This window comes from Apilactobacillus pseudapinorum (assembly GCF_040369555.1).
In the GTDB taxonomy this organism is placed as follows: Bacteria; Bacillota; Bacilli; order Lactobacillales; family Lactobacillaceae; genus Apilactobacillus.
Window position 1 is genome coordinate 1 of sequence record NZ_BAABVU010000042.1, and the last position, 44,931, is coordinate 44,931.

At 34.4% G+C, this 44,931-nt stretch carries 42 protein-coding genes, 21 tRNA genes and 1 rRNA gene; 61 read left to right on the forward strand and 3 right to left on the reverse strand.

Annotation, left to right across the window (positions count from 1 at the left end):
• The first annotated feature begins 97 nt into the window (after positions 1-97).
• From rrf to ABWU86_RS06805, 24 genes are all read left to right on the forward strand, one after another.
• Positions 98-214: ribosomal RNA gene (rrf, locus tag ABWU86_RS06690) — 5S ribosomal RNA — on the forward strand.
• 5 nt (positions 215-219) lie between these two features.
• Positions 220-292 (forward strand) — tRNA-Val (locus ABWU86_RS06695).
• A 7-nt stretch (positions 293-299) separates the two neighbouring features.
• Positions 300-372 (forward strand) — tRNA-Lys (locus ABWU86_RS06700).
• A 16-nt stretch (positions 373-388) separates the two neighbouring features.
• Positions 389-461 (forward strand) — tRNA-Thr (locus ABWU86_RS06705).
• A 5-nt stretch (positions 462-466) separates the two neighbouring features.
• Positions 467-538: transfer RNA gene (locus tag ABWU86_RS06710), tRNA-Gly, on the forward strand.
• Between the two features lie 18 nt (positions 539-556).
• Positions 557-645 (forward strand) — tRNA-Leu (locus tag ABWU86_RS06715).
• A 3-nt stretch (positions 646-648) separates the two neighbouring features.
• Positions 649-722: transfer RNA gene (locus ABWU86_RS06720), tRNA-Arg, on the forward strand.
• A gap of 6 nt (positions 723-728) precedes the next feature.
• A tRNA-Pro gene (locus tag ABWU86_RS06725) sits at positions 729-802 on the forward strand.
• 31 nt (positions 803-833) lie between these two features.
• Positions 834-907, forward strand: a tRNA-Met gene (locus ABWU86_RS06730).
• A 9-nt stretch (positions 908-916) separates the two neighbouring features.
• Positions 917-990: transfer RNA gene (locus ABWU86_RS06735), tRNA-Ile, on the forward strand.
• A 27-nt stretch (positions 991-1,017) separates the two neighbouring features.
• A tRNA-Ser gene (locus tag ABWU86_RS06740) sits at positions 1,018-1,105 on the forward strand.
• Between the two features lie 9 nt (positions 1,106-1,114).
• Positions 1,115-1,188, forward strand: a tRNA-Met gene (locus tag ABWU86_RS06745).
• A gap of 6 nt (positions 1,189-1,194) precedes the next feature.
• Positions 1,195-1,269: transfer RNA gene (locus tag ABWU86_RS06750), tRNA-Asp, on the forward strand.
• Between the two features lie 8 nt (positions 1,270-1,277).
• Positions 1,278-1,350: transfer RNA gene (locus ABWU86_RS06755), tRNA-Phe, on the forward strand.
• A gap of 27 nt (positions 1,351-1,377) precedes the next feature.
• A tRNA-Gly gene (locus ABWU86_RS06760) sits at positions 1,378-1,448 on the forward strand.
• Positions 1,449-1,455: 7 nt separating this feature from the next.
• A tRNA-Ile gene (locus tag ABWU86_RS06765) sits at positions 1,456-1,530 on the forward strand.
• 2 nt (positions 1,531-1,532) lie between these two features.
• A tRNA-Ser gene (locus ABWU86_RS06770) sits at positions 1,533-1,620 on the forward strand.
• 10 nt (positions 1,621-1,630) lie between these two features.
• Positions 1,631-1,703 (forward strand) — tRNA-Glu (locus tag ABWU86_RS06775).
• Positions 1,704-1,727: 24 nt separating this feature from the next.
• Positions 1,728-1,801: transfer RNA gene (locus ABWU86_RS06780), tRNA-Met, on the forward strand.
• Between the two features lie 4 nt (positions 1,802-1,805).
• Positions 1,806-1,880: transfer RNA gene (locus ABWU86_RS06785), tRNA-Asp, on the forward strand.
• A 59-nt stretch (positions 1,881-1,939) separates the two neighbouring features.
• Positions 1,940-2,012: transfer RNA gene (locus ABWU86_RS06790), tRNA-Glu, on the forward strand.
• Positions 2,013-2,019: 7 nt separating this feature from the next.
• A tRNA-Ser gene (locus ABWU86_RS06795) sits at positions 2,020-2,107 on the forward strand.
• Between the two features lie 99 nt (positions 2,108-2,206).
• A complete protein-coding gene (locus tag ABWU86_RS06800) occupies positions 2,207-2,620 on the forward strand; it encodes a CopY/TcrY family copper transport repressor (RefSeq protein ID WP_353322147.1) in 414 nt (137 codons plus the stop codon).
• Positions 2,621-2,844: 224 nt separating this feature from the next.
• Positions 2,845-5,040 (forward strand): heavy metal translocating P-type ATPase, encoded by a 2,196-nt coding sequence (locus ABWU86_RS06805; RefSeq protein ID WP_435370540.1) that lies wholly within the window; start codon positions 2,845-2,847, stop codon positions 5,038-5,040.
• Positions 5,041-5,073: 33 nt separating this feature from the next.
• Here the strand turns inward: ABWU86_RS06805 and ABWU86_RS06810 are convergent, their stop codons facing one another.
• A complete protein-coding gene (locus ABWU86_RS06810; protein WP_293794151.1) occupies positions 5,074-5,514 on the reverse strand; it encodes a hypothetical protein in 441 nt (146 codons plus the stop codon).
• 88 nt (positions 5,515-5,602) lie between these two features.
• On the opposite strand from ABWU86_RS06810, the gene ABWU86_RS06815 reads away from it, so the two are divergent.
• From ABWU86_RS06815 to pepF, 4 genes are all read left to right on the forward strand, one after another.
• Positions 5,603-6,364 (forward strand): MBL fold metallo-hydrolase, encoded by a 762-nt coding sequence (locus ABWU86_RS06815; RefSeq protein ID WP_293794150.1) that lies wholly within the window; start codon positions 5,603-5,605, stop codon positions 6,362-6,364.
• Between the two features lie 65 nt (positions 6,365-6,429).
• On the forward strand, positions 6,430-7,482 hold the full coding sequence (locus tag ABWU86_RS06820; RefSeq protein WP_293794148.1) for an adaptor protein MecA: 1,053 nt from the start codon (positions 6,430-6,432) through the stop codon (positions 7,480-7,482).
• Between the two features lie 61 nt (positions 7,483-7,543).
• Positions 7,544-8,635: a competence protein CoiA gene (locus ABWU86_RS06825; protein WP_353322150.1), complete on the forward strand. Its 1,092-nt coding sequence runs from the start codon at positions 7,544-7,546 to the stop codon at positions 8,633-8,635.
• 23 nt (positions 8,636-8,658) lie between these two features.
• Positions 8,659-10,458, forward strand: a complete 1,800-nt coding sequence (pepF, locus tag ABWU86_RS06830) for an oligoendopeptidase F (RefSeq protein ID WP_353322152.1) — start codon at positions 8,659-8,661, stop codon at positions 10,456-10,458.
• Between the two features lie 38 nt (positions 10,459-10,496).
• Here the strand turns inward: pepF and ABWU86_RS06835 are convergent, their stop codons facing one another.
• Complete coding sequence (locus ABWU86_RS06835) at positions 10,497-11,138, reverse strand: DsbA family protein (RefSeq protein WP_293794144.1); 642 nt, start codon at positions 11,136-11,138, stop codon at positions 10,497-10,499.
• A gap of 180 nt (positions 11,139-11,318) precedes the next feature.
• On the opposite strand from ABWU86_RS06835, the gene ABWU86_RS06840 reads away from it, so the two are divergent.
• The 6 genes from ABWU86_RS06840 to ABWU86_RS06865 all read left to right on the forward strand — a co-directional run bounded on the left by ABWU86_RS06840 (position 11,319) and on the right by ABWU86_RS06865 (position 17,454).
• Positions 11,319-11,936, forward strand: a complete 618-nt coding sequence (locus ABWU86_RS06840) for a GTP pyrophosphokinase (RefSeq protein WP_353322155.1) — start codon at positions 11,319-11,321, stop codon at positions 11,934-11,936.
• 17 nt (positions 11,937-11,953) lie between these two features.
• Positions 11,954-12,763, forward strand: a complete 810-nt coding sequence (locus ABWU86_RS06845) for an NAD kinase (RefSeq protein ID WP_293794141.1) — start codon at positions 11,954-11,956, stop codon at positions 12,761-12,763.
• Complete coding sequence (locus ABWU86_RS06850; protein WP_293794140.1) at positions 12,756-13,643, forward strand: RluA family pseudouridine synthase; 888 nt, start codon at positions 12,756-12,758, stop codon at positions 13,641-13,643. Before ABWU86_RS06845 ends, ABWU86_RS06850 begins: the two co-directional genes overlap by 8 nt.
• A gap of 91 nt (positions 13,644-13,734) precedes the next feature.
• A complete protein-coding gene (locus ABWU86_RS06855) occupies positions 13,735-14,586 on the forward strand; it encodes a methyltransferase domain-containing protein (protein WP_353322158.1) in 852 nt (283 codons plus the stop codon).
• Between the two features lie 17 nt (positions 14,587-14,603).
• Complete coding sequence (locus tag ABWU86_RS06860; RefSeq protein WP_053950260.1) at positions 14,604-15,116, forward strand: tRNA (cytidine(34)-2'-O)-methyltransferase; 513 nt, start codon at positions 14,604-14,606, stop codon at positions 15,114-15,116.
• A 19-nt stretch (positions 15,117-15,135) separates the two neighbouring features.
• Positions 15,136-17,454 (forward strand): DNA translocase FtsK, encoded by a 2,319-nt coding sequence (locus ABWU86_RS06865; RefSeq protein ID WP_353322160.1) that lies wholly within the window; start codon positions 15,136-15,138, stop codon positions 17,452-17,454.
• Between the two features lie 39 nt (positions 17,455-17,493).
• On the opposite strand, the gene ABWU86_RS06870 is transcribed toward ABWU86_RS06865, so the two are convergent.
• Positions 17,494-17,613: a DUF4044 domain-containing protein gene (locus tag ABWU86_RS06870; RefSeq protein ID WP_293794136.1), complete on the reverse strand. Its 120-nt coding sequence runs from the start codon at positions 17,611-17,613 to the stop codon at positions 17,494-17,496.
• A 117-nt stretch (positions 17,614-17,730) separates the two neighbouring features.
• Between ABWU86_RS06870 and ABWU86_RS06875 the strand changes: the two genes are divergently transcribed.
• From ABWU86_RS06875 to ABWU86_RS07005, 27 genes are all read left to right on the forward strand, one after another.
• Positions 17,731-18,078: a DUF3397 family protein gene (locus tag ABWU86_RS06875; protein WP_353322163.1), complete on the forward strand. Its 348-nt coding sequence runs from the start codon at positions 17,731-17,733 to the stop codon at positions 18,076-18,078.
• Positions 18,079-18,251: 173 nt separating this feature from the next.
• A complete protein-coding gene (gene mraZ / locus ABWU86_RS06880) occupies positions 18,252-18,677 on the forward strand; it encodes a division/cell wall cluster transcriptional repressor MraZ (RefSeq protein WP_293794134.1) in 426 nt (141 codons plus the stop codon).
• 18 nt (positions 18,678-18,695) lie between these two features.
• Positions 18,696-19,643 (forward strand): 16S rRNA (cytosine(1402)-N(4))-methyltransferase RsmH, encoded by a 948-nt coding sequence (rsmH, locus tag ABWU86_RS06885; RefSeq protein WP_353322165.1) that lies wholly within the window; start codon positions 18,696-18,698, stop codon positions 19,641-19,643.
• Between the two features lie 17 nt (positions 19,644-19,660).
• The gene (locus ABWU86_RS06890) at positions 19,661-20,038 is read left to right on the forward strand and encodes a septum formation initiator family protein (RefSeq protein ID WP_293794130.1); all 378 of its coding nucleotides are present in this window, start codon (positions 19,661-19,663) and stop codon (positions 20,036-20,038) included.
• Positions 20,035-22,188 (forward strand): penicillin-binding transpeptidase domain-containing protein, encoded by a 2,154-nt coding sequence (locus ABWU86_RS06895; RefSeq protein ID WP_435370538.1) that lies wholly within the window; start codon positions 20,035-20,037, stop codon positions 22,186-22,188. Before ABWU86_RS06890 ends, ABWU86_RS06895 begins: the two co-directional genes overlap by 4 nt.
• A gap of 15 nt (positions 22,189-22,203) precedes the next feature.
• Positions 22,204-23,166 (forward strand): phospho-N-acetylmuramoyl-pentapeptide-transferase, encoded by a 963-nt coding sequence (gene mraY, locus ABWU86_RS06900; RefSeq protein WP_353322170.1) that lies wholly within the window; start codon positions 22,204-22,206, stop codon positions 23,164-23,166.
• 23 nt (positions 23,167-23,189) lie between these two features.
• Positions 23,190-24,572 carry a UDP-N-acetylmuramoyl-L-alanine--D-glutamate ligase gene (gene murD, locus ABWU86_RS06905; RefSeq protein WP_353322172.1) on the forward strand — a complete coding sequence of 461 codons (1,383 nt, stop codon included), beginning with the start codon at positions 23,190-23,192 and terminating at the stop codon, positions 24,570-24,572.
• A complete protein-coding gene (murG, locus tag ABWU86_RS06910; RefSeq protein WP_353322173.1) occupies positions 24,569-25,660 on the forward strand; it encodes an undecaprenyldiphospho-muramoylpentapeptide beta-N-acetylglucosaminyltransferase in 1,092 nt (363 codons plus the stop codon). The genes murD and murG overlap by 4 nt, the downstream gene beginning before the upstream one ends.
• A 14-nt stretch (positions 25,661-25,674) precedes the next feature.
• Positions 25,675-26,535: a cell division protein FtsQ/DivIB gene (locus ABWU86_RS06915; RefSeq protein WP_353322174.1), complete on the forward strand. Its 861-nt coding sequence runs from the start codon at positions 25,675-25,677 to the stop codon at positions 26,533-26,535.
• A 106-nt stretch (positions 26,536-26,641) separates the two neighbouring features.
• A complete protein-coding gene (ftsA, locus tag ABWU86_RS06920; RefSeq protein WP_353322193.1) occupies positions 26,642-27,997 on the forward strand; it encodes a cell division protein FtsA in 1,356 nt (451 codons plus the stop codon).
• Between the two features lie 28 nt (positions 27,998-28,025).
• Positions 28,026-29,264 (forward strand): cell division protein FtsZ, encoded by a 1,239-nt coding sequence (gene ftsZ, locus ABWU86_RS06925; RefSeq protein WP_293794291.1) that lies wholly within the window; start codon positions 28,026-28,028, stop codon positions 29,262-29,264.
• A gap of 35 nt (positions 29,265-29,299) precedes the next feature.
• On the forward strand, positions 29,300-29,698 hold the full coding sequence (locus tag ABWU86_RS06930) for a cell division protein SepF (RefSeq protein WP_353322175.1): 399 nt from the start codon (positions 29,300-29,302) through the stop codon (positions 29,696-29,698).
• A 2-nt stretch (positions 29,699-29,700) separates the two neighbouring features.
• Positions 29,701-30,483, forward strand: a complete 783-nt coding sequence (locus tag ABWU86_RS06935) for a YlmH family RNA-binding protein (RefSeq protein ID WP_293794294.1) — start codon at positions 29,701-29,703, stop codon at positions 30,481-30,483.
• 18 nt (positions 30,484-30,501) lie between these two features.
• Complete coding sequence (locus tag ABWU86_RS06940) at positions 30,502-31,143, forward strand: DivIVA domain-containing protein (protein WP_293794296.1); 642 nt, start codon at positions 30,502-30,504, stop codon at positions 31,141-31,143.
• A 216-nt stretch (positions 31,144-31,359) separates the two neighbouring features.
• Positions 31,360-34,158, forward strand: coding sequence for an isoleucine--tRNA ligase (ileS, locus tag ABWU86_RS06945; RefSeq protein WP_353322177.1), 2,799 nt, complete (start codon positions 31,360-31,362; stop codon positions 34,156-34,158).
• A gap of 49 nt (positions 34,159-34,207) precedes the next feature.
• Positions 34,208-34,411, forward strand: a complete 204-nt coding sequence (locus tag ABWU86_RS06950; RefSeq protein WP_353317238.1) for a cold-shock protein — start codon at positions 34,208-34,210, stop codon at positions 34,409-34,411.
• Between the two features lie 65 nt (positions 34,412-34,476).
• Positions 34,477-35,028: an NUDIX hydrolase gene (locus ABWU86_RS06955; RefSeq protein WP_353322179.1), complete on the forward strand. Its 552-nt coding sequence runs from the start codon at positions 34,477-34,479 to the stop codon at positions 35,026-35,028.
• 22 nt (positions 35,029-35,050) lie between these two features.
• Positions 35,051-35,287 (forward strand): hypothetical protein, encoded by a 237-nt coding sequence (locus ABWU86_RS06960; RefSeq protein ID WP_293794301.1) that lies wholly within the window; start codon positions 35,051-35,053, stop codon positions 35,285-35,287.
• 11 nt (positions 35,288-35,298) lie between these two features.
• On the forward strand, positions 35,299-35,991 hold the full coding sequence (locus ABWU86_RS06965; RefSeq protein ID WP_293794302.1) for a 5'-methylthioadenosine/adenosylhomocysteine nucleosidase: 693 nt from the start codon (positions 35,299-35,301) through the stop codon (positions 35,989-35,991).
• Positions 35,992-36,008: 17 nt separating this feature from the next.
• Positions 36,009-37,163, forward strand: coding sequence for a cysteine desulfurase family protein (locus ABWU86_RS06970; protein WP_353322182.1), 1,155 nt, complete (start codon positions 36,009-36,011; stop codon positions 37,161-37,163).
• 1 nt (position 37,164) lies between these two features.
• Positions 37,165-37,503 carry a cysteine desulfurase gene (locus ABWU86_RS06975; protein WP_293793626.1) on the forward strand — a complete coding sequence of 113 codons (339 nt, stop codon included), beginning with the start codon at positions 37,165-37,167 and terminating at the stop codon, positions 37,501-37,503.
• Positions 37,504-37,637: 134 nt separating this feature from the next.
• On the forward strand, positions 37,638-38,765 hold the full coding sequence (gene mnmA, locus ABWU86_RS06980) for a tRNA 2-thiouridine(34) synthase MnmA (protein ID WP_353322184.1): 1,128 nt from the start codon (positions 37,638-37,640) through the stop codon (positions 38,763-38,765).
• 57 nt (positions 38,766-38,822) lie between these two features.
• On the forward strand, positions 38,823-39,530 hold the full coding sequence (locus ABWU86_RS06985) for a histidine phosphatase family protein (RefSeq protein WP_353322186.1): 708 nt from the start codon (positions 38,823-38,825) through the stop codon (positions 39,528-39,530).
• Positions 39,531-39,543: 13 nt separating this feature from the next.
• Complete coding sequence (locus ABWU86_RS06990; RefSeq protein WP_435370539.1) at positions 39,544-40,257, forward strand: tetratricopeptide repeat protein; 714 nt, start codon at positions 39,544-39,546, stop codon at positions 40,255-40,257.
• 26 nt (positions 40,258-40,283) lie between these two features.
• The gene (gene recD2, locus ABWU86_RS06995; RefSeq protein ID WP_353322197.1) at positions 40,284-42,773 is read left to right on the forward strand and encodes an SF1B family DNA helicase RecD2; all 2,490 of its coding nucleotides are present in this window, start codon (positions 40,284-40,286) and stop codon (positions 42,771-42,773) included.
• 68 nt (positions 42,774-42,841) lie between these two features.
• A complete protein-coding gene (locus ABWU86_RS07000; protein ID WP_435370541.1) occupies positions 42,842-43,798 on the forward strand; it encodes a ribose-phosphate diphosphokinase in 957 nt (318 codons plus the stop codon).
• A 109-nt stretch (positions 43,799-43,907) separates the two neighbouring features.
• Complete coding sequence (locus ABWU86_RS07005) at positions 43,908-44,894, forward strand: aldo/keto reductase (protein ID WP_293793631.1); 987 nt, start codon at positions 43,908-43,910, stop codon at positions 44,892-44,894.
• The last annotated feature ends 37 nt before the right edge of the window (positions 44,895-44,931 follow it).

The following is a 44,931-nucleotide window of genomic DNA, read 5'->3' on the forward strand; positions in this document are numbered from 1 at the left end:
AGTACTAATTGGTCGAGGACTTAACCAAGTAAGGTAGTAATCGGAAGAAATAAATAATATCTAGTTTTGAGAGAACGAAGTTCTTTCAGATAAATAGTGTGGTGGCGATAGCTAGAAGGATACACCTGTTCCCATGCCGAACACAGAAGTTAAGCTTCTAAACGCCAAGAGTAGTTGAGGGATCGCCCTCTGCGAGGGTAGGAAGTCGCCGCGCTTATCGGAGGATTAGCTCAGTTGGGAGAGCATCTGCCTTACAAGCAGGAGGTCACAGGTTCGAGCCCTGTATCCTCCATATATCCGAGCCGTTAGCTCAGCCGGTAGAGCATCTGACTTTTAATCAGAGGGTCGGCAGTTCGAACCTGCCACGGCTCATTAGTTTAATATTTATGCCGACTTAGCTCAGCTGGCAGAGCACCTGTCTTGTAAACAGGGGGTCGGAGGTTCGAATCCTCTAGTCGGCATTTTTGCGGAAGTAGTTCAGTGGTAGAACATCAGCTTGCCATGCTGGGGGTCGCGGGTTCGAATCCCGTCTTCCGCTTTGCCAATTCATATATATGCCGGGGTGGCGGAATTGGCAGACGCACAGGACTTAAAATCCTGCGGTTAGTGATAACCGTACCGGTTCGATCCCGGTCCTCGGCACCATATGCACCCATAGCGCAACTGGATAGAGTGTCTGACTACGAATCAGAAGGTTGTAGGTTCGACTCCTACTGGGTGCATTTTAACGGGAAGTAGCTCAGCTTGGTAGAGCACCTGGTTTGGGACCAGGGGGTCGCAGGTTCGAATCCTGTCTTCCCGATAGAGTATATTACTCGAAGTAGTCATCGTATCGCGGTGTAGCTCAGCTGGCTAGAGCGTCCGGTTCATACCCGGGAGGTCGGGGGTTCGATCCCCTCTGCCGCGATTTGGTCTTGGACCTTTAGCTCAGTTGGTTAGAGCAGACGGCTCATAACCGTCCGGTCGTAGGTTCGAGTCCTACAAGGTCCATCGTGGACTTTGTTTCACATTCACTATGGAGAATTACCCAAGTGGCTGAAGGGGGCGGTCTTGAAAACCGCTAGGTGGGTCAAACCACGCGAGAGTTCGAATCTCTCATTCTCCTTTTTATTATCGCGGGATAGAGCAGTCTGGTAGCTCGTCGGGCTCATAACCCGGAGGTCGTTGGTTCAAATCCGGCTCCCGCAATTATATGGTTCGTTGGTCTAGTTGGTTTAGGACGCCTGCCTGTCACGCAGGAGGTCACGAGTTCGAGTCTCGTACGAACCGTTTCATATGGCTCGGTAGCTCAGTTGGTAGAGCAACGGATTGAAGCTCCGTGTGTCGGCAGTTCGATTCTGTCCCGCGCCATTTAATTAAATATTTACTTTATATTATGCGGGTATAGTTTAGTGGTAAAACCATAGCCTTCCAAGCTATTGTCGCGAGTTCGATTCTCGTTACCCGCTTTTATATGGGCCTATAGCTCAGTTGGTTTAGAGCGCACGCCTGATAAGCGTGAGGTCGGAGGTTCGAGTCCCCCTAGGCCCATTGGAGAAGTACTCAAGTGGCTGAAGAGGCGCCCCTGCTAAGGGTGTAGGTCGGGTTACCGGCGCGAGAGTTCGAATCTCTCCTTCTCCGTTTTTTGACTGACCCGTTGGTCAAGTGGTTTAAGACACTGCCCTTTCACGGCAGTAACATGGGTTCGAATCCCGTACGGGTCATTTACATTACATTATTATAATTATCGCGGGATAGAGCAGTCTGGTAGCTCGTCGGGCTCATAACCCGGAGGTCGTTGGTTCAAATCCGGCTCCCGCAATCATGGTTCGTTGGTCTAGTCGGTTTAGGACGCCTGCCTGTCACGCAGGAGGTCACGAGTTCGAGTCTCGTACGAACCGTAAAAAAGATCATCCTTATTGGATAATCTTTTTTTATTGTCATAATTAATTTAGATTATGACCCGTTGGTCAAGTGGTTTAAGACACTGCCCTTTCACGGCAGTAACATGGGTTCGAATCCCGTACGGGTCATTATTATGGAGAATTACCCAAGTGGCTGAAGGGGGCGGTCTTGAAAACCGCTAGGTGGGTCAAACCACGCGAGAGTTCGAATCTCTCATTCTCCTTATAAAAAAAGAACTACAAATGTAGTTCTTTTTATTTGACTTTTTATGTCTACAAATGTAGACTAATAATACTAATTAAGATAAAGGAGTGATAAGTGAGTGGAGAAGACTGAAATTTCAAGTTCAGAATGGGAAGTAATGAGAGTCGTTTGGACACTTGGTGAAACTACTAGTAGTCAAATGATTGAAATTTTGTCTAGAAAGAAAGAGTGGAGTTCGTCTACAATCAAAACGCTGTTATCTCGTTTGACAGATAAGGGATTTTTGAATGTAAAAAAAGATGGCAGGAAAAATATATATATCACGGCTATTAACGAACAAGATGCATATAGTTTCTTAGCTGAAAGAGTGTTTAACAATATGTGTTGTATGCATTATGGAGAAACGATATACAGCATTATTGATCAAATCGAATTAAGCCAAAGTGATATTGATAGTTTAATTCAATTACTAAAGGATAAAAGAAAAGCGGCACCTGAAAAGGTTAAGTGTCGTTGTATCGAAAATAATTAATGGAGATGAAGTAAACAATGTCAGAAAAAAAAGATTGCTGCATGACTCATAATCATGAAGAAGGACATAATTGTGATATGCACCACAACGATAAAGAAATGAATCATAAAGAATGCTGTCATCATGATGGAAATCAAAAAATGGAACACTGTGACATGCATATGGATGAATCAGCCCATAAACATGGACAAAAGGACAGCTGCTGTCATCACGATGGAGGAGCAATGCATGATGGTGACCAGATGGAACACTGTGATATGCACCATGAACACATGGACCACAGTAAAATGAACCACGAACATATGAACCACGAACACATGAATCATGACCATATGGACCATAGTATGCATATGAATCATGGTGGCATGGATCATTGCGGTATGGATATGGGACACGATATGGGTCACATGAACCACGGTGGTATGAATCATTGTGGAATGAACATGGGACATGACATGGGTCACATGCATCATATGGGAAATCTAAAACTTAAATTTTGGATTTCATTAATCTTAACAATTCCAATTATTGTAATGTCACCAATGATGGGAATGAAGATGCCATTCCAAGTTACTTTCCCTGGATCAGATTTCGTAGTGTTAATTCTAGGAACTATCCTATTCATCTATGGTGGTTTTCCATTCTTTACATCATGCATTGGTGAAATGAAGAGCAAAAAACCAGGAATGATGTCACTTATCACAATGGGGATTTCGGTTGCTTATGTATATAGTGTCTACGCGGTAATTGCTAACGATATTTTAAAGGTAACGCCAATGGTTAATGATTTCTTCTGGGAATTATCAACTCTTATCGTTATTATGCTATTAGGACACTGGATTGAAATGAATTCCGTTATGAGTGCTGGTTCTGCAGTTAATAAGTTAGCAGCATTACTACCTGATAATGCCCATTTAGTTTCGGAAGACGGCAATGTTACTGATGTTTCAGTCAATGAATTATCAGAAAATCAAACTATTTTAATTAAGTCAGGTGAAAAGATTCCCGCAGATGGAATTATTATTGATGGAACTACTTCAGTCAACGAATCTTTAATTACTGGTGAATCAAGAGATGTTAACAAACAAGTTGATGATCAAGTTATTGGTGGTTCAATTAACGGTAGTGGAACTATCAAGGTAAAGATTACTGGAACTGGTGAAAGTGGTTATCTTTCAAAGGTTATGAAGATGGTTAGTGATGCCCAAGCATCTAAATCACAAGCTGAAGATTTAGCTAATAAAGTTGCTGGATACTTATTCTACGCGGCACTTGTTGTGGCTGTAATCGCATTTGTAGCTTGGAGCGTTATTCATAATGTTGCTTACGCAATTCCAATTACAGTTAGTGTATTAATCATTGCTTGTCCACATGCTTTAGGTTTAGCAATCCCATTAATTATTTCTAGACTAACTGCAATTTCAGCTACACATGGTTTATTAATCAGAAACAAGACATCACTTGAAGGTATCAAGAAAGTTAAATACGCTTTGATGGATAAAACAGGTACTTTAACCCAAGGTGATTTTAAGGTAAATGAGTTTGACTCATTGGACAGCAATGTAGAAAAGAATGAGGTCTTACAAATTGCAGCTGCACTAGAAGCAAACTCATCACATCCATTAGCTGAAGGAATCATTAAAGCTTTTGCTGAATTGAAGATGGAAAAATTATCTGCATCAAATATTGATGAAATCTCTGGAGCAGGAATTAAGGGAGAAATTAACGGTGATCTATATGCAGTTGTATCAAGTGCATATTTAACTAAAAATAAGATTGCTTTTGATACTACTCAAACTGATCAATATTTGGCGAAAGGAAATTCATTAAGTTATGTTATTAATAATGATAATGTAATTGGATTTATCGCTGAAGGTGATTCAATCAAACCAGGTGCCAAAGATATGATTGAATACTTAAAAAGTCAAAAAATTACACCAGTTATGCTAACTGGTGATAATCAAAAAGCTGCTGAAAAAGTAGCTAGTTTATTAGGTATTACTGAAGTAAATGCTGAATTAGTTCCTGAAGATAAACAAGAACTAGTATCAAAGTATCAACAAACAGATAGCGTTATGTTTATCGGTGATGGTGTCAACGATGCGCCAAGTTTAACTAAAGCTGATTTAGGAATCGCAATTGGTTCAGGTACTGATGTTGCAATCGATTCAGCTGATGTTGTCTTAGTTAACAGTAATCCTGCCGATGTGATTGATTTGATTAAACTAGCTAAGCAAGCTAGAACCAAGATGATTCAAAACCTATGGTGGGGAGCTGGATACAATATTATTGCACTTCCACTAGCTGCCGGTTTATTATCATCAATCGGAATTATCATTGGACCAATGTTAGGAGCAATTATTATGTCACTAAGTACTGTGATTGTTGCTATTAACGCAATGACATTGAGAATTAAATAATAAAAAAAGCGATGCATTTTATGCATCGTTTTTTTATGCCTTTTTATAGTTTAATGATAATTCTGCTAAATTTAATAATTGATTATCTTTTTGCCAGCTCTTAAAATCGAAATAATTATTCCAGCTGGATGCTAAGACAAATCTTTTTTTATCTCTGGTTTCTTTTAAAAGAAGAAAATGAATGGAATCATCGTTTTTAATTTTTTCAATGATGGCGTCAAACACTTTTTTGTCATCATCGGAAAGGTTAAAGTAAGAATAATTCACAAAATTAATATTTGAGAAAAAATCATGATCAAAGATAACGTCAAAAATAATGTTGTTTTTAAAAATGTCGTGATTACCATGAAAATCAATAATTTGATATTGACCATCACCGCTATTGAATAAAGAGAGATCTAGCTCTGGGTTAGCCTTCTTTAATTTATCGACAATAAATTTGTTACCAAAAGTCATACTGATTTGATTATTCATAAAGATACCCTCCGAGTAAAAAGCATTTACAAATTACAACTATATATTTACACTAAAGTTAATTAAAAACAAGTAAAAGAGGTTTAATATGAAAATAACAGTTTTAGGTTACTATGGTGGATATCCCGCAAATGGAATTGGTACTAGTGGTTATTTGATTCAAAATGATGATTTTAATTTACTTCTTGATTGCGGAAGTGGTGTTTTATTAGAACTAGAAAAATATATTAATCCTTACTACTTAGATGCAGTATTGCTTTCACATTATCACAGTGATCATATTGCTGATGTCGGAGTGCTACAACATTACTGGCAATTAGCGCCTAACAAACCAGATGATAGGGTGTTACCAATTTATGGGCATCAAGAAGATATGGATAATTATCAAAAATTATCCTGGTTTGATGTTACAGTGGGCAAACCATACGAAGAAGATAAGCACTTATCGATGGGCGGATTGGAAATAAGTTTCAAAAAAACACAACATCCTGTGGTAACTTATGCAATAAAGATTAAAGACGTTAAAACCAATCAGACCATTGTATACACAGGTGATACTAAGTACTTTGCTGAATTAGCGGAATTTTGTTCAGGGGCAGATTTACTAATTACTGATACTAATTTTTACGCGGATAAAGAAGGTACTAAATGGCATATGACCTCTAAAGAAACCGGTGACTTAGCAAGAAATGCGAATGTGAAATCAGTTTTAATCAGTCATTTGCCACAATATGGTAACTTAAATGATTTATTAAATGAAACGCGAAACGAGTGTGGAAACGATATTAATGTGAAATTACCATCAGTAGGATTAGTAATTGATTTAAAAGACGTTAAATCATTGAATTGATTAGTCTTTTTGGGTTAAAATATGGGTATTATAAAATCAGTTGATTACGAGAAGAGGTGTCTTTAATGAGAATGGAAAAAATTAATTCTGGAACCATCAAGGTTACAATTACTAATCAAGAATTAGATGAAAGAGGAATTGATTTATTATCACTATTAGGTGATGAAGATGGAATCGAATCTTTCTTATACTCAATTCTAGATGAAATTGATGTTGATGATGAATTTAAGAGCACAGGTGCTGTTTCATTCCAAGTCGTTCCTAATAAGTCAGGGTTAGATATGTTTATTAAGAATAAGAATGTTTTTGAAAACCATATTCAATCATTGGACGATAGTGATCAAGATGATGACGATATTGTTGACGATGATGATGAAAATCAAACCCAAAATCAACAAGATCCATTTAACATATTTGAAGGCCCACAAAGTAGAAGTGATGATGATAAAGCAGACTTACCTGAAATGGATGAGTTTAAAAAGTTTGCTGATACCAATACTTTATTTGCATTGATTGAGGCTAAAAACATGTACGGTCGTATTCTTGATTACGAAGACGATGACGAAGAACACGAATTAGATGACACTACTCAAGAACTATTAGATTATCTAAAGGATACATTGGGTAGTGTGATTGATACCGTTGAGTTAAGCGATAAATTCCCACGTTATAAATTGGAAATGATTGCTGCAATTAATGAAGCCAGAAGTAAAAGAGAAGAGCTAGATTCAACTGGACATTTAAAATCTGACAATCCATTCATCGAGAATGAAAAAGATAATCCAATTGATAACATTGGAAGTTTTAATCCTAAACTTAATAAGTGGGAAATGTTATTAAAGGTTAGTGATTTTGAAAATGTAATTAGATTATCTGATGAAGTAACCCAATATGATGATGTGGATACAACATTATATAAGTGCGATGACGATTATGTAGTTAGATTTACGACAACTAGAAATGAAAATGATGTTGAATTTAAAAACTTCACTAATATTATTAGCGCTTCGTTAGAATACGGATCTAAACTTCACTGGAGACAATTTGATAAGATTGCGCGAAAGAAAGTTATTATTCCGCATTTAGCATTATTAGAAATTAAAAAGTATTTTAAATAGAAAAAGGACTGATTAAATTCAGTCCTTTTTTGCGTATATATGCTTGGTGATAATGATGATAATGGCATATTTAAACGACAAGTTAATAAGCGCTAATGATGCGAAAAAATCAGATGATTTTAGCTGTCCAGTTTGTAAAGAAAAGGTAGTATTAAAAAAAGGGGCAATTATGAGTCCGCATTTTTCCCATCGAAAAAATTCTGATTGCTTGACATTAATGGAAGAAGGGGAAACCGAAGAACATTTGTTGGGAAAACAGCAACTATACTTTTTCACTCAATACAATGAAACGTTGGTAGAAAATTACCTACCAAAGATTAAGCAAAGACCTGATTTATTATGGAAAAGTTTAGCGATTGAGTTTCAGTGTAGTCCAATTAGCATTAATAGATTAGAACAGCGCATTGGTGGTTATAAAAAGCAACACATAAAGTCGCTATGGATATTAGGATCGAAGTATAGGAAACGATTTGGCCAACCTAGTACAAATAAGTTTTATTATTATTTTGAAAAGCTAGGATTTACAATGTTTTTTTGGTTAACTGCCAAAAATAAATTAGAAATTAGATACAACTGTAGATATGTTTATGGAAAACTGAAATATCAAATGATTGAAGTTAGTAGTTTGCATGAATTAATGCAGTTTTTGAAAAATCCAGGGATGATTATGTCCGACAGAAAAAACATTCGTTATTTATTTGATGAATTGAGAAGAATACAAAATCAGCTGTTTTATCAAAATAAAAGGACAATCGATTGGCAAAATCATTGTTATTTAAATGGTCATGATATAAATGGTGCACCAATTGAATGCCATTTTAGTAATACCTGTCTTCCGTTATTCGGAAAAGATTATTTAGTATGGAAAATACTGATTTTAAACGGCCTAGTCGATAATATCGAATGTAAGCAATTATTGGAAATAGTAAATGATATTTATAAGTTACAGGTTCATTATCCGTTAATAAAGAGTCCGGAAAAATTTATTTTAAAAGAATACGCCAATATATTATCAATTTTAAGTAAAAAAGGGTATATTAGGATTATTGGGGATCGAATCCAAATAATAAAATCATTAAATTGGTTCGATGATTACTATCAAAAAATTCAAAAGCTTAGCCAATGCGAGGGCGCTTTTGTAGATAGAATTTAGACATTTATTAGGATGGTGTTCTTATGACAGAAGTACAACAATTACCAGCAAGACAAGATGTGCCGGAAGAATTAACATGGGATTTAACAACTATTTTCCCAAGTGATGATGCTTTCGAACAAGCTTTTAAAGATTGTCTTAATGAAATTGAAGAAGTCAAAAAACTACGCTCAGAAACTTTCAATGCAGATGTTTTACTATACGATTTAAAAGCAATGGAACAATTAGATCGCCATGTTGAAACATTATACGTATACTCATCATTAAAGAGTGATGCTGATACATCTGATAACAAATATCAAAGTATGAATTCAAGATGTAGCGACTTAGCTTCAAAAGCTGAACAAGCTGTATCTTGGTTTGAACCAGCGATTTTGAAATTAGACCAATCAGAAGTAGCTGATATGGTTAACTCAAATGATGAACTAAAACAATTTGAACACTTCTTTGACGAATTATTTAGTCAAAAAGATCATATCTTAGATGAAGAACATGAAAAGATTTTATCTAGTTTAAGTAATATTTTCCAAGTTCCATCAAATGTATATGGAATTATCACTAACTCAGATATGAAGTTTCCAATTGTTAAGGACCCAGATGGTAATTCAGTAGAATTATCAAATGGTGTTTACAGTAAACTTTTAGAATCTACTGACAGAAGTGTTAGAAAAGAAGCATTCCAAAAGTTATATTCTATTTATGATCAATTCAAAAACACATTAGCATCAACTCTTTCTGGTGAAGTTAAAGTACATAACTTTAGTGCTGAAATGAGAAAATATGATTCCGCAAAACAAGCAGCGTTAAGCCGTAATCATATCGATCAAAATGTATATCAAAACTTAATTGATTCAGTAAACAAACATTTACCTTTACTACATCGTTACGTTAAGTTAAGAAAGAAATTACTTGGTCTAGATGAAATGCATATGTATGATTTATACACTCCACTATTTGGTAAATCACCAATTTCATACAACTATGAAGAAGCACAAGCTGAATCATTAAAGGCATTAAACGTTTTAGGACCAGATTACATCTCACATATTAAAGATGAATTTAACCAACGTTGGATTGATGTTGTTGAAAACAAAGGTAAACGTAGTGGGGCATATTCTTCAGGTGTGTATGATACCAACCCATTTATCTTATTAAATTGGCAAGACAATTTAGATAACTTATTTACTTTGGTCCACGAATCAGGTCACAGTATGCATAGTTACTACACTACACATAATCAACCATTCCAATACGGTGGATATTCAATCTTCTTAGCTGAAATTGCATCAACAACCAACGAAAATATTTTAACTGATTACTTGTTAAAACATACAGACGATGTTGAAGTTAAGAAATATGTGTTAAACCATTTCTTAGATGGTTTCAAGGGAACAATTTTCCGTCAAACTCAATTTGCTGAATTTGAAGACTTTGCTCATCAACAAGAACAAAAAGGAAATCCATTAAATGCTGAAATGTTAAGTGATTTCTATCTTGAATTAAATAAACGATACTATGGTGAAGGCGTTGTATCTGACCCAGAAATTGCTTATGAATGGTCAAGAATTCCTCATTTCTACATGAATTACTATGTTTACCAATACGCAACAGGATTCGCTGCTGCGATTGATTTGTCTGAAGGTATTTGCGCTAACGATCAAGACAAGATTGAAAAGTACTTAAACTACTTGAAGTCTGGTAGCTCAGAATATCCATTAGATGTTATGAAGAAAGCTGGAGTTGATATGACCAGCACTGACTATTTAGATAACGCATTTAAGGTCTTTGAAGAAAGATTAAATGAATTAGAAAAATTAGTTTAAAATAAAAAAGATACTAGCCACGGTGGCTAGTATCTTTTTTATTTAATAATTCTAAAGTGTTTCATTTTAGTTTCATTCAAGTTGTCTTCACTAAGTGCATCTTGTAAATATTCAGTTGTTAAGTTTTTATCACAACAAGCGTTAAATAACGTTGAATATTCAATATTTTCAGTTAAGATACCATCTTTACTGTTTTCGCAATTAAAAATAACTGCAGATGCAGGTTTTTCAATTTTCATGTTTTGAACTAATTCTTGATCTTTTTTAATTGCATTTTTGGCTAGATTAGAACGTCTATCTTCTACAAACATATCAACATCAAGTCCACAATCTTTTGCGATTGAGATTGCCATTTCATCACTGTATGACATAGCGTCTGTAAGTAGTCGATCTTGCATTTCAGTAAGAAACTTCCGTCCTTTTTTCATACCTTGGAATAAAGCAGCTTTATAATCCAAGACCACATTTTTATATAAGTCAGCCAGTTGTTCAGAAGATAACCTTTTCTTCAATTGATTATTTGAATTACAGTAGTCGGTCTGAACGACTTTTAAGTTATATATTGGAATAAACTGCAATTTAAACTTTGAATCAATGTCTTCAGAAATTCTTAAAACAGTATTTTCTGAGTTTCTGCAAGCCTTACATAACGGATCAATGAACAGAAATAACTCGAACAATTTTACCCCTCCATTAAGATTTTTGTATCGTACTATTAATTCCAATAATTAGAATAACAAATTAAGCGGTAAATACAAGCTTTTGGCTCACAATTAGTAAAAAAAGGAAAGCTTTTTATTGAAATGATAAATTGTGGTAAAATAATCAAGTAAATTAGGTTTAACAAGGAGGTTGGCCTAGTGATAAAAAATTGGAGTGACTTTTTATTCCCATATGAACAAGCTGTTGCGGAATTAAAAGTTAAATTAAGAGGAATTCGTAAGGAATTCGTTCAATTCGACAAAAGAAGTCCAATTGAATTTGTAACTGGTCGGGTTAAACCAGTTGAAAGTATCAAAGAAAAAATGAATCGTCGATTAGTTTCTGAAGATCGATTATCCCAAGATATGGAAGATATTGCGGGACTTAGAATTATGTGTCCATTTGTTGATGATATCTATGAGGTCGTGGATATTTTAAGAAAAAGAAGTGACCTTAATATTCTTGAAGAACGCGATTACGTTAACCGCGAAAAAGCTAGTGGTTATCGCTCATATCATATCGTTTTTGAATATCCAATCGAGATGGTTGATGGCGAGAAAAAAATCCTAGCTGAAATTCAAGTTAGAACTTTAGCTATGAACTTTTGGGCAACTGTTGAACATTCACTTAATTATAAATATGATGGTGAGTTCCCTGAAGATTTAAAGCGCAGATTACAACAAGCTGCTGAAACAGCATTTAAGCTAGATGAGGGCATGTCTGAAATTCGCAAAGAGTTAATTGAAACACAGGAAAAGAATGATAAAAACCAATGAAATAGGGATGATTAGGTATGAAAGTTGCAATCTACAGTAATGATGGTTCCACTTCTAATAAAGTGGCCTCACAATTAAAGACGAAAATTGAAGCTTCTGATAAATTAGAATATGATGGATTAAATCCCCAAATCGTTATTTCAGTTGGTGGAGATGGAACATTGCTTTCTGCTTTTCATCACTATAACGATGCAGTAAGTAAGATTAGATTTGTCGGGATTCATACAGGTCATCTAGGTTTTTATACAGATTGGCGTGATTATGAAGTTAACGATTTAGTCGAAAGTCTGGAAAATGATAACGGTCAAAGTGTTAGCTATCCATTGCTATACATCAAAGTAAAATACAGTGATGGTGGTCCAGACGATAGTTTCGTTGCTTTAAATGAATCGACTTTAAAACGAATCAATGGCACGATGGTGACTGATATATACATCAAAGGTGAATTCTTTGAAAAATTCCGTGGTGATGGTCTTTGTGTATCAACACCTACAGGTTCAACTGCTTATAACAAGTCAGTTGGTGGAGCGATTATTAATCCACAATTAAATGCGCTTCAAGTTTCTGAAATGGCATCAATTAATAATCGAGTTTTTAGAACTTTAGGTTCACCTATTATTATTCCTCCTGATGAAATAATTACAATTGTGCCGGATAACCAAGATCATAATATTCTAACCTGTGATCAATTGTTGATTGCAGACAGACCAATTGAATCTATCTCATATTCAATTTGTAATGATAGAATTTATTTCGCACAATACAGACATACACATTTCTGGAAGCGAGTAAGTAATTCATTCATCGGAGTCCATGAAGATGACTAGTTTTTCTTGGATTAATCATCAAGAAAGCCCAATTAGATTGAGAAATTTCTTGAGACAACACGGTATATCTAGAACGCTTTTAAAACAAATTAAGTTTGATGGCGGACAAATTGTTGTTAACGGTGAGTCACAAAAGGTTAATTACATGCTATCTGATCAAGATAGTGTCGAAATTACTTTGCCACCGGAACCAGCTAATGATGTGATTCAGATATCAGACAAGGAAATAAGCATCATATACGAGGACGAACATTTTCTGGTAGTTGATAAGCCACCACATGTGGCATGTTTGCCATCGCATTTGTACAAAAATGATACAATTGCTAATCGTGTCAAAGGCTATTTCATAAGACAGGGATACAGTAACCAAAAGATTCATATAGTCAATAGACTAGATATGGATACAAGTGGCATTATTATCTTTGCCAAGCATCATTTTGCTCATTCGTTATTAGATTTACAAATGCAGCATCATGAAATTATTAAAAAATATGTTGCAATTGTTGAAGGAAAAATCAATCATCAACATGTCGACATTTGTTTACCAATCGGCAGACAAGAGGGATCGTTTATAAAACGAGATATTGTGGATGGTGGAAAACCTTCTTGGACAGAGTTTTGGGTTGATAAGAGTAGTGAAAAATTAACATTGGTTAAAATTAAATTACATTCAGGTAGAACGCATCAAATTAGAGTGCACTTCAAGGCAATCAATCATCCATTGATTGGTGATTGGTTATATAATCCGGATAATAAGTTAATGGATCGCCAAGCGCTACATTGTTATGAGATGCAGTTTTATAATCCATTTTCACAAAAAGAAATTCTTTGTCAGTCACAGATTCCAAATGATATGCAACAAATAATAAAAAGGTTCTAATAAGTTAGTGTTAGGACCTTTTTTAGTTCACAAAAAGATATGAGTTAGTATGATATACTTATATACTGAATGGTATGAAATGGTGGTAAGAATGAAAAAAATCGATATAGCAAAATCTTTTCTACAACAAAATATTAATTTATTTAAATGCCCGGTTTGTGATAATTCATTTATAGAACAAACTAATAATTCGATTGTATGCCCAAATAATCATTCTCTTGATATATCAAAAAAGGGAACGATCCAATTTATTAACCATAAGGTTAGTACGGAATACGACGGTTTGATGTTAGAATCCAGACGAAGAATTATTCAAGCTGGCTTTTTTGACGGCATCTTACATAAAGTAGCTGAACTAATGGATGCGAAGCCACAAAACATCATTGATGTTGGTAGTGGTGAAGGTATGCCATTGAAGAGATTAATGGAATATAGAAATAACATTGATAGTGCAATTGGGTTTGATATTTCAAAGCCAGGAGTAAATTTATCAACTAGTGAATTAACTGAAAATAGATTCTTTTGCATTGCTGACTTAGCTAACTTACCTTTTAACAATCAAAGTATCGATCTAATTTTAGATTTATTCTCACCATCAGCATATAATGAATTTAATCGAATCTCTTCAAAGGGCGGCCATTTGATTAAGATTGTGCCTAATTCACATTACTTATTTGAATTAAGAAAGTTACTGTATGGGGATGATAATCCTAACAGTAGCTATGACAATCAAAAAGTTGTCGAATTATTTATGAAACATTATCCAAATGCTAAATCACATTCAGTTCGCTATACGTTTGAATTACCAGCAGAACTTAGAAATGATTTAATGATTATGACTCCACTACATTGGGGGCATAATGCTAAGCAATTATCCGAAGCAGAAATTCAGACGTTAACTGAAATCACTGTTGATGTCACAATCTTAGATAATAAATTTTAAAAAGCGAGGAAATTAAAATGACAAATCATATTGTTTTATTTGAACCATTGATGCCAGCTAATACTGGTAACATTGCTAGAACATGTGCAGGTACTGACACAGTACTAGATTTAATCAAGCCATTAGGATTCTCTGTAGATGATAAACATCTAAAAAGAGCCGGTTTAGATTATTGGGACAAAGTAGATATTAATTATCACGAAAGTTTACCTGATTTCATGAATACTTTAACCGATAAAGATAAATTGTTTTTAGTATCTAAATTTGCCAACCACGATTACACAGATCGTGATTATACAGATGATAATTACAACTATTTCTTTATGTTTGGAAAAGAAACTACTGGTTTACCAGAAATGTTTATGAGAGATAATGAAGAAAAAGCGATTAGAATTCCACAAGATGATACACATATCAGAGCGTTGAATCTTTCTAATACTTGTGCAATCGTTATCTATGAAGCATTAAGACAACAATCATTTCCTAATTTAGAAAGAACACATAAGTACGAATATGATAAATTAAAATAATAATTGAGGGGGGAGTAACTTGGCCAAGAAAAAAACTACTAGTCGCAAAAAGAAAAAGACTACACAAACAACTAGTTTATTTGACATTGATAGTAAATATCATAATTATATAATCGGTTTTTTGTTGGTGTTAGCTAGTATTTTTAGTCTCTTTAAACTAGGTTTTCTAGGCGTTACTTTGAACAATATTGTTAGATTCTTTATTGGTGATAGTAGTCCATTAGGATTAATAATTGCGATAGTCGTAGGTTTAATACTAATTGTTAAAGGTCCTGAAATGAAGTATAACAAGCGCTGGATTGCCGGTGGAGTTATCTTTTATTTAGGATTAAGTTTGTTTTTGTCGGCGTTATTATTTAGCCAATCAACTACGCATTCATACATTAGTCAAACTATGACATTAATGGGACATGATTTTATTAACTTGTCATCTAATTCTGCTGTAGGTGGAGGGATGATTGGTGCAATTTTACTATTAGTTTTTAACTTCCTAGTATCAACAATTGGATCAGAAATCTTATCGATTTTATTGATGGGAATTGGATTAATTATATTGTTCAACTTACCGATTAATAAAATCATGGATGAAGCTAGAATCAAAATTGAACAACAATTAAAGACGATGAAAGAAAATCGTGATAAAAGAAAACAAGAAGGACACGATGATATAGGTGTTGGTGAAAAACAAGATTTAAATTCTGTTTCTAATGACAAACCAGAAACAAAAATTAATTTATCTGGTTGGATGGATAAACATCCTAATGATGATGAACCAGCTTTAGTTGAGGATAATCATAAGGATTATAAGACAGCTGCTGAATATAACGATGAAACTCGTGATAAAGCTAAGCTATCTGAAGTAATCCAAAGTCATATTGATACTGATAAAGATGGAATCGAAATTAAAGAGATTGATGATTCCAATTATCAATTACCAACACTTGGTCTTTTAACTAGCGTGGATGTTAATGATCAAAGTGATGAATACAAGAATATAGAACGTAATACAAAGGTACTGAAAGAAACATTAAATAGTTTTGGGGTTGATGCCGAAATTAAGAATGTTAACTTAGGGCCATCAGTCACTGAATATGAATTACATCCAGCGGTTGGGGTAAAAGTAAGTAAGATTGTTAATTTAGCAGATGATTTAGCTTTGGCTTTAGCTGCTAAGGACATCCGAATCGAAGCGCCAATTCCAGGTAAGTCCTTGATTGGGATTGAAGTACCTAATAAAAAAGTTGCAATGGTTTCATTTAAAGATGTTGTGAAATCACAATCGAATAAGCATGGATTACTTTCTGTGCCACTTGGTAGAAATGTTAGTGGTGATGTCATTTCAACAGACTTGACTAAACTACCGCATTTACTAATTGCTGGTTCCACTGGTAGTGGTAAATCTGTTGCAATCAATGGAATTATTACGAGCATTTTAATGAATGCTAAACCTAGTGAAGTTAAGATGATGCTAATTGACCCTAAAAAGGTTGAATTAGGTGTGTACAATGGGATTCCACATTTATTATCTCCAGTTGTTTCAGAACCTAAAAAAGCAGCTCGATCTTTAAATAAAGTTGTTGCTGAAATGGAACATCGTTATGATTTATTTGCAAAGCATAATCAAAGAAAGATTAGTACTTTTAATGAATATGTAAATGGATTGAGCGAAGAAGAACGTGGTGATTTAAAGCCACTTCCATATATTGTTGTAGTTGTTGACGAATTAGCTGATTTAATGATGACAGTTTCCAACGATGTTGAAAGTGCAATCATTAGATTGGCTCAAATGGGAAGAGCTTCTGGAATTCATATGATTCTAGCAACTCAACGTCCATCAGTTGATGTTATCACTGGTTTAATTAAGTCAAACGTGCCATCCAGAATCGCTTTTGCTGTTTCAAGTGGAATTGATTCTAGAACTATCTTAGATTCCAACGGTGCTGAAAAACTGTTGGGACGAGGAGATATGCTATATCTACCAATTGATAAGAATAAACCAACCAGATTACAAGGGGCGTTCATATCAGATCAAGATGTTGAAAATGTGGTAGATTACATCAAAGAACAGCAACCAGCTGATTATGATGATAGTATGATTGTCACTGATGAAGAAATTCAAGTTGAAGAAGACAGTGAAGAACAAGACGAATTGTTCAATGATGCTTTAAACTTTGTAGTAAGTGAACAAAAAGCAAGCACTTCATTGTTACAACGTAATTTTAGAATTGGTTACAATAGAGCTGCACGAATTATTGATGACTTATATCAAAGAGGTTATATCGGACCACAAGTTGGTAGTAAACCAAGAGAAGTATATAAGCAACCAGAGGATGAGTAATAAAAAAGGAACCCATCTTTAAGAGAGGTTCCTTTTTTATTAATTAGCTAGTAATTGGTATGTTGCGCCAAGGATTAAACCACCAACGGTTGAAATAATCATTAGCCAAACAAAAATCATAGTAATGATTTGAAATCTAGATTTCTTCTTCTTAGCCATGTAAACACCACTTTCTGTAATGGATATTATAGTTAGAGTTTACAGTTCATTGAGAAATAATGCAAACTAATTAATATTGAGGTGATTACCATTTCCGCATTTGGTTTTCTTACATCGGTGCTATTTGAAATAGTAACCGTATTCTTATTTTCACTATCATTCAACGTTGTAAAAGGATCGATAAGAAAATTAGTTACAATACCGATTAGATCGAGTGATTTTTATCCGATTATTTTGAGTATTTATATTTATGAATTATCAGTTAATAAACATGGAATATCTTTTCTGCCATATATACTGTTAGTTCTATTTATAATTTTGTTAGTATATGGAGTTTATTACGTCTTTAATCGTGATAACGCCAAAGTGGGGATTTTTTACAAAATTGCCTGGAGATTCTCTGTAATTTTAATTTTTGTGGGATGGGCCTCCACAATTATAGTCTGTGCAACCAAAATCCTTTAATATCAAGAGCTATTGTTATGCAATAGCTCTTTTTTATTGTCTTTTTTTACCGCAATTATTGGTTAAAGTGGTATAAAATGGCAATTTTTGAAATAAATTTGATAATAATGTGGTACATAGTGGTGGATAGTGGTAAAATCAAGATAATATAAATTGGAAGGAGTGAAGTGAGCGTGTTAATGGGTGAATATGAACATTCAATTGATTCAAAGGGACGCTTGATCATTCCTTCCAAAATTAGATCAGAAATTGGTACAACTTTCATCATTACTAGGGGACTAGACGGTTGTTTATTTGGTTACCCAATGAATGAGTGGAGAAAAGTGGAAGAAAAAATAAACCAACTTCCAGTAAGTAAGAAGTCGGCTAGATCTTTCTCACGTTTTCTATTTTCTGCTGCTGATGAAAGTAAGATTGATAGTCAGGGAAGAGTTAACATTCCCGACACACTATTAAGCTATGCCGAAATTGATAAAAAGTGTGTGATTGTGGGAGTTTCTACTCGTATTGAAATTTGGAGCAAGGATAAGTGGGATGAATTCTCTAAGACTGCTGGAGAAGAATTCGACGATATTGCTGAAGACTTAATTGACTTTTAGAAGGAGAGGGGAGTAATTATGACAGAATTTAAACACGAAACAGTATTACTTAAAGAAGCTGTTGATGGATTAAACATTAATCCTGAAGGTGTATATATTGACTGTACCCTTGGTGGGGGAGGCCATAGTGCTAGAATTCTTTCACAATTGACCACCGGGCATCTTTATTCCTTTGATCAAGATCAAGTCGCGATTGACTATAATCAAGATAATTTAAAGCAATACATAGACGAAGGAAAAGTTTCATTTATCAGAAATAACTTTCGAAATATTAAAGAAGAAATGGCTAACATTGGCATCGACGAAGTTGATGGAATTTTATATGACTTAGGTGTTTCTTCTCCACAATTTGATGATGCTAGCAGAGGATTTAGTTATCAACATGATGCTAGATTGGATATGAGAATGGATCAACGAAATCCATTAGATGCTTGGCAAGTCGTGAATGAATGGCCATATGAAAAGCTAGTCAAAATCTTTTTGAGATATGGTGAAGAAAAGTTTTCTAAGCAAGTCGCAAGAGCTATTGAAAGAAACCGAGAATCTCATTCAATAGATACTACTGAAGAACTTGTTGATGTAATTAAAGAGGGGATACCTGCTGCAGCAAGAAGACATGGAGGTCATCCTGCAAAGAAAGTATTCCAAGCATTGAGAATTGCGGTTAATGATGAACTGGGAGCTTTAGAAGAATCATTAGAAAAAGCCATTGATTTAATTGGCGTTAATGGGAGAGTTAGCGTAATTACATTCCAATCATTAGAAGACCGTTTAGTTAAAACGATGTTTAAAGAAAAAACAACAATTGGTGATTTACCAAGTGGATTACCGATTATTCCGGAAGATATGAAACCGGACTATAAATTGGTTAATAAAAAACCAATCCTACCTAGTGATGATGAACTGAGAGAAAATCATCGTTCACATAGTGCAAAATTGAGAGTTATCGAGAGAATTAATAAATAAGAGAGAAGAGTAAGCTGATGGCACAAAATAATCTAGCAAATAACACATATGCGGTACCCGGTTATTATTCTGCTGGGGAACAACAAACATACCAAAATCAAGAAAATGAAATTAATGTAAAATTAGGACTATCAAAGTTTGAAAAAACTGTTGTAATTTTAGGCCTTTCAGTTGTATTCTTTTTAATGATCGCATTGGTTAGTCAAAAAATTGCGCTAAGTAATCAAGCAGCTAATCTACAAGTTACAACCAGTGCACTAACGAAGGTCAAAGATAGCAACAGTATTTTGAAACAAGAAGCAAGTGAATTGCAAAGTGCTAATAGATTGCAAAAAATTGCTAAACAAGCCGGTTTATCTTTGTCTAATAAAAACGTAAGGAATGTTAGCAAATGAGTAAGTTAAATAATCGGGAAATTTTAAAAAAACGCCGAAACAACCGTATTCACTATGGGCAATTTCTACTATTGCTATGTCTAGGCGTTTTTTTGTGTATGGCATTAAGATTTACATATGTATCTGTTTTTAAGACAGTTCGTGGTGTTAATTTAACCCAAATGGCTCAAAGCTTATACACAAAAAGTAATGTTATTTCTGCTAAACGTGGAACTATCTATGATGCAAATGGTCAACCTTTAGCAGAAGATACTAATGTGTATACTATGTATGCAATTTTAAATAAGAAACAAATTGGTCTAAATAACGAACCTTTATATATTACTAATAAGGAAAAAGCTGCCAAAGCTATTTCTAGTGTGCTTCCAATTACTTACAAGGAAGCTTTAAAAGATTTGAACCCAAGTACAAATGCATTCCAAGTTGAATTTGGAAATGCTGGTACCAATATTTCATTAACTCAAAAACAAAAATTAGATTCATACCACATTTCTGGTTTGAATTTCTTACAACAACCATCACGACTATACCCTAATGGGGTCTTTGCTTCTCACTTGATTGGATATGCATCAGCACAATCTGATCCTAAGACATCCAAAGTCAGTTTAACTGGACAAATGGGAATCGAAAAAGTATATAACGAATTACTTACTGGTAAAGATGGATATAAAACCTCTCAAACCGATAACTCAGGGGTACAAATTGAAACAGGTAAAACTGTTGATAAACCCGCTAAAAATGGTGATGATGTTTATACAACATTGGATTACAGATTACAATCATTAATGGAAACAGAAATGACCAATGTTTATAACGAAGTTCATCCAAAGAGTATGAATGCGGTATTAATGAATGCCAAGACAGGTGACATTCTAGCTGCAACTCAAAGACCAACTTTTAATGCTACTACAAAGCAAGGGTTAGATAAAATTTGGCGAAACACTTTAATTCAAGATGCTTACGAACCTGGTTCAACTATGAAGATATTCACAGTTGCTTCTTCAATTAATAGCGGCCATTACAATGGGAATGCAACTTATCATTCAGGTAAATATCTAATTAATGGTAGAGTAGTTCCAGATTGGAACCCAAGTGGTTGGGGAGATATCACTTATAACAAAGGTTTTGCGCTATCTAGTAACGTCGCTATGGCACATTTGGAACAAATGATGGGTGCCAAAACTTGGCGTGAATACATGAATAGATTTAAATTCTTCACATCATCCAATTTAGGATTCCCGGGTGAAGAAACGGGTAGTGTTCAATTCACTTATCCAATTGAACAAGCCAATACCGCTTTTGGACAAGGAATTCTAGTAAATGCAATGCAAATGATGAGGGCATTATCATCAATCGCAAATGATGGTACAATGATTCAACCAAGAATAGTATCTAAAATAGTTGATCCTAAGACTAAGAAGGTCATCAAATCATATCCTAGAAAAGTTGTCGGCCACCCAATCACGGCAAGTACTTCTAAACAAGTAATACAACACATGGAAGACGTTGTTTACAAGTCATACGGAATTGGGGGAGCTTACAAGATTCCCGGATACAAGATTGCTGCTAAGACAGGGACTGCCCAAGTCAGTGATGGTAAAGCTGGGTATGAATCTGGAGACGACAGTTATCTATATTCTGTTGCTGGAATCGCACCAGCAGACCATCCAAAATATATTTTATACATTACAATGAAACAACCAACTCTAAAGGGAACAAAGACAGCGTCACAATTGATGGCTGAAATTTTCAATCCAGTAATGAGATTAGCACTGGAAGAAAACAAGAACGCCGAAAACAAGAACAACCTTAAGGTTCCTAATGTGGTTGGAAAATCAACAACTACTGCTAGAAAAGAATTATCATCAGCAGGTCTTAAATACATCTTTACAGGTAACGGGGATAAAGTGCTGGACCAATCAATTGATGCTAATGAAAAAGTTTCTAGTAATCGTTTAGTAATCGTTCAAACGAATGGTAGCAAGTCAATGGCTGATCTAAAAGGATGGTCAAGATATGATGTCGCTACTTATTGCAGAATGTCTGGGATATCAGCCGATTTACAAGGCGATGGATATGCATATAAACAAAGCATTAAATCTGGTGTAGCCATTAATGGTGCCACCAAGGTAACAATTAAATTTAAGTAGGGGATGGAAAAAAGGATGATTATAAATATTGCGTGGCCAATTTTAGTTAGTTTCATAATTACAGTTGTGTTTATGCCATCTTTAATTGGATATTTTAGAAAAAAACATGAAGGTCAAATGATTAGAGAAGAAGGACCTAAGTGGCATGAAGTTAAGTCAGGAACACCTACAATGGGTGGTCTACTATTTATAATTGCAATTATCATTGCTAGCTTGGTTGGTGGAGCGATTACCCATTTTATCAACCCAACGCTATTGATATTGATTTTTATCCTTGTTTTATACGGTTTACTCGGAATGTGGGATGATAGCATTAAGCTATTCAGACGACAAAACGAAGGATTAAAAGCTTGGCAAAAATTAGCTGGCCAAGTTTTTGGTGGATTAATTTTCACTCTTGTTTACGCTAATCATTTTCCAATGGCGCTAAAATTACCATTCTTAGGTGATTTTCATTTAGGTTGGTTTTACGCTATTTTTATCATCTTTTACTTAACAGGATTCTCTAATGCTGTTAATTTAACCGATGGTCTTGATGGATTAGTGAGTGGACTATCAATTATTGCATTTTTAGCTTATTCCATCGTTGCAATTCATCAACGTCAAATGGATGTAGCTATTTTCTGTTTCGCAGTGGTTGGAGCACTGTGTGCATTTATGATTTACAACCACAAACCAGCTAAAATTTTCATGGGAGATATGGGCTCACTTGCTTTAGGTGGATCACTAGCTGCTGTGTCAATTTTAGTTCATCATGAATTATCATTGATTTGGATTGGATTCATGTTTGTAATGGAAACATTAAGCGTAATTATTCAAGTTGCATCATTTAAAATGACTGGAAAAAGAATTTTCAAGATGTCACCAATTCATCATCATTTTGAAATGTTGGGTTGGTCTGAATGGAAAATTGATATTGTATTCTGGATCTCAGGTGCACTACTAGCAATTACAGGTGTATTAGCTATTATTATGTAATATTTATTTTGGGAGCAAAAATTATGAAAAATATTGATGATTATAAAAATAAAAAAATATTAGTTGTCGGTGCTGGGAAAAGTGGGATCAACGTTGCTAAACTTTTAAAACAGTTAGGAGCCAAAGTATGGCTTAATGATGTTAATCCACTAACTGAAAATGTTAAAAATGATTTATCAAATATTGATGTAAATGTCATTGAAGCAAAACAATCCGCTGAATTATTAAATCAACAAGATTTTGATTTAATAGTTAAAAACCCAGGTGTTTTTTATGATAACGAATTGATTCAAGAGGCAATGAATCAAGGAATTCCGGTTACTGTTGAAGTTGAGATAGCAACTGAAGTAAGCGATGCTCCTATAATCGGTGTTACTGGAAGTAATGGAAAAACAACTGTTTCTACAATGATTAACGGCATTTTGAATGTTGATCGCAAAAATGGACATTCTTATGTATCCGGAAATATTGGAGTTACAGCTAGTACAGTGACTCCTAATGCAAATGAGGAAGATGATATTGTTATAGAATTATCAAGTTTCATGTTGCAAGGAATTACTGCATTGCACCCCCATATCGCAGTTTTAAATAATGTTTTCTCAAACCACTTAGATTACCACAAGACTAGAGAAAACTACGTTAACGCCAAAATGCGTATTACTGAAAACCAAACTGAAGATGATTACTTTGTTGTTAACTTTGATAATCCGGAATGGGTTGAGTTAAGCAAGAGAAGTAAGGCTAAAGTGGTACCATTTTCTTATGATGCTGTATCTAAACAAGGTGCATATGTGTTAGATAACCAAATCTTTTTCAAAGATGAAAAAGTTATGGATGTTAAGGATATTAAAGTGCCAGGACAACAAAATGTGCAAAACGCTTTAGCAGCAATCGCGGTTGCAAAAATAATGAATAAGTCAAATGATGCAATTAAAAAGGCATTAGGTAGTTTTGGCGGGGTCAGACATCGTGTTCAATATGTCCTTTCATACATGGATCGAGATTTTTATAACGATTCGAAAGCAACTGATATTGAAGCGACTCAAGTTGCTTTAAGAAGTTTTAAAGACAATGTGGTCTTAATCGCTGGTGGATTGGACCGTGGATACACGTTTGAAAAATTAGAATCAGACTTTAAGAATCATGTAAAAGCAATTGTTTTATTTGGTGAAACAAAGCAATTGCTATCTCAAACTGCTACCAATGCAGGTGTAAAGAATATTAAAGTCGTTGATAACTTAGAACAAGCAGTTAACGAAGCTTGGTCAATGAGTGATGAGGGGGATGTAATTCTTCTATCACCTGCGAATGCAAGTTGGGATCAATACGATACCTTTGAACAAAGAGGAGACGAATTTATTAAATTTGTTGAACAAAAAACTGGTAGAAAGGAAGTAACAAAATGAGACTGATGATTTCCGGCGGAGGAACTGGTGGACATATTTATCCAGCTCTAGCTTTAATTGAAGAATTAAGACGTGTAGATCCAGATTCTGAAGTTTTATATGTTGGTTCTACCAGAGGGTTAGAAAAGGATATTGTTCCAAAACATAACATTGATTTTGAAGAATTAGAAATTCAAGGTTTTAAACGCTCACTATCTTTATATAACGTAAAGACAGTAGCTTTATTTATGAAGAGTTTGCACAAAGCAAAAAAATTAATAAAACAATTTAAACCAGATATTGTTATCGGAACTGGTGGATATGTATCAGGAGCAGTTGTTTATGCTGCTGCTCAAATGAAGATTCCAACCATGATTCACGAGCAAAACAGCGTCGTTGGTTTAACCAACCGCTTTTTAAGTAAGCATGTTGATAAGATTGCAGTCGGATTTGAAGATGCAATTAGTCAATTTCCTAAAGATAAGACAGTTTACACTGGAAATCCGAGAGCACAACAAGTAGCCAACTTAAAATCAGATTTTTCATGGACTAAATATGGTCTAAAAGATGATGTCCCAACATTATTAATTTTTGGTGGGAGCCAAGGAGCTTTAAAAATCAATCGTGTAACTGCAAAAAGTATTCACTTATTTAATCGAAAGGATTACCAAGTGGTGTTCGTAACTGGTCCTAAGAGATACGATGACGTAATGAAACAATTAAAAGGACAAACTATTAATGACAACGTTGCGGTTTTAGACTACATTGCAGATATGCCAAATGTCTTGCCAAAAGTAGACGCAATCGTTGGAAGGGCAGGGGCAACTAGTTTAGCTGAAATAACAGCGCTAGGAATCCCATCTGTATTAATTCCAAGTCCTTACGTTACTGCTGATCATCAAACTAAAAATGCGTTAAGTTTAGTTAAAAACGATGCTGCTGTCATCATTACAGAAGATGATTTAACTGAAAAGACATTAGTCGAAAATGCAGATTTTATTATGAATGATCGAGACAAACGATTGAAGATGGCTGAAAACGCCAGAAACATGGGATGTCGAGATGCTGCCACAAGGTTACTAGATTTAGCTAAATCTATTTGTCACTAATTGGAGTGGGTGAAATGAAATTAAAAATGCCTTCGAAGCTCTCCAATAAAGAGTCGAGAATATCAGATGATTTTGTTGAATTAAATAAGCAAAAAATCAAAAATAAATTAAACTCATCAGCATATATTATTTTACCGATTATCATAGTGCTGGGGATTTTAATTTATTTAGTGTCTCCAATAAGCAAAATTAATCAAATTAAGATTTCAGGAAATGGCTATGTGCCAGTTAATGAAATCAAAAATGATTTAAATATTAATTCTGGAGATAGTATATTTAAAGTCTTTGGTCATAAAAAGAAAATTAACGAAAACGTCGCTAAGAAAGATCACCGAATTAAGAGTATCGCCTTTCATTTTAGTGGATTTAATAATTTAACCATTAAAGTGACACCTTATCGAGAAATTGGGTATGAAACAAAAGGGAAAAATCAATATCTGATTTTAGAAAACGGCAATGTTACGAACATAGCTGTTAAGGACCCTAAAGATGATAAAATGCCTTACATTGTAAAGTTTAATGACCGTGCAAAGTTACGTAAAATGATTCAAAAGTATTTGAAATTGCCTAAAGATATTAGAGATAACGTTAGGGTAATTTCGTTTTCACCAACAAAGGTCTATGCTGACGAATTGCATGTTTACATGCGTGATGGAAATAGAATCATTATTTTAATGAGTGATTTCAACAAAAAAATGGGCTTCTATAGATCGATTGCCACTCAATTGAAAACCAAAAGTATTATCAATTTGGAAGTAGGAGCTTATTCATACCCAATTTCCGACCAAAAAAATGAAACTAAAAAAAGCACAACAAAAACAACTCTTAAAGTGAATAAAGAAACAAAAAAATCAAACACTAAAAGAAACCAATAATGGTGCTTTAGAGTTAGAGATTCTTGTGTTAAAATTAAAATATAACTAACTTAAATAGAAATAAGAGTATCTAAGAATAATTATTCTTAATTGGAGGTTCCCCTAGATTATGAATTCAGAAATGTATGTTGGATTGGATATAGGAACCACGTCAATTAAAGTGATTGTTGCTGAAAAAGTTAAAGGCCAAATGAACGTTTTAGGTTTAGGAAACGAACGTTCAGAAGGAATTAGCCGTGGCATCATCGTTGACATTGACAAGGCTTCTGAATCAATAAGAAAAGCTGTAAACCAGGCAGAAGAAAAAGCTGGTATTCAAATTAATGATGTAATCGTTGGGATTCCAGCAAATCAATTAAAAATTGAACCATGTAGTGGGATGGTTGCAATCTCAGATCAATCCAGAGAAATATCTGATGAAGATGTAAGAAATGTGACTGTATCTGCGATGATTAAGAATTTACCACCTGAAAGAGAAATTGTGGATACTTTAGCTGATGAATTTGTCGTAGATGGATTTGATGGCATCAAGGATCCTCGCGGAATGGTAGGGGTACGTCTTGAAATGAAGGGACGTATTATTACTGGACCTAAGACAATCATTCATAATGTTAAAAAAGCAGTGCAAAGAGCTGGTCTAAATCCCGCAGCCGTAATTAATATGTCATTAGCACAAGGAATGACAATTCTAGATGATGGCGAACAAGATTTTGGAACAGTTTTAATCGATCTTGGTGGTGGCCAAACCACAGCATCAGTTATCCATGATCACCAATTGAAATTTACAACTGTTGATAGTGAAGGTGGAGAATACATCACTAAAGATATCTCAGTTGTTTTAAACACTTCACTTGAAAGTGCTGAAAAAATCAAACGTGATTATGGATATGCAGATGAAATCGATGCTTCAGAAAATAACGAATTTCCTATCGAAGTGGTTGGTCAAAGCCAACCAGTTAGAATTTCTGAAAAATACTTAGCTGAAATTATTCAAGCTAGATTAGACCAAATCTTCAATAGAATGGATAAAAGCTTAAGTAGTATATCAGCATTAAGTTTACCTGGAGGGGTAGTCTTAACCGGTGGTGTTGCGGCATTACCAGGAATATCAGACTTAGCTGCAGATCGATTGGATACTAACGTTAGAGTATATATTCCAGATCAAATGGGATTGAGACACCCATCATTCTCATTAGCATTATCGCTAGTTACTTATCGAGCAAACATGAGTGAAATTCAAGTATTAGTTAGATCTTCACTTGAAGGTAAGAGCGTTGTGACTGCACAACCAAATGATGATGATTTCATTGGAAATAATTATAGTAATGATATGATTACAGAAGATGTTGATTACGAACCTGAAATCACAGAAAAACCTCGTAAAGATAAAAAGTCTGTTTCTAAAGTTGCTAAAAATACTAAAGGTATGTTTAGCCGCTTCTACAAGGACTTTTTCGAATAAAAAACAGGAATACACGGAGGAAGTTAAAATGGAATTTTCATTAGATTCTACACAAAGTCAAGGCGCAAAAATTAAAGTTATCGGTGTAGGTGGCGGTGGTAGTAATGCCGTTAACCGTATGATTGCTGAAGACGTTAAGGGTGTTGAATTCATCGTAGCTAATACAGATGTACAAGCACTAAACACTTCAAAAGCTGAAACTAAAATTCAATTAGGACCTAAGCTAACTCGTGGTTTAGGTGCCGGTTCTGATCCAGAAGTTGGTACTAAAGCTGCTGAAGAAAGTGAAGAAGCTATCGCTCAAGCACTTGAAGGTGCAGACATGGTTTTCGTAACTGCCGGAATGGGTGGGGGTACTGGTAACGGTGCTGCTCCTATCGTAGCTAAGATTGCTAAGCAATCAGGTGCTTTAACTGTTGGGGTTGTAACTAGACCGTTTACTTTTGAAGGACCAAGAAGATCTAAGTATGCTGCTGAAGGTGTTTCAGCACTTAAAGAAAACGTTGATACATTAATTGTTATCGCTAACAACCGTTTATTAGAAATGGTAGATAAGAAGACTCCAATGATGGAAGCTTTCCAAGAAGCTGATAACGTGTTAAGACAAGGTGTTCAAGGTATCTCAGACTTAATTACTAGTCCTGGTTACGTTAACTTGGATTTCGCTGATGTTAAGACTGTTATGCAAAACACAGGTTCTGCATTAATGGGTGTTGGTACTGCAACTGGTGAAAACAGAACTGCTGAAGCTACTAAGAAAGCTATTTCATCACCACTACTTGAAGTATCAATTGATGGTGCAAAACAAGTGTTATTAAACATTACTGGTGGTCCAGATATGTCACTATTTGAAGCACAAGATGCTTCAGATATCGTTGCTCAAGCTGCAACTAGTGACGTAAATATCATTTTTGGTACTTCAATTGACGAAGAACTAGGAGATGCAATTAAGGTAACAGTAATCGCTACTGGAATTGAAACAAGTCCAGAAGAATTACTTAACGGTCAAGTTAATAGAGGTACTAGAAGTGCTGATAACGCTGGACGTGTTGCTACTCCAAGACGTCATAAAGAAGACGAAACAAGTAACAATGTAAGAACTAACAATGAACAATCAGAATCATCAGAAACTACTGATGCAAGATTTGAAAATGTTCAAAAGAAAGAATTTGATCCTTTTGATGCTAACAATGCTAGTGAAAACCAAGCAGACGATAGCTCAAATGATGATGATTTACCACCATTCTTCAAATTCCGTCGCAAATAATTTTTTGTAAATTTCTTTGAAGGGAATGAAATGAAATGTCAGCTAAATTTAGTATTAGTAAGTTTTTCGGTACAGATTATGATCAAGATGAAGAATACTATGATAATGAACCACAAGTTGAAACTAGTGATAAAGTCGTATCTATTGGCAAAAATAGGGGACACGAAAGCAGTAAGATAGCTGTTTTTGAGCCAAAAATATATGCTGATGTTAAGACTATCGCTCAAAAATTAATCGATAACAACGCTGTTATTATCAATTTTGATGCTGCTAGTGATGAAGCTACTCGTAGAATCATTGACTTCTTAAATGGTGTTATATTCACAATTGATGGAAATATCGAAAGAATTTCTGAATTAGTATTTCTTTTCACCCCACACAATTACTCAGTTGACGGAGACATTAGAAAAGAAATGAACGATAGATTGAGATAAAAATGGATAAGAATATTGAACAGCATTTTAGAAAAGAAGAAGTGCCATTTATTGATTCCTGCGCTGATTTAATAGATGAGTCTATAAATCAGTATCGACCAGTTCTTACAAAGTTTTTAAACCCAAGACAGGTTTATATTTTAACAACTTTGGTTAATCGCCAACCCGATTTGCAAATTAAAAGTTTTGGTGGATATGATAATGCAGAGATGAAGAGATGTTTAATTTATCCCGATTATTTCACTCCAACGGATGATGATTTTAAACTACAACTGTTTGAAATCAGATATCCAGTTAAATTTTCCAAACTAAGACATAGTAAGATATTAGGAACTGTGTTAGGTGCAGGAATAGAGAGAACCACGATTGGCGATATATTGACCGATGGAACTCATTGGCAATTCTTCTGTACTGAAGAAATTGCTGATTTTATTAAAATGCAAATCAATGCAATTGGAAAAACAAAGATTTCTTTAATTGAGACTCCACTGAAAGAAGTTATTGTTCCTGAAAATGACTGGAAAGATGAATCAACTACAGTTTCGTCATTTAGAATGGATACCCTAATTTCTGAAGGATTTAATATCTCTAGAAACGATGCTAAGGAATTAGTTAGCCACCAAAAAGTACATCTTAATTGGGCCGTCAACATGCGACCTGATTATGAAATTACAACACATGATGTTGTTTCTGTTCGAAGATATGGTAGACTAAAGTTGAAGAGACAAGATGGAGAAACCAAAAAAGGTAAATATAGAGCAGTAATTTCTGTTCTAAAAAAATAGGTTGGAGGAGAGATACTGATGGTACTTAGCCCACAAGATATTCACAACAAAGAATTTTCTGTAAAAATGAGAGGTTACAATATTGACGAGGTCAATGAATTCTTAGATCGTATTATTAAGGATTACCAACTAACTCTTTCAGAAAACATTGAAATGAAGAATCGTTTGAAAGAAACAGAAGAAGAATTAAAATACTTTAACGGTATGAAAGATTCATTGAACCAATCAATTATCATTGCACAAAACGCTGCTGATCAAGTTAAAATCGATGCTCAAAACGAAGCAAACGATGTAACTGAACAATCAAGAAAGCAAGCAGATGAAATTCTAAACGATGCTAGTGTTAAGGCTAAGGAAATCGTTGAAAACATCTCAAGCCAATCTAAAGCACTATTAGTAGCTAATGATGATTTAAGAAAGACTACAGAATCATTTAGAGAAAAACTACAAACTTTATTAAAGAGTCAAATGGAAATGGTATCAAGTCCTGAATGGGATAAAATCATCTCTGGGGTTGATGCTAATCAAGAAAAGGTTAGCAAACAAATTAATAACCTTGACACTTTTAAAGACACAGTAGTAAAATCTGATAGTAAAGAGATGCCTAAGGATGCAACCGTAAAGATTTATCCTGATGGTTCTTTTAAAAAAATTAAATAACGAGATTGAGAACAGAAAGCAATAAATTGAAACAATTAAGCGAGCTGATGGTTGGTGAGAGATCAGTTGTAAATCATTTATTGCAGATCAACTCAGTTTATCTCATGAATTAGTTAATTAAGATAGAATGTTTTTTACATTCTAAATTGGGTGGTACCGCGAAAGACTTCGTCCCTTGTGATGAGGTCTTTTTTTATTAGAAAAGGAGTGATTTTGATGCGAGTTAAAGATACTTTAAATTTAGGTAAGACCAAGTTTAAGATGCGTGGTAATTTACCAGTTAAAGAAGTAGAAAGACAAAAAGCATGGGAAGATAACAATGTATATCAATTAAGACAAAAATTAAATGAAGGTAAACCTTCATTTGTATTACATGATGGCCCTCCATATGCCAATGGTGACATTCATATGGGACATGCTTTAAATAAAATTTCAAAAGACTTTATCGTTAGATACAAGTCAATGAATGGATTTAGAGCACCTTACGTTCCTGGTTGGGATACTCACGGTCTACCAATCGAACAAAAGCTAACTCAAGCTGGTTACGATCGTAAAAAGATGGATACTAATGAATTCAGAAAATTATGTAATGAATATGCATTAAAACAAGTTGACCGTCAAAGAGAAGGATTCAAACGTCTTGGAGTTACTGGTGAATGGGACAACCCATATCTTACATTAAAACCTGAATTCGAAGCTGCTGAAATTAGAGTTTTCGGTAAGATGGCTGAAAAAGGTTTAATTTACCGTGGCAAGAAACCAGTTATTTGGTCATGGTCATCTGAATCAGCACTTGCAGAAGCAGAAGTTGAATACCATGATATCGAATCACCATCAGCATTCTATGCTGAAAAAGTTGTTGATGGTAAAGGTGTATTAGATGAAGACAACACTTACATGGTTGTTTGGACTACTACACCATGGACAATTCCTGCATCTATGGGTATTACTATTGATGCTGGTTTTGACTACGCAGTTGTAAAACCATCTAATGACGATCGTCAATTCGTACTTGCTGCTGAATTAGTTGATAAAGATGCTGAATTATTCGGTTGGGAAGATTACGAAATCGTTAAGACTGTAAAAGGTCAAGAACTAGAAGGTGTGTTAGCACAACATCCATTTATGGATAGACAACTACTAACTATGCTAGGTGATTTCGTAACAATCGATACTGGTACTGGTTTAGTTCATACCGCTCCTGGTTTCGGGGAAGATGACTACTACGTTGGTAAGTCATACGGATTAGACATCTTTGTTGACGTTGACGCACAAGGATACCTAACTAAAGAAGCAGGTCCAGATTTCGAAGGCGTTTTCTACGATGATGCTAATGAAATTTCATTAAACAAGTTAAAAGAAAAGAACTTACTATTGAAGTATCAACCAATTACTCATAGTTATCCATTTGACTGGAGAACTAAAAAGCCCGTAATTTACCGCGCTACTGACCAATGGTTCGCTTCAGTTGATAAGATTAGAGATGACATTTTAAATGCCATTGAAGATGTTAAATTCAAACCTGAATGGGGTAAGAAACGTCTTTACAACATGATTAAAGACCGTGGTGATTGGGTAATCTCTAGACAACGTGTTTGGGGAGTTCCACTACCAATTTTCTATGCAGAAGATGGTACTCCAATCATTACTAAAGAAACTACTGATCATGTTGCAGAACTATTTGCAAAACACGGTTCAGATATTTGGTTTGAAAAAGAAGCTAAGGATTTACTTCCTGAAGGGTTCACTAGTGAACATTCACCAAACGGTCAATTCACTAAAGAACATGATATTATGGATGTTTGGTTTGATTCAGGTTCATCACATCAAGGTGTTTGTGCCGAACGTGATTACTTAACTTACCCAGCAGACTTATATCTAGAAGGTTCAGACCAATACCGTGGTTGGTTCAACTCAAGTTTAATTACTAGTGTTGCATTTAGCGGTAAGGCTCCATACAAGCAACTATTATCACAAGGATTCACACTTGATGGTGAAGGCCACAAGATGAGTAAATCACTTGGAAATACAATTGCTCCTGATGAAGTTATTAAACAAATGGGTGCTGAAATCGTTCGTCTATGGGTTACCTCTGTAGATACTTCAGCTGATGTTAGAGTATCAATGGAAAACTTTGTAAAAATTTCAGACTCATACAAGAAGATTAGAAATACAATGAGATACTTGCTAGCTAATACTTCAGACTTCGATCCAAAAACTAACAGTGTTGCATTTGATGATATGAAATCAGCCGATAAATACATGATGGTTAGATTAAATCAATTCATCAAGGATATTAAGACTGATTATGATAACTACGATTTCCTAAGCTTAAATCGTCGACTACTTTCATTTATCAACGCTGATCTATCAGCTTTCTACCTAGATTTCGCAAAAGATATTCTATACATCTATGCTGAAGATAGTATCGAAAGAAGATCAATGCAAACAGTCTTATATCAAGCAGCTGTTGCATTAACTAAGTTAATGACTCCAGTATTGCCTCATACAGCTGAAGAAATCTGGCCATTCTTATCTGAAGAAGAAGAATTTGTTCAACTTTCAGAAATGCCAGAACCAGGAGATTTACCTGAAGCAGATGAAATTGCTGAAAAATGGCATAACTTCATGGAACTAAGAGACGATGTATTGAAGGCATTGGAAGAAGCCAGAAACAACAAATTAATTGGTAAAGCTTCAGAAGCTAACCTAGAATTATATGTTGATGACAACGTTAAGGCTAAGTTAGAATCATTAGATACTGATGTTGCTCAAATCTTAATGGTATCTGAATTATCAATTAATGATGCAAGTAGCGCCCCAAGCGAAGCACAAAACTTTAATGATGGCCTTTCCATTGTAGTTAAACATGCTGAAGGTGTCGTTTGTGAACGTTGTCGTTTAATTAGTACTGATGTTGGTTCAGATTCAGATTATCCACAATTCTGTGCACGTTGTGCTAAGATTGTACGTGATAACTTCCCAGAAACTGCGACTGAAGGTTTTGAAGAATAAACAATAAAAAACTGGGATTTTCCCAGTTTTTTATTTTAAGGAGAAAATAATGATAAAAGGTAAAGTTAATAATTTTAATCCAGAGCATGATTTTGGCTTTTTAAAAGGTGAAGACAAGAATAAAGTATTTTTCCATGCATCTGCGGTTGAAAATAAAACCAGAAATGAAATTGAAATCGGTCAAAAGGTTGAATATCAAATTGCTCAAGGGATGAAAGGCCCTCAAGCAGTAAAAATTCGTGTTATAGACTAGAGAATAATTGAAAAAATCTTTTAAAATATATAGAATGAATATATAAATCATAAAGGGTTGATAATATGAATCTTGAAGAGAAAGTACTAGGAGTTGAACCTAAATACAACGGAGCAATCATTAATGTTGAAAAGCAAACTGTTGAATTGCCAAACGGAGAAACTTCTACTAGGGATGTTGTCCATCATTCTAACGCAGTTGGGATTCTTGTTTTAACTAAGAATAATAAAATGTTATTGGAAACCCAATGGCGAGCACCTATTGCAAAAGAAACAATCGAAATTCCTGCTGGAAAAGTAGATGATAGAGATAGTTCATCCTTAGATACAGTCAAAAGAGAGTTAAACGAAGAAACTAGATTAGAAGCAAACACAATCAAAAGAATTACTGGATTTTATTCTAGTGTCGGCTTTTGTGATGAATATATGGAATTATATTTAGCGTTTGATTTAAAGCCAGTCGAGGATGAGTTACCACGTGATCAAGGAGAATATTTAAATATTAAAGAATATTCTTTAGATGAAGCGTTGGAAATGATTGAAAATGGTAAGATTGAAGATGCTAAGACAATTACTGCAATTTATTATTGGAAATTACACGATCAAATTGGTCGTTAATTGTTAAAGGAGTTAGTCCTTAATGATAACTAGAAAAGAGTATCAAAGTAATAAAAAGAAAAAACATTTAGATGATGATTTTATCAGCCGAAGTCAATCTGACGATGATGTTATTAGTCGAGAAGAAGTTTCTAGAAATAATACATTGAGTGATGACGATAAAATCAAGCGATTATCCAGAAGACTAAACTGGACGATAGCCTTTTTGATATTACTTATAATCGCAGTATATTTAATTTTAATTTACGTTAACCCATAGGAGAAAATAAAATGAAATTTGGAATTTTATGTGCAATGGATGAAGAAATCAAAACATTGCTAGAATCATTGGAAAATAAAAATGAAGTTAATATTAAAGAAATGACCTTTTATGAAGGAACTATTTCTGGACAAGAAGTAGTTTTAGTTAGATCTGGGATTGGTAAAGTAGAAGCCGGTTTAACCACAGCGCAATTAATTACTAGTTTTGATGTTGATATCGTTATCAACTCAGGTTCAGCTGGTGGAATTGGAGAAGGTTTAAACGTTGGGGATGTTGTTGTATCAACTGAAACTGCTTACCATGATGTTGATGCTACTGCTGCTGGATATGAATATGGTCAACTTCCTGGTCAACCAGCTAGATTTAAAGCTTCTGAAAAATGGTCAAAAGAAATTACTGAAGCTTCTAAAGAAGTCGGATTAAACGTAAAATCAGGATTAATTGTTACTGGTGATCAATTCGTTGCTGATCAAGCTGTTATTGATGGCATATTAAAGAACTTCCCAGATGCACTTTCATGTGAAATGGAAGGAGCTGCCGTTGGTCAAGTGGCCAATCAATTTAACATTCCATACGTTGTTGTAAGAGCTATGTCAGATAATGCTAATGGGGATGCTGATAAGAGCTTTGATGAATTTATTTTGGAAGCTGGAAAACGTTCAGCTAAAATGTTATTAGATTTATTTGCAAATCAAAAATAGAAAGGGTTTAGGTATATTTGAGAGAAGTTTACTTGGATAATGCCGCTACAACCCCCATCGATAAAAACGTCTTAGATGATATGTATGATAAGATGCAAAATGTTTATGGGAATGCTTCCACACTATATGGAATTGGTAGAAAAGCACATACCGTATTGGAAGATAGTAGAGACATTATTGCTAAAAGCATAAACGCTAAGCCAGACGAGATAATATTTACTAGTGGTGGTAGTGAAAGCGATAATACAGCAATTATACAAACTGCAGAAGCTCGTAAATCGCTAGGAAAACATATTATTACAACCGCAATTGAACATGAAGCAGTTTTAAAACCACTTGAATATTTAGAAGGTCAAGGATACAAGGTCACATACTTACCAGTTAATGCTGATGGAGTCATCGATATTGAAGATTTAAAGGCAGCATTAGATGATGAAACCATCTTAGTGACTATTATGACCGGTAATAATGAAGTTGGTTCTTACATGCCAATTCACGAAATTGGTGAACTGCTAAAAGACCACCAAGCATGGTTCCATACAGATGCTGTTCAAGCTTATGGACTATTGGATATTGATGTTGAAAAAGATTATATTGATATGCTTTCTACTTCAGCACATAAGATCAATGGACCAAAAATGACTGGATTCCTTTATAAAAGGACCGGGGTTGATTTCCCTAGTTTTATTAAGGGTGGAGAACAAGAAAAGAAACGTCGTGCAGGAACAGAAAACATTCCATCAATATCTGGATTTGCTACGGCGGTATCAATGATTACACCTGAATTAAAACAAGAACTCCATGATAGATACTTAGGTTTCAAAAAACGAATTATGGGTAAATTAAAAGACAATGACATTGAATTTTTAGTTAATGGAACTGTCGATAATAACCCACTACAACACGTTTTTAATATCTGGATAAAAGGAATTGCATCTGATGTGATACTAGCTAATATGGACTTGGCAGGTTTTGCGATTTCTGCAGGTTCAGCATGTACAGCAGGAAACATCGAACCATCACACGTGTTAGTAGCAATGTATGGTAATGATACTAACAGATCATCAGAATCAATTCGAATTAGTTTTGGTAAGTTCACTACGAGTGAAGAAATTGATTTGTTTAGTGAAGCATTAGTAAAAGTAATAAAAAGAATTAAGAGGGTGGACTAAAATGGCTTTTGAAATTAGTAATCAATTACTTGGAGACAATACAGTATATGCTGTTAGCCCCGAAGTAAAGAAGTACACATTAACTGATATGGGATTTGTGAGTACTAAAGCAGGTAATTACTCATTTGAAAGAACACTAGATCCTAACGATCCATATAATGGCGTTAAGTTAAAGATTGTTTTTAAAGGCGATTTAAGTGCTTTTAAACTTAGTGCCGTTACAAGCAATGGTTTAAATAAAGTAAATATTTTTACTAACAAACAAGCTGATGAGTTAGTAGAACAATACAATTTCTTAATGAACAATTTCGTTGAAAGAAACGTATTTATTAAAAAATAAAAAGGGAGCCTAATGGCTTCCTTTTTGCTTCTTAATTGCATTTTATCGCAGAAATGGGTATCATACTCTTTATGGAATGTGCGACCTTCAACTCGTAGGTTCTAAGAATCTAAAAGAAATGATGGTGATTTAAAATGGCAGACAATAGTAATACCCGTGTTGTTGTCGGAATGTCAGGTGGGGTGGATTCATCCGTAACCGCCTACCTTTTGAAGCAACAAGGATATGACGTTGTAGGTGTATTTATGAAGAACTGGGACGATACCGACGAAAACGGTGTTTGTACAGCTACTGAAGACTACAAAGATGTAGCCAAAGTGGCCTCAGAAATCGGAATACCTTACTACTCTGTTAATTTTGAAAAAGAATATTGGGATCGCGTTTTCACTTATTTCTTGAATGAATATAAAAAAGGTAGAACTCCAGATCCCGATGTTATTTGTAACAAAGAAATTAAGTTTAGAGCTTTTCTAGACTACGCATTAGACCTAGGTGCTGACTACATTGCAACTGGTCACTATGCGCGATTACAACGTGATGAAGATGGTCATAACCACTTGTTACGTGGTAGTGATGACAACAAGGACCAAACTTACTTCTTGAGTCAATTATCAGCTGATCAATTAGATCGTGTTATGTTCCCATTAGGGGACATGCCTAAACCTAAGGTTAGAGAAATTGCTAAAGAAGCCGGTCTTGCAACCGCTGAAAAGAAGGATTCAATGGGAATCTGTTTCATTGGTGAAAAGAACTTCAAATCATTCTTAAGCAATTATTTACCAGCAACACCTGGTAAAATGATGACTTTTGAAGGAGAAGTAAAAGGCCAACATGATGGATTAATGTATTACACAATCGGTCAAAGAAAAGGTCTAGGTATCGGTGGGGATGGTAAGGATAATCGTCCTTGGTTCGTAGTCGGAAAAGATTTATCAAAAAACATTTTATATGTTGGTAAAGGATACGAAAATAAACATCTATACGCTGACTATTTAGTGGCTTCAGATATTTTCTGGATTAACGATATTAGTAATCGTGGTAATGACTTCCGTTGTACTGCTCAATTCCGTTATCGTCAAAAAGACGTTGGAGTTAGCGTTCATTTAAATGATGATGGTAAGTCATTGAAGGTAGAATTTGATGACCCAGCCAGAGCAGTAACCCCTGGTCAAGCTGTTGTATTCTATGATGGTGATGAATGTTTAGGCTCAGCTATAATCGATGCTGCATATCAAAACGATAAAGAATTACAATACATTTAAATTTTAAAAAGATGCTTATGAAAATAAGCATCTTTTTTTATATATGTTTTGAAAAAAATGTCATTAATTGAGATAATAGATATAAATCAAAATGAACGAGGGATAAAAGTGAAAATCTATTTTATTAGACATGGTAAGACTGAATGGAATCTTGAAAGTAGATATCAAGGAGCTGGAGGTGATTCTGAATTATTACCAGAAAGTTACCAACAAATGAACCAGTTAGGTGAACATTTAAAAGATATTGAATTTAGTCATGCTTATTCTAGTCCCATTAAAAGAGCAAGAATAACAGCCAATCGAGTTTTACAACATTCCAAGAAAAGACCACCACTTTCTTTATGGAATCGTTTAGAAGAATTTCACTTAGGTAAAATGGAAGGACAAAAATTCGAAGATGTAAAAAAACAATTTCCGGAAAGTTATGATAATTTTAGAAATCATCCGGAAAAATACGACGCAACTGAAATTGGCGGAGAAAGCTTTAGTGATGTAATTGATAGAATGCAATATGCAATAAATACCATTGTTAACGCTAATCGTGAAGATAGTAATGTTGTTATTTTTAGCCATGGAGCTGCTTTGAATGCCTTAATTAACTCATTATTAGGAGTTGAAATTAAGGATTTACGAAAACGTGGTGGATTGGCTAATACTAGTACAACTATTTTAGAAACAAACGATAATGGTAAAACGTTTGATTTAATTAAATGGAACGATACTGAATATTTAACAAAAGAAATTGATCAAACAGACGTAATTTAATTTGTAGGTGATTATGATGGATCAAAAGTCCGAAGAAATAAAAAATAGACAACAAGAAATTGAAAGAGAACATGAAGAAAAGCAAAGAAAAGCTGATGAAACTTTGCATAAATTGGTTGAAGATATCGATAACCACCCAGATGATTACCGAACTTACTATGATTTATGCAGTTTTTTAGTTCAACTGCATAACTACACACAAGCTGAAGAATTAATGATGAAAGCTTTAGGCTTGTTTGCTGGCAGAAGTAAAAAGGCTAAAGAAACTTTAACCTATGGCCTGGGTAACGTCTATTACGCAGCTGGTGAATATGACAAAGCAATCGAACAATTTAATAGCCTATCTGACGGTGATATGAAGACAGATGCATATATTATGTTGGCACAAAGTTATATGGCTAAAGAAGATTATAAAAAAGCAGTTGTATTCGCGCTAACTGCACAAGGTTTTAGAAGACAAGATCCAGAAATAAACTACCTATTAGCAAGTAGTTTATTAGCACTAGGTAACTTTAAAGAAGCATCTGAATTTTACGATAAAGTGCTTGCAGCTAAGCCTAACGATGGTAAAGCTAACTTTGATCGTGGAATCGTTGCGATGGTGTTAGAAGAGGATTTTAGTGCTTATTTTGATAAGGCTAAATCAAACGATCCAAAATACTTTGAAAAGGGTCAAAAACGCTTGGCTGATATTGAAAAGTTTATTCAGGTCAAAAATAAAAAGTAAGGAAGTGAATTGCCGTGACCGAATCAATGGATTTATTTTCCATGGAAAATAATGACGAACAAAATGAAAAGCTATTCATAAATGGAAAAGTTGCGGCTACTTTCTTTGAAAGCAACGACAGTTTTTTTAAGGTGCTTTTAGTTAAGATTAGCGAAACTAATATCTCAGATTGGCATGAAGATGAGATTGTTATTACTGGTAATTTTGCAGATATTGCTGAAGAAAATGAATACCAGTTTTTCGGTGTATTGGTAGATCATCCGAAATATGGAAAACAATTTAAAGCTGATAATTACCATAGCACAGTGCCTACCTCTAAAGAAGGACTGGTTGAATATCTTTCAGGGGATAATTTTCCAGGAGTGGGAAAACAAACTGCTAACAAAATGGTTGATATCTTGGGTGTTAATTTAATTACTGACGTTTTAGATAATGAATCTTTACTAGATAAGGTAGGACTATCAAGTAAACAGCGTAAAACAGTAATTGATACACTCCAAAAGAATAACGGAATGGAACAAGTTATTATCGGTCTTAATAGTTATGGATTTGGTAGTAGCTTATCTTCTGCAATTTATAATAAGTATAAGGGAGACACTTTAAAAGTAATTGAAGAAAACCCATATCAATTAGTGGAAGATATAGACGGGATCGGATTTAAGAAGGCCGATGATATTGCTAAGCAAATGGGGATGTCAGCTAACAATCCAGGAAGAATCCGAGCAGGTTTAATTTCTGCATTACAATCGCTATCTTTGAAGAATGGTGATACATATACCCAAACAGGCCCAATCTTATCTGAAACTTTAAAGTTGTTAAATAATGGTAATTCAGAAGACATCACTGGCGATGATTTATCTGAACAATTTTTGGAGTTAGCTAAAACACAAAAAATCGTTGGAGAAGAAGATCGGGTTTATTTAAAGGATTTATATGATGATGAATGGAGAATTGCCGAACATATTAATCGTGTAATTAAGAATCCGAATACAAAAACGTTTGATGATGAAACCATCGATAAGAAGATTAGATTGATTGAGAAAAAATTGAATATCTCTTATGATGAGTCACAAACAAATGCTTTAAAACAAGCTATTAAGTCGCAAATGTTCTTGCTAACCGGTGGACCCGGGACAGGGAAAACAACGATTATTAAGGGAATTATCTATTTATATGCATATTTAAACGATTATTCCTTAGATATAAATAAATATAAAGAACATGAATTTCCAATTTTACTAGCTGCACCAACTGGACGCGCAGCGAAGAGAATGCAGGAAACTTCTGGAATTCCCGCTAGCACCATTCACAGATTGTTAGGACTAAGTGGGTATGACGATAACAATGAAGGCACCAAGGATTTAGAAGGTGGATTACTAATTGTTGATGAAATGTCTATGGTGGATACTTATTTATTTAAAGCGCTTATGAGAGCGGTGCCTAACCAAATGAAAGTGATTTTGGTAGGTGATAAAGATCAATTACCATCAGTGGGTCCAGGTCAGGTATTTACTGATTTATTAAGATCTCAAAGAATAAATAGTATGCAATTAAGTACCATTTACAGACAAGACAGTAATTCAACTATTATTCCATTGGCACATAGTATCCAACAAGGAAAGTTGCCAGATGACTTCAATGAAAAACAGGCTGATAGAAGTTTTATTCCATGTGGTGCTAATCAAATGAGTTCAGTAATTGAACAAATTGTGAAGAGAGCTAAGCAAAAAGGATTTAGTGCTACAGATATTCAAGTTTTATCACCAATGTATAGAGGGATGTCAGGGGTTAATCATTTGAATGATGTCATTCAAGAAATTATGAACCCTGGCAACAAAGAGGAACAACTAGAATATAGAGGAATTCATTTTAGGTTGGGAGATAAAGTCTTGCAACTAGTGAATAGTCCAGAAGACAATGTTTTTAACGGTGATATTGGTCAAATCATAGAAGTTATCCATGGTGAAAAATCAACCCAGGATAAAATCAAAGTGGCTTTTGATCAAAGCGAGGTTACCTACCAAAGAAAAGATTGGATTCAAATTACATTAGCATACTGTACAACTATTCATAAGGCACAGGGAAGCGAGTTCAAGATGGTAATTTTACCAATCGTTCCTCAGTTTACTAAAATGCTGAAAAAGAATCTTTTGTATACCGCAATTACTCGTGCCAGTGACACGTTAATTATGATAGGGGACTATGATTCATTTTTAAGCTGTGCCCAAAGTGAATCTGATAACAGAAATACTAGTTTGATGCAGAGAATTCAATCACTATTAAATGGTGAAATAAAACCAGCTAATGATGAATTATTAACTAATAATCAACAAATAGTTGAAACCAATACCAAAACTGATAAGACGGTAGATACAAATAACAATGACCAAGTTGAAGAGGAAGCATCTAATGAAGAGGATACCGATAGTTCAGTTAAATCGTATCGTTTGACGCCTAGTCTAATTAATTCAGATCAAATTGATCCAATGATTGGAATGGACGGGATTAAACCTTAAAATATAAGTAAAAATTTGAAGTTTATGGTAAAATCTAATTATCAATTACTTCGAGAGGGGCATTATTCATAGTGGAATCATTGAGTAATAAAAATATGAAAATATTTTCTTTGAGTTCTAATAGACCATTGGCTGAAAAAATTGCTGAGGTTTGTGGAATCAAATTGGGAGAAGCAACCATTAATCGTTTTAGTGATGGTGAAATTCAAATCAAAATTGATGAAAGTATTAGAGGAGATTCAGTTTACATTATTCAATCATTAACCGATCCAATTAACGCTAATATTATGGAATTGTTTATTATGATTGATGCTGTAAGAAGAACTAGTGCTAAATCCATCAACGTTGTCATTCCTTACTATGGATATGCTAGACATTCTGCTAAAAAGAGAGAAAGAAAAGCAATTATCGCTAAGTTAATTGCTAGAATTTTAGAAAATACTGGTATTGATAGAGTACTTACTTTAGATTTACATGCTGCTCAAATCCAAGGATTCTTTAATAAACCAGTAGATAATCTAAAAGCAGATAAATTGATGGCAAAACACATGTTAGATAATTATGACCTAGACAACGCAGTAGTGGTATCACCAGATCATGGTGGTGTTGGACGAGCTCGTGGATTCGCGGGATTAATTGATGCTCCAATTGCAATTATTGATAACCGTGACCCTGAAAATGAAGAACATATTCCAACATTTATTATTGGGGATGTTAAAGATAAGGTTGCAATCGTTGCAGATGATATGATTGATACAGCGTCTAGAGCAGTTAAAGCAGCCAATGTGTTAGCAAACAATGGTGTTAAAGCTGTATACTTAGTTACTACACATGGTGTTTTCGCAGGGGATGCAATCGATAAAATCAGCAATGCGCCAATTAAAAAGGTAATTGTTTCTGATTCTGTTTATATTGCACCAGAAAAACAAATCGATAAACTAGATATTGTTTCAGTTGCAGATTTAATGGGTAATGCAATTTTAAGAATTCATAACAATAAATCAGTTGGAAAATTATTTAGATAATATCAAAAGTCCTAATGAAAATTAGGACTTTTTTTATTAATTGAATTCTTGATTTCATAATTCAGAAAACTTAAAATGAAACTATAACAATAGAAATTGAGGTGTAATCATGTATAAAGCTTCAGATGAAAGATACGACAACATGAAAGTTAGAAGAGCAGGAAACTCTGGTCTTCAATTACCCGCTCTATCATTTGGAATGTGGCATAGTTTTGGTGATGATGCTAATTTTCAAGATAGTAGAGAAGTAATGTTAAATGCCTTTGATAAAGGAATTTTCAGTTTTGATTTGGCAAATAACTACGGACCTGGATCAGGTGCCGCAGAAAGAATGTTTGGTCAAGTATATAATCAAGATTTAAAACCATATCGTGATGAATTAATTATTACTACTAAAGCTGGATACCACATGTGGCCTGGACCATATGGTTCATTTTCTTCAAGAAAAACACTAGTTGCTGCATTGGACATTTCTTTAAAGAGAATGGGATTAGATTATGTAGATATCTATTACAGCCACCGCTTCGATCCTAATACTAGCTTAGAAGAAACTGCTGAAGCACTAGATAGTACTGTCAGAGCCGGAAAAGCATTGTATGTTGGTATTTCTAATTACAATGGTGAACAAACAAGAGAAATCATTAAGTACTTTAAAGAACTTCATACACCTTTTGTTGTTAACCAAGCTTCATATAACATGTTAAACCGTTCAGCGGAAGAAGATGGCACAATTGATGCATTGAAAGAAAACAACGATGGATTGGTTGCATACGGTCCATTAGCCGAAGGTATTTTGACAGATAAATATCTAAATGGATTACCTGATGATTTAAAACTACACTTCACCAATAGTTTTATGATGGAAAATAAGGATGAAGTAGTTAAACGATTAAACCAATTAAATGATTTAGCCAAGAATAGAGATCAAACATTAGCACAAATGAGTTTAGCTTGGTTACTTCATGATCCAGTTGTTACTAGTGTTGTTACTGGAGCATCTGATCCAAAACATCTAGAATCTAATTTAAAAGCATTAGACAACTTAGAATTTTCACCAGATGAATTAGCTAAGATTAATGAAATTTTGAAGAAATAAAAAGAAGCGACTTAAATAGTCGCTTCTTTTTATATGA

What these genes read in the sequence shown, in the direction of transcription:
- ABWU86_RS06805 (WP_435370540.1), top strand. Translation starts at nt 2,845, where the DNA reads ATGCATGATGGTGACCAGATGGAACACTGTGATATGCACCATGAACAC.
- ABWU86_RS06810 (WP_293794151.1), bottom strand. Translation starts at nt 5,514, where the DNA reads ATGAATAATCAAATCAGTATGACTTTTGGTAACAAATTTATTGTCGAT.
- ABWU86_RS06815 (WP_293794150.1), top strand. Translation starts at nt 5,603, where the DNA reads ATGAAAATAACAGTTTTAGGTTACTATGGTGGATATCCCGCAAATGGA.
- ABWU86_RS06820 (WP_293794148.1), top strand. Translation starts at nt 6,430, where the DNA reads ATGAGAATGGAAAAAATTAATTCTGGAACCATCAAGGTTACAATTACT.
- ABWU86_RS06825 (WP_353322150.1), top strand. Translation starts at nt 7,544, where the DNA reads ATGGCATATTTAAACGACAAGTTAATAAGCGCTAATGATGCGAAAAAA.
- pepF (WP_353322152.1), top strand. Translation starts at nt 8,659, where the DNA reads ATGACAGAAGTACAACAATTACCAGCAAGACAAGATGTGCCGGAAGAA.
- ABWU86_RS06845 (WP_293794141.1), top strand. Translation starts at nt 11,954, where the DNA reads ATGAAAGTTGCAATCTACAGTAATGATGGTTCCACTTCTAATAAAGTG.
- ABWU86_RS06850 (WP_293794140.1), top strand. Translation starts at nt 12,756, where the DNA reads ATGACTAGTTTTTCTTGGATTAATCATCAAGAAAGCCCAATTAGATTG.
- ABWU86_RS06855 (WP_353322158.1), top strand. Translation starts at nt 13,735, where the DNA reads ATGAAAAAAATCGATATAGCAAAATCTTTTCTACAACAAAATATTAAT.
- ABWU86_RS06860 (WP_053950260.1), top strand. Translation starts at nt 14,604, where the DNA reads ATGACAAATCATATTGTTTTATTTGAACCATTGATGCCAGCTAATACT.
- ABWU86_RS06870 (WP_293794136.1), bottom strand. Translation starts at nt 17,613, where the DNA reads ATGGCTAAGAAGAAGAAATCTAGATTTCAAATCATTACTATGATTTTT.
- rsmH (WP_353322165.1), top strand. Translation starts at nt 18,696, where the DNA reads ATGACAGAATTTAAACACGAAACAGTATTACTTAAAGAAGCTGTTGAT.
- ABWU86_RS06890 (WP_293794130.1), top strand. Translation starts at nt 19,661, where the DNA reads ATGGCACAAAATAATCTAGCAAATAACACATATGCGGTACCCGGTTAT.
- ABWU86_RS06895 (WP_435370538.1), top strand. Translation starts at nt 20,035, where the DNA reads ATGAGTAAGTTAAATAATCGGGAAATTTTAAAAAAACGCCGAAACAAC.
- mraY (WP_353322170.1), top strand. Translation starts at nt 22,204, where the DNA reads ATGATTATAAATATTGCGTGGCCAATTTTAGTTAGTTTCATAATTACA.
- murD (WP_353322172.1), top strand. Translation starts at nt 23,190, where the DNA reads ATGAAAAATATTGATGATTATAAAAATAAAAAAATATTAGTTGTCGGT.
- murG (WP_353322173.1), top strand. Translation starts at nt 24,569, where the DNA reads ATGAGACTGATGATTTCCGGCGGAGGAACTGGTGGACATATTTATCCA.
- ABWU86_RS06915 (WP_353322174.1), top strand. Translation starts at nt 25,675, where the DNA reads ATGAAATTAAAAATGCCTTCGAAGCTCTCCAATAAAGAGTCGAGAATA.
- ftsZ (WP_293794291.1), top strand. Translation starts at nt 28,026, where the DNA reads ATGGAATTTTCATTAGATTCTACACAAAGTCAAGGCGCAAAAATTAAA.
- ABWU86_RS06930 (WP_353322175.1), top strand. Translation starts at nt 29,300, where the DNA reads ATGTCAGCTAAATTTAGTATTAGTAAGTTTTTCGGTACAGATTATGAT.
- ABWU86_RS06935 (WP_293794294.1), top strand. Translation starts at nt 29,701, where the DNA reads ATGGATAAGAATATTGAACAGCATTTTAGAAAAGAAGAAGTGCCATTT.
- ABWU86_RS06940 (WP_293794296.1), top strand. Translation starts at nt 30,502, where the DNA reads ATGGTACTTAGCCCACAAGATATTCACAACAAAGAATTTTCTGTAAAA.
- ileS (WP_353322177.1), top strand. Translation starts at nt 31,360, where the DNA reads ATGCGAGTTAAAGATACTTTAAATTTAGGTAAGACCAAGTTTAAGATG.
- ABWU86_RS06950 (WP_353317238.1), top strand. Translation starts at nt 34,208, where the DNA reads ATGATAAAAGGTAAAGTTAATAATTTTAATCCAGAGCATGATTTTGGC.
- ABWU86_RS06955 (WP_353322179.1), top strand. Translation starts at nt 34,477, where the DNA reads ATGAATCTTGAAGAGAAAGTACTAGGAGTTGAACCTAAATACAACGGA.
- ABWU86_RS06960 (WP_293794301.1), top strand. Translation starts at nt 35,051, where the DNA reads ATGATAACTAGAAAAGAGTATCAAAGTAATAAAAAGAAAAAACATTTA.
- ABWU86_RS06965 (WP_293794302.1), top strand. Translation starts at nt 35,299, where the DNA reads ATGAAATTTGGAATTTTATGTGCAATGGATGAAGAAATCAAAACATTG.
- ABWU86_RS06975 (WP_293793626.1), top strand. Translation starts at nt 37,165, where the DNA reads ATGGCTTTTGAAATTAGTAATCAATTACTTGGAGACAATACAGTATAT.
- mnmA (WP_353322184.1), top strand. Translation starts at nt 37,638, where the DNA reads ATGGCAGACAATAGTAATACCCGTGTTGTTGTCGGAATGTCAGGTGGG.
- ABWU86_RS06985 (WP_353322186.1), top strand. Translation starts at nt 38,823, where the DNA reads ATGTCATTAATTGAGATAATAGATATAAATCAAAATGAACGAGGGATA.
- ABWU86_RS06990 (WP_435370539.1), top strand. Translation starts at nt 39,544, where the DNA reads ATGATGGATCAAAAGTCCGAAGAAATAAAAAATAGACAACAAGAAATT.
- recD2 (WP_353322197.1), top strand. Translation starts at nt 40,284, where the DNA reads ATGGATTTATTTTCCATGGAAAATAATGACGAACAAAATGAAAAGCTA.
- ABWU86_RS07005 (WP_293793631.1), top strand. Translation starts at nt 43,908, where the DNA reads ATGTATAAAGCTTCAGATGAAAGATACGACAACATGAAAGTTAGAAGA.